This window comes from Micromonospora sp. NPDC048894, assembly GCF_040649765.1.
In the GTDB taxonomy this organism is placed as follows: Bacteria; Actinomycetota; Actinomycetes; order Mycobacteriales; family Micromonosporaceae; genus Micromonospora; species Micromonospora antibiotica.
This window is the reverse complement of record NZ_JBEZFY010000014.1, coordinates 1-57671: the sequence shown is the minus strand read 5'-3', so window position 1 is coordinate 57671 and position 57671 is coordinate 1. Positions and strand designations below refer to the sequence as shown.

At 71.7% G+C, this 57671-nt stretch carries 45 protein-coding genes; 20 read left to right on the top strand and 25 right to left on the bottom strand.

All coding sequences use genetic code 11. From position 1 onward, the window contains the following. Window positions 1–26: 26 nt before the first annotated feature. The 3 genes from AB0C22_RS25400 (at window position 27) to AB0C22_RS25390 (ending at window position 4478) form a co-directional block, all read left to right on the top strand. On the top strand, window positions 27–1076 hold the full coding sequence (locus AB0C22_RS25400; RefSeq protein WP_357537414.1) for an NAD-dependent epimerase/dehydratase family protein: 1050 nt from the start codon (window positions 27–29) through the stop codon (window positions 1074–1076). Then, on the top strand, window positions 1073–2449 hold the full coding sequence (locus AB0C22_RS25395) for a hypothetical protein (RefSeq protein WP_357537412.1): 1377 nt from the start codon (window positions 1073–1075) through the stop codon (window positions 2447–2449). The genes AB0C22_RS25400 and AB0C22_RS25395 overlap by 4 nt, the downstream gene beginning before the upstream one ends. A gap of 253 nt (window positions 2450–2702) precedes the next feature. Then, a complete protein-coding gene (locus AB0C22_RS25390) occupies window positions 2703–4478 on the top strand; it encodes a DUF1996 domain-containing protein (protein ID WP_219463319.1) in 1776 nt (591 codons plus the stop codon). Window positions 4479–4642: 164 nt separating this feature from the next. Here the strand turns inward: AB0C22_RS25390 and AB0C22_RS25385 are convergent, their stop codons facing one another. The 8 genes from AB0C22_RS25385 to AB0C22_RS25350 all read right to left on the bottom strand — a co-directional run bounded on the left by AB0C22_RS25385 (window position 4643) and on the right by AB0C22_RS25350 (window position 11739). Beyond that, window positions 4643–6214, bottom strand: coding sequence for a cellulase family glycosylhydrolase (locus tag AB0C22_RS25385; RefSeq protein WP_357537409.1), 1572 nt, complete (start codon window positions 6212–6214; stop codon window positions 4643–4645). A gap of 126 nt (window positions 6215–6340) precedes the next feature. After that, the gene (locus AB0C22_RS25380; protein ID WP_219463316.1) at window positions 6341–7171 is read right to left on the bottom strand and encodes a substrate-binding domain-containing protein; all 831 of its coding nucleotides are present in this window, start codon (window positions 7169–7171) and stop codon (window positions 6341–6343) included. Window positions 7172–7188: 17 nt separating this feature from the next. Continuing rightward, a complete protein-coding gene (locus AB0C22_RS25375) occupies window positions 7189–8475 on the bottom strand; it encodes an ROK family protein (protein WP_357537407.1) in 1287 nt (428 codons plus the stop codon). Window positions 8476–8532: 57 nt separating this feature from the next. Next, window positions 8533–9315, bottom strand: a complete 783-nt coding sequence (locus AB0C22_RS25370; RefSeq protein ID WP_357537405.1) for a hypothetical protein — start codon at window positions 9313–9315, stop codon at window positions 8533–8535. Between the two features lie 80 nt (window positions 9316–9395). Then, entirely contained in the window at window positions 9396–9935 is a 540-nt protein-coding gene (locus AB0C22_RS25365) for a PspC domain-containing protein (RefSeq protein WP_357537403.1), read from the bottom strand. A 4-nt stretch (window positions 9936–9939) separates the two neighbouring features. After that, on the bottom strand, window positions 9940–10263 hold the full coding sequence (locus AB0C22_RS25360; protein ID WP_357537401.1) for a PadR family transcriptional regulator: 324 nt from the start codon (window positions 10261–10263) through the stop codon (window positions 9940–9942). A 118-nt stretch (window positions 10264–10381) separates the two neighbouring features. After that, window positions 10382–11407, bottom strand: a complete 1026-nt coding sequence (locus tag AB0C22_RS25355) for an alcohol dehydrogenase catalytic domain-containing protein (protein ID WP_357537399.1) — start codon at window positions 11405–11407, stop codon at window positions 10382–10384. Further along, complete coding sequence (locus AB0C22_RS25350) at window positions 11404–11739, bottom strand: L-rhamnose mutarotase (RefSeq protein WP_208567559.1); 336 nt, start codon at window positions 11737–11739, stop codon at window positions 11404–11406. The genes AB0C22_RS25355 and AB0C22_RS25350 overlap by 4 nt, the downstream gene beginning before the upstream one ends. Before the next feature lie 173 nt (window positions 11740–11912). On the opposite strand from AB0C22_RS25350, the gene AB0C22_RS25345 reads away from it, so the two are divergent. Next, window positions 11913–12608, top strand: coding sequence for a FadR/GntR family transcriptional regulator (locus AB0C22_RS25345; RefSeq protein ID WP_219463310.1), 696 nt, complete (start codon window positions 11913–11915; stop codon window positions 12606–12608). A 15-nt stretch (window positions 12609–12623) separates the two neighbouring features. Here AB0C22_RS25345 and AB0C22_RS25340 read toward each other — a convergent pair whose 3' ends face one another. The 6 genes from AB0C22_RS25340 to AB0C22_RS25315 all read right to left on the bottom strand — a co-directional run bounded on the left by AB0C22_RS25340 (window position 12624) and on the right by AB0C22_RS25315 (window position 18845). Continuing rightward, window positions 12624–13505 (bottom strand): amidohydrolase family protein, encoded by an 882-nt coding sequence (locus AB0C22_RS25340; protein WP_357537397.1) that lies wholly within the window; start codon window positions 13503–13505, stop codon window positions 12624–12626. Beyond that, entirely contained in the window at window positions 13502–14827 is a 1326-nt protein-coding gene (locus AB0C22_RS25335; RefSeq protein ID WP_219463306.1) for an enolase C-terminal domain-like protein, read from the bottom strand. The genes AB0C22_RS25340 and AB0C22_RS25335 overlap by 4 nt, the downstream gene beginning before the upstream one ends. A 74-nt stretch (window positions 14828–14901) precedes the next feature. Continuing rightward, entirely contained in the window at window positions 14902–15939 is a 1038-nt protein-coding gene (locus AB0C22_RS25330) for an ABC transporter permease (RefSeq protein WP_219463304.1), read from the bottom strand. Further along, window positions 15932–17473, bottom strand: a complete 1542-nt coding sequence (locus AB0C22_RS25325) for a sugar ABC transporter ATP-binding protein (protein WP_219463302.1) — start codon at window positions 17471–17473, stop codon at window positions 15932–15934. The genes AB0C22_RS25330 and AB0C22_RS25325 overlap by 8 nt, the downstream gene beginning before the upstream one ends. After that, window positions 17470–18540, bottom strand: a complete 1071-nt coding sequence (locus AB0C22_RS25320) for a sugar ABC transporter substrate-binding protein (protein ID WP_219463300.1) — start codon at window positions 18538–18540, stop codon at window positions 17470–17472. Before AB0C22_RS25320 ends, AB0C22_RS25325 begins: the two co-directional genes overlap by 4 nt. 98 nt (window positions 18541–18638) lie before the next feature. Then, on the bottom strand, window positions 18639–18845 hold the full coding sequence (locus AB0C22_RS25315; protein WP_219463298.1) for a hypothetical protein: 207 nt from the start codon (window positions 18843–18845) through the stop codon (window positions 18639–18641). A 507-nt stretch (window positions 18846–19352) separates the two neighbouring features. Between AB0C22_RS25315 and AB0C22_RS25310 the strand changes: the two genes are divergently transcribed. Genes AB0C22_RS25310 through AB0C22_RS25300 form a run of 3 tightly spaced genes read left to right on the top strand, consistent with a single transcriptional unit; the run spans window position 19353 to window position 23129 of the window. After that, entirely contained in the window at window positions 19353–21005 is a 1653-nt protein-coding gene (locus AB0C22_RS25310) for an amino acid adenylation domain-containing protein (RefSeq protein ID WP_255597639.1), read from the top strand. After that, complete coding sequence (locus AB0C22_RS25305) at window positions 21002–22348, top strand: hypothetical protein (RefSeq protein ID WP_357537393.1); 1347 nt, start codon at window positions 21002–21004, stop codon at window positions 22346–22348. The genes AB0C22_RS25310 and AB0C22_RS25305 overlap by 4 nt, the downstream gene beginning before the upstream one ends. 16 nt (window positions 22349–22364) lie before the next feature. After that, window positions 22365–23129, top strand: a complete 765-nt coding sequence (locus AB0C22_RS25300; protein ID WP_219463294.1) for an enoyl-CoA hydratase-related protein — start codon at window positions 22365–22367, stop codon at window positions 23127–23129. A 43-nt stretch (window positions 23130–23172) separates the two neighbouring features. Here AB0C22_RS25300 and AB0C22_RS25295 read toward each other — a convergent pair whose 3' ends face one another. Beyond that, window positions 23173–23853: a response regulator transcription factor gene (locus AB0C22_RS25295; protein WP_208567550.1), complete on the bottom strand. Its 681-nt coding sequence runs from the start codon at window positions 23851–23853 to the stop codon at window positions 23173–23175. Window positions 23854–23908: 55 nt separating this feature from the next. After that, window positions 23909–25234 (bottom strand): HAMP domain-containing sensor histidine kinase, encoded by a 1326-nt coding sequence (locus tag AB0C22_RS25290; protein ID WP_357537391.1) that lies wholly within the window; start codon window positions 25232–25234, stop codon window positions 23909–23911. 534 nt (window positions 25235–25768) lie between these two features. On the opposite strand from AB0C22_RS25290, the gene AB0C22_RS25285 reads away from it, so the two are divergent. Further along, the gene (locus tag AB0C22_RS25285; RefSeq protein ID WP_219463290.1) at window positions 25769–27316 is read left to right on the top strand and encodes a non-reducing end alpha-L-arabinofuranosidase family hydrolase; all 1548 of its coding nucleotides are present in this window, start codon (window positions 25769–25771) and stop codon (window positions 27314–27316) included. Between the two features lie 267 nt (window positions 27317–27583). On the opposite strand, the gene AB0C22_RS25280 is transcribed toward AB0C22_RS25285, so the two are convergent. From AB0C22_RS25280 to AB0C22_RS25270, 3 genes are all read right to left on the bottom strand, one after another. Continuing rightward, window positions 27584–28594: a hypothetical protein gene (locus AB0C22_RS25280; RefSeq protein ID WP_219463288.1), complete on the bottom strand. Its 1011-nt coding sequence runs from the start codon at window positions 28592–28594 to the stop codon at window positions 27584–27586. Next, a complete protein-coding gene (locus AB0C22_RS25275; RefSeq protein WP_219463286.1) occupies window positions 28591–29175 on the bottom strand; it encodes a PadR family transcriptional regulator in 585 nt (194 codons plus the stop codon). Before AB0C22_RS25275 ends, AB0C22_RS25280 begins: the two co-directional genes overlap by 4 nt. A gap of 281 nt (window positions 29176–29456) precedes the next feature. Next, window positions 29457–33011, bottom strand: a complete 3555-nt coding sequence (locus tag AB0C22_RS25270) for a ThuA domain-containing protein (protein ID WP_357537388.1) — start codon at window positions 33009–33011, stop codon at window positions 29457–29459. A 522-nt stretch (window positions 33012–33533) separates the two neighbouring features. On the opposite strand from AB0C22_RS25270, the gene AB0C22_RS25265 reads away from it, so the two are divergent. The 6 genes from AB0C22_RS25265 (at window position 33534) to AB0C22_RS25240 (ending at window position 40353) form a co-directional block, all read left to right on the top strand. After that, window positions 33534–35057 carry a sugar ABC transporter ATP-binding protein gene (locus AB0C22_RS25265; RefSeq protein WP_357537386.1) on the top strand — a complete coding sequence of 508 codons (1524 nt, stop codon included), beginning with the start codon at window positions 33534–33536 and terminating at the stop codon, window positions 35055–35057. 55 nt (window positions 35058–35112) lie between these two features. Then, window positions 35113–36087, top strand: a complete 975-nt coding sequence (locus AB0C22_RS25260; RefSeq protein ID WP_219463281.1) for an ABC transporter permease — start codon at window positions 35113–35115, stop codon at window positions 36085–36087. A 2-nt stretch (window positions 36088–36089) separates the two neighbouring features. Beyond that, a complete protein-coding gene (locus tag AB0C22_RS25255) occupies window positions 36090–37073 on the top strand; it encodes an ABC transporter permease (protein ID WP_219463278.1) in 984 nt (327 codons plus the stop codon). Between the two features lie 12 nt (window positions 37074–37085). Beyond that, window positions 37086–38273 (top strand): ABC transporter substrate-binding protein, encoded by a 1188-nt coding sequence (locus AB0C22_RS25250; RefSeq protein WP_308290820.1) that lies wholly within the window; start codon window positions 37086–37088, stop codon window positions 38271–38273. A gap of 5 nt (window positions 38274–38278) precedes the next feature. Further along, a complete protein-coding gene (locus AB0C22_RS25245) occupies window positions 38279–39151 on the top strand; it encodes a sugar phosphate isomerase/epimerase family protein (RefSeq protein ID WP_219463277.1) in 873 nt (290 codons plus the stop codon). Window positions 39152–39273: 122 nt separating this feature from the next. Next, window positions 39274–40353 carry a cellulose binding domain-containing protein gene (locus tag AB0C22_RS25240; protein ID WP_357537382.1) on the top strand — a complete coding sequence of 360 codons (1080 nt, stop codon included), beginning with the start codon at window positions 39274–39276 and terminating at the stop codon, window positions 40351–40353. 85 nt (window positions 40354–40438) lie between these two features. Here AB0C22_RS25240 and AB0C22_RS25235 read toward each other — a convergent pair whose 3' ends face one another. Then, window positions 40439–41335, bottom strand: coding sequence for an NAD(P)-binding domain-containing protein (locus AB0C22_RS25235; protein WP_219463273.1), 897 nt, complete (start codon window positions 41333–41335; stop codon window positions 40439–40441). Window positions 41336–41975: 640 nt separating this feature from the next. Here AB0C22_RS25235 and AB0C22_RS25230 point away from each other — a divergent pair. The 4 genes from AB0C22_RS25230 (at window position 41976) to AB0C22_RS25215 (ending at window position 45735) form a co-directional block, all read left to right on the top strand. After that, window positions 41976–42308, top strand: coding sequence for a helix-turn-helix domain-containing protein (locus AB0C22_RS25230; RefSeq protein WP_307799255.1), 333 nt, complete (start codon window positions 41976–41978; stop codon window positions 42306–42308). 318 nt (window positions 42309–42626) lie between these two features. Beyond that, window positions 42627–43061: a cold shock domain-containing protein gene (locus tag AB0C22_RS25225; RefSeq protein ID WP_308291102.1), complete on the top strand. Its 435-nt coding sequence runs from the start codon at window positions 42627–42629 to the stop codon at window positions 43059–43061. A gap of 284 nt (window positions 43062–43345) precedes the next feature. Beyond that, a complete protein-coding gene (locus AB0C22_RS25220) occupies window positions 43346–44719 on the top strand; it encodes a glycoside hydrolase family 43 protein (protein ID WP_219463269.1) in 1374 nt (457 codons plus the stop codon). 71 nt (window positions 44720–44790) lie between these two features. Beyond that, window positions 44791–45735 (top strand): hypothetical protein, encoded by a 945-nt coding sequence (locus AB0C22_RS25215; RefSeq protein WP_219463267.1) that lies wholly within the window; start codon window positions 44791–44793, stop codon window positions 45733–45735. Between the two features lie 27 nt (window positions 45736–45762). On the opposite strand, the gene AB0C22_RS25210 is transcribed toward AB0C22_RS25215, so the two are convergent. The 5 genes from AB0C22_RS25210 to AB0C22_RS25190 form a co-directional block, all read right to left on the bottom strand. Then, window positions 45763–47247 (bottom strand): MFS transporter, encoded by a 1485-nt coding sequence (locus AB0C22_RS25210; protein ID WP_357537379.1) that lies wholly within the window; start codon window positions 47245–47247, stop codon window positions 45763–45765. A gap of 90 nt (window positions 47248–47337) precedes the next feature. After that, the gene (locus tag AB0C22_RS25205) at window positions 47338–48600 is read right to left on the bottom strand and encodes a helix-turn-helix transcriptional regulator (protein ID WP_219463264.1); all 1263 of its coding nucleotides are present in this window, start codon (window positions 48598–48600) and stop codon (window positions 47338–47340) included. Between the two features lie 239 nt (window positions 48601–48839). After that, window positions 48840–49586, bottom strand: coding sequence for an SDR family oxidoreductase (locus tag AB0C22_RS25200; protein WP_357537377.1), 747 nt, complete (start codon window positions 49584–49586; stop codon window positions 48840–48842). Further along, window positions 49583–51217, bottom strand: coding sequence for an FAD-binding protein (locus AB0C22_RS25195; RefSeq protein WP_208567535.1), 1635 nt, complete (start codon window positions 51215–51217; stop codon window positions 49583–49585). Before AB0C22_RS25195 ends, AB0C22_RS25200 begins: the two co-directional genes overlap by 4 nt. Window positions 51218–51504: 287 nt before the next feature. Next, on the bottom strand, window positions 51505–51894 hold the full coding sequence (locus tag AB0C22_RS25190; protein WP_307799254.1) for a helix-turn-helix domain-containing protein: 390 nt from the start codon (window positions 51892–51894) through the stop codon (window positions 51505–51507). A 136-nt stretch (window positions 51895–52030) separates the two neighbouring features. Between AB0C22_RS25190 and AB0C22_RS25185 the strand changes: the two genes are divergently transcribed. Both AB0C22_RS25185 and AB0C22_RS25180 read left to right on the top strand, forming a co-directional pair. Beyond that, a complete protein-coding gene (locus AB0C22_RS25185; protein ID WP_219463261.1) occupies window positions 52031–52684 on the top strand; it encodes an NAD(P)H-binding protein in 654 nt (217 codons plus the stop codon). 1468 nt (window positions 52685–54152) lie between these two features. Next, window positions 54153–57671: beta-ketoacyl synthase N-terminal-like domain-containing protein (locus AB0C22_RS25180; RefSeq protein ID WP_357537375.1), on the top strand; the 3519-nt coding region annotated here is incomplete at its 3' end.

The window sequence follows — 57671 nt, the reverse complement described above, 5'->3', positions numbered from 1 at the left end:
ACGCGTCCCGGCCCTACCGTCGGCGGGTGACTCACGTACTCGTGACCGGCGGCGCCGGTTTCATCGGCACCCACGTGGTGACCGCCCTGCACGATGCCGGCCACCGGGTGACGATCGTGGACTGCGGTCATCCCGGTGCGCACCGCCGGCCGTTGTCGGACACGGTGGCGGGCGCCCCGGTCGTCCGGCTCGACGTGCGCGACGGGCCGGGCGTCGCCGGGGTCCTGGCCGGTGTCGACGCGGTGGTGCACCAGGCGGCCATGGTGGGACTCGGCGTCGACCTGGACGACCTGCCCGAGTACGTCGGCTGCAACGACCTCGGCACCGCCGTCCTGCTCGCCGCGATGGCCCGGGCGGGCGTGCACCGGTTGGTGCTCGCCAGCTCCATGGTGGTCTACGGCGAGGGCGCCTACGCCTGCGCCGGACACGGCCCGGTGCGCCCCGGGCCGCGTACCGTCGCCGACCTGGCCGCCGGCCGCTTCGAGGCGACCTGTCCGAGCTGCGGCGTCGCCGTCACGCCGGGCCTGGTCGACGAGGACGCCCCGCTGGACCCCCGCAGCGGGTACGCCGCCACCAAGGTCGCCCAGGAGCACCTCACCGCCGCGTGGGCCCGGCAGACCGGCGGCGCCGTGGTGGCATTGCGCTACCACAACGTCTACGGACCGGGGATGCCCCGGGACACCCCGTACAGCGGGGTCGCGGCGATGTTCCGTTCGGCGCTGGAGGCGGGGCAGGCACCGCGGGTGTTCGAGGACGGCGGCCAGCGCCGCGACTTCGTGCACGTCCGTGACGTGGCGGCGGCCAACCTCGCCGCCCTGGACGCGACCGGTACGGGCACCGGTTGGCGGGCGTACAACGTGGCCTCCGGCCGGCCGGCCACCATCGGCCAGTTGGCCACGGAGCTGGCCCGAGCTGCCGGCGGGCCGTCGCCGGTGGTCACCGGCGAGTTCCGGCTGGCCGACGTGCGGCACGTGGTCGCCTCGCCCACCCGGGCCGAGACCGAACTCGGCTTCCGGGCCGTGGTGGGACTCGCCGACGGGATCGCGGAGTTCGCCCACGCGCCGCTGCGCGGGTGAACGACACCCCGCGCCACCGGCCGCCGCGCGCCGACCTGATCGCCGTCGCTGCCGCGTTCGGCCTGTTCGCGGTGGCCTCCGTCACCGGCGGCCTGCTCTACCTGTGGGGACGCCCGGTGCATGCCACCTCGGCGCCGCTGTTCGCGCAGTGGCTGCCGCACGTCGGCCCCGGCACCCCGCTGGCTCTGCTGGTGGCCGCGCTGGTCTGGTGGCGCGGGCCCGCCCTGGCCGCCCGGCTGGCCTGGCGAGGGCTGCTCGCGGTCTCCTACGCCACCGCCGTGGCCTGGACGCTGTCGCTGGCCCTGGTCGACGGCTGGCAGCGCGGCGTCGCCGGTCGGCTGACCACCACCTACGAGTACCTGCACGAGGTCCCGGGCGTCACCGACATCCCCGCCATGCTGGCCGGATTCAGCGGTCGGATCCTCGGCCTCCAACCGGACTCCTGGACCACCCACGTGTCCGGTCACCCACCGGGGGCCCTGCTCGTCTTCGTCGTCCTCGACCGGATCGGGTTGTCCGGCGGCGGCTGGGCCGGGGTGCTGTGCATCCTGGTGGCGGCCCTCGTCGCCGTCGCCGTGCCGCACACCGTACGGCTGCTCGGTACCGACGAGGCGGCCCGTGCGGTGGTGCCGTTCGTGGTGCTGTTCCCCGGGGCGGTCTGGTCCGGGGTGTCCGCCGACGGGTTGTTCGCCGGGGTGACCGCCACCGGGGTGGCCCTGCTGGCGTACGGCGTCATCCGGGGGCGTGCGCTGGGCGCGGTCGGCGGTGGCGCCCTGTTGGCGTTCGGCTGCTACCTCTCCTACGGGTTGGTCCTGATGGCGCCGGTCGCGTTGGCCGTCGTCGTGCTGGCCGGCCGACGCTGGCGCACCGTGGGCTGGGCGTTCGTCGGGGCGGTGCCGGTCGCCGCCGCGTTCACCGTCGCCGGCTTCTGGTGGCCCACCGGCTACGACCTCGTCATCGAGCGCTACTACCAGGGTCTCGCCTCCGACCGGGCGTACGCCTACTGGGTCTGGGCCGACCTCGCGGTGGTCGTCGTGGCCGCCGGTCCCGTGGTGGCCGTGATCCTACGGCGCGCGGTGCCGGCCGGGTGGCGGGCCGTTTCTCGGCGGCACCGCAACGGCGTGCGGACTGCCGACCGGCGGCCGGGGGTGGTGCACGCCAGCTGGCTGCTGCCACTGGCCGCCACGGCGGTGATCCTCGCCGCCGACCTGTCCGGCTACAGCAAGGCCGAGGTCGAACGCATCTGGCTGCCCTTCATGGTCTGGCTGATGGCGGGGGCGGCCCTGATCCCGCCCGCCGACCGCCGTGGCTGGTTGGCCGCGCAGGCGGCGGTGGCGCTCACGATCAACCACCTGCTGCTGACGGTCTGGTAGACCACCCGGCGGCGACCACCCCCACACCGCTGACGCAGCGGCCGACGACCGTGTCGTCGGCCGCTGTTGCCGGCTGCCCGAGGGCGCAACGGCTCAGCGGCGTGCCGGTCACCGCCGTCACCGAGGGAGCCGGGGGGACTTCTTACCGAACCATGACGGGGCCGGCAACCGTTGACCGTCGACCGGGTGCCGGCCCGTACCGAGTGGAGACAGCAACATCACCGGAGCCGTTCGCGGCTTTGAGGAGATTCCGATGAACCGCAGAAAGAACGGGACCGCGCTGGTCCAGACCCGGCCGGTCAGGATCGCCCTGGCCGCGGTCGTGCTGGCGGCCACCGGTGCGCTCACCGTCACCTTCGTCTCCAGCGGCGGCAAGGGCACCGCCGACGCCGCCACCAGCCTCGACCAGTTCGTGCAGATCGAGAACGTGTCGCCGAACGTGCGGAATCCACAGCCGGCTGCCGGCGGGTCGACCGGCCGGTTCACCGTGGACTGCGGCACGAACGGCAACGGCAAGTTCAGCCCGGACAACCCGGTGGCCCAGCCCGGCATCCGCAACGGCGCCGAACACGTCCACGACTTCGTCGGCAACCTGGCCATCACCGCGAACTCCTCCAACGCCGACCTGGACGCCTCCGGCACCACCTGCCGCAACGGTGACAAGTCGTCCTACTTCTGGCCGGTGGTGCGCATCGACAAGAGCGTGCGCAGCGACAACCAGGTCCAGCAGGCCCTCGCCCAGACCCAGCCGGTGGTCGTCTGCCCCTCGGTCGGCAAGCGGCTGCGTGCCGTCCCCACCGGGGCCCGCGGCACCGTGGACCGGCTGCTCGCCGAGCTGGACCGCCAGCAGGCCGCCGCGAACCAGCGGATGACGGCCAGCCGGGGCCGCATCGACGCCGCGTTCAACCGGGAGGTCATCGACTCGTTGCGGGAACGCCGCGCCGCGATGATCAAGCAGATCAGCACCACGGTCACCGCCGCCGGCGGCAACCAGCCCGGCCTGGTCTCGCTGGTCGAGTGCGACATCAGCTACGACGACATGCACGCCCGGATGCCCGGCAGCGCCCACCGCGCCAGCGTCAAGGCGGCCCAGGCCGCGAACCCGCGCATCCAGTGCCCCACGGTCCGCGACAAGCTGCCCGGCGTGCCCGCCGGGGCGCTCGCCGAGGTGAACCGCAACCTCGACGAACTCGACCGGCAGCTCTCCGAGGCCAACGAACGCCTGGTCACCACCCGGGGCCAGGGTGGGCCGGCCTTCGTCGACAACGCCATCCTCGGGCCGCTGCGGGCCAAGCGGATCGCCGTGCTCGACCGGATCGCCATCGCGATCGGCCGGCAGGCCGCCCGTCCGCAGGGTCTCGACGCGTTCGCCACCTGCACCCTGGACCAGGCCCCCGGGGCACCCTCGGCACCGGGCACCGCACCCACCACCGCCGCACCCACCGCACCCACCGCGCTGCCCGACCCGCAGGGGCCCGACTTCGAGCTGCCCGGCAACACCGGTGGCATCGTCCGCCCGGCGCAGGTGCTGATCGAGTACCGGGGCAACCCCGTCAGCAAGGTGGTGCCGATGCCGAAGTTCCTCCGGGCCCTCACCGGCGACGCCAAGCCCACCAGCCGTGGCCCGGCCAACGCCCGCGCCACCTGGAGCTGCTCGGGCTTCGCCGACCGGCTCTCCGACAAGTACCCGATCTGCCCCGCCGGCAGCCAGGTCCAGCGGGTGCACGACTTCCCCGGCTGCTGGGACGGCCGGAACATCGACAGCGACAACCACCGCAACCACGTCGCGTTCGCCGACAAGGCCACCGGTGCCTGCCCGCAGGGCTTCCAGGCGATCCCGCAGCTGCGGATCACCGTCGGCTACGACATCCCCCGCGACGTGCAGGTCAAGGGGCAGTACGCGCTCGACTCCTTCCCCGAGGAGAACCACAACCCGTTCTCCGACCACAACGACTTCGTCAACGTCAACTCCGCGCAGACCATGCAGCGCATCGCGACCTGCATCAACAAGGGCAAGAACTGCTCCTGACGTGCCGGGGTGGGAGCCTGCACACGAGGCTTCCATCCGGGGTTGCAGTGCGGACGGGGGTGGGTGCGGCGAACGGTCGCCGTACCCACCCCCACCGTTACTCCGTCGGTCACGTCACCGACCACCGACGCCGGGTTGCTGCCGGCGGGGGAGGCCGGGGTCGGTTACGGCGTGACGGAGAGCAGATGCGCGCGGTAGCCCTCGCCGTAGCTCTTGGTCGGGGTGCCGCTGTAGTCCTCGATGAGCACGTTGCCACCGCTGCAACCCCACGGGTTCCAGGTCCACGCGGTGTAGCCGAGCCGGTTGCGGTCCAGCCAGGTCATCAACCGGTCGATGTAGTCGTGGGCGCAGGTGTCCTGGCCGATCTCCCCGGCGTGCACCGGCACCTGCGCGGCCACCGGCGCGATCTGGGTGTCCCAGCAGGTCTCGGTGACGCAGGCGTTGAAGTTGTACGAGTGCCAGGAGGCCACGATGTTGTTGCGCGGGTCGGTCGGCTTGTAGGCCAGCCACTGGGTCAGGTCGTTGGTCCAGGTCAGGCCGGGGACCAGCAGGACGTTGGTGGCGCCGGTGGCGCGTACCGCGTCGACCAGGCTCTGCATGCCGGCCACCGGGTACTCGATGCCGGTGCAGGTGCCACCGTCACGCAGGCAGCGCCACGCGGCCGTCATGTCCGACCAGTTGTTGGCGGCGTCCGGGTACGGCTCGTTGAACAGGTCGAACAGCACCGCGTCGTTGCCCTTGAACGCGTTGGCGACCCCGGTCCAGAACTGGGGTGTGTACTGCCGGCTCGGCATCGGCTTCTGGCAGGTGGCGTTCACGTCGGGGCAGGCCGAGATGTTGCCGGTGTACTGGCCGTGGGTCCAGTGCAGGTCGAGGATCGGGTTGATGCCGTTGGCGACGAGCAGGTTCGCGTACGCCTTGACCGCCTGCTGGTAGGCGGTCCCGCTGGGCGAGCCGGACAGGCCCAGCCAGCAGTCCTCGTTGAGCGGGATCCGGACGGCGCGGATGTTCCAGGCCTTCATCGCGTCGACGGAGGCCTGGTCGACCGGGCCGCTGTCCCACATGCCCTTGCCCTGGACGCAGGCGAACTCGCCGCTGGCCCGGTTGACGCCGAGCAGGCGGTAGGTCGCGCCGGCCGCCGTCACCAGCCGGTTGCCGGAGACCCGCAGGCTCGGCGCGGCACCGCCGGGCGGCGGGGTGGTCGTCGGCGGCGGGGTGGTCGGCGGGGGAGTGGTGGGTGGCGGCGTGGTGGTGGGCGGCGGTGGGGTGGTGGGCGGCGGTGGGGTGGTCGTGGGTGGTGGGGTGGGCGTCGTGGGGTCGACCACGCCGGTGCAGGCCGTCCCGTTGAGCGCGAACGACTTGGGTACGGGGTTGGTCCCGCTCCACGCGCCGTTGAAGCCGATCGTGGTGGACGCGCCGGTGTTCAGCGCGCCGTTCCAGCTCAGGCTGGCCGCCGACACCCGGGCGCCGGATTGCGACCAGGTGGCGCTCCAGCCCTGGGTGACCCGCTGGTCGGTGTCCGGGAAGTCGAACGTCAGCGTCCAGCCGGCCACGGCCGAGCCGAGGTTGGTGATGGCGATGTTGCCGCTGAACCCGCCGTTCCACTGGCTCTGCACGGTGTAGGTGACCGCGCAGCCCGAGGCTGCGGCCGAGGCGGGCAGGGTGGCCGCGGTCAGGCTGGCCGCCACCAGCGTGCCGGCGGCTGCCGATGCCAGCAGGGCATGTCGACGTGTCATGAAGCTCTCCTAGATATAGCGGGGAGCGTCGATGGGAGCGCGTCTGCGAGCTTTCTTTATGCGCCTCATTAAGTCAAGCGTATCGATGCCGTTTCGACGGACTGCCAGGTGAACCACACCACTGACCTATCGGGGCGTGCTGGTCGTCTCCCGGGCCACCACGGTTTCGGTCGCACACCACCGTTCCGGCACCGTCCCCCCGTCGATCAGCCGCAGCACCGACTCGCCCACCGACTCCCCGAACGAGTGCACGTCGAGGCTCATCGTGGTCAGGGCCGGCGAGGCCAGCCGGCACAGGCTGGAGTCGTCCCAGGCGATCAGGCTGACGTCACGGGGGACCCGGTGGCCCAGCTCCTTGGCCGCGTGCAGGCCCGCCACCGCCATCAGGTCGTTGTCGTAGATGATCGCCGTGGGCGGCTCGGGCCCGGTCATCAACCGGGCGGTCAACCGGGCCCCGGACTCCGCCGAGTAGTCGCCCTCCACGACGACGGCGTCGACGTCGGCGGCCAACATGGCGGTGGTGCGGGTCCGGGTGTGCAGCAGGGTCCCGGGGCCGGTGATCCGGGCTATCCGCTGATGCCCGAGCCCGACCAGGTGCGCCAGGGCCGCCCGCATCGAACCGACGTCGTCGCGCCGTACCGCCGGGGTGTCGTGGCTCGGCTCCCCCGCTACCACGACGGGCAGCCGCAACTCCCGCAGCACTGCCGGTCGGGGGTCGTCCACCGACGGGTTCACCAGCACGATCGCGTCGACCAGCCGCTGCTGCGCCCACCTGCGGTACGCGGCGATCTCGGCGGCGTGATGGGCGACCACGTGCAGCAGCACCGACCGACCGTGTCCGGCGAGCCGCTCCTCGATACCCGCGATGAACTCCATGAAGAACGGTTCGGTGCCGAGCAGCCGGGGAGGGCGGGCGAGCACCAGGCCCACCGCGCTCGTCCGCCACGCGTCGTCCACTGCGTACCCCCGGTCAGTCAGCTTGCCGATTCGGTGAGCCTGGTCCGCTCCTCGGCCAGGTGTTCCGCCGGGCGCGGCCCGTGGCTCAGGGGCACGAGCTCGGATTCGAGGATCAGTGCGGCGGCGCCGATGGCCGAGGCCGTGGCGGCGGACCGGGAGAGCCGCACGTCGACGGTGTGTGTGCCCCGGGAGAAGGCGGTACGCAGTTCGTGCCGGACGATGGGCAGGTAGACCGACCCGGCGGCGGCCAGGCTGGGACCGGTCAGCACGAGCACCTCGAGGTCCATGAGGTTCGCCAGGGTCCGGGCGGCCGTCCCGACGTACCGGGCCGACCGCTCCAGCAGGGCCAGCGCGCGCGGCTCGCCCCGCCGGGCGGCGCGGCTGATCGCGGCGAAGTCGGCGACCACCGAGGAGCGCCGGCCACCGGCCGCCAACCCCGCCGCCCGGGTCGCCGCCGGATCCGACCGGACGGCGGCGACCACCGCCGCCGGCCCGGCCAACGCCTCCACGCACCCCCGGGCGCCGCACCAGCACCGGGGGCCGTCGGCCGACACACTGACATGGCCCAGTTCACCGACGTTGCCGCTCGGCCCCCGGTAGGTGACGCCGTTGATGACCAGGCCGGCACCGATGCCGGTGCCCATGTAGAGGGCGGCGGCCGAGGTCGCGGTGCCGAAACCGCCCGTCCAGTGCTCGCCCAGCGCCGCCGCGGTCGAGTCGTTGTCCAACACCACCGGCAGGCCCGCCACCTGTTCCAACGCCCGGCCCAGCGGGAACCCGTTCCACTGCCGCATGGCGGGGGCGAGCCCCACGTCCGGCGGGCCACCGATGCCCCGTGGGGCGTCGACCGGGCCGGGGAACACCACGCCGACGCCGAGGATCCGCAGGCGTTCCACCCCCACCCCGTCGATCAACGCGGCGATCTCGGTGGCGATCCGGGCGACCACCACCTGCGGCTCTTCGGCGCCGGCACCCGGTCGGGAGATCCGGGCCACCACCGTCCCGCCCAGGTTGGTCAGGGCGTACGTGATGACACCGTGGTCCAGGTGTACGCCGACGGCGTAGCGGGAGGCGTGGTTGAGCTGGAGCAGCACCCGCCGCTTGCCCCCGGTCGACTTCGCGTGCCCGGTCTCGACGACCAGATCCTCGTTGATCAGCTTGCGGACCAGGGTGGAGATGGTCGGGGCGGTGAAGCCGGTGGCCCGGATCAGGCCGACCCGGCTGATCGTGCCGGCCGCCCGGATCGCGTCGAGAACAACCGACTTGCTGCTCGCCTGGGGTTTGCTCGCTGCTGGTCCGCTCACTGCTTCTCTGCCAGGGGCTGTTAGGTCGGCCGAGCCGAGTATACAAGGATCCCGATGTCACAGGGCTCGGCTGCGGCAGATGACCGTCGCGTCGTCGGTCGCGACGCCGTGCCGGTCCTCGGCCTGCCGGACCTGTCGGATGACCTCGGCCGGACCGTGGTCCAGCAGGCGCAGCAGTCCCGCCCAGTCGGTGAGCCCGAAGGTGTCCACGAGTCGGCTCGCACCGTTGCTCAGCAGCGCCGCCAGCGTCACCTCGCCCGCCGGGTGGTTGCCGGTGACCGCCTCGGCCACCACCTGCGGGTCGTCCTTGGCCACCCAGAAACCGCCCGGGTTGTTGCGGTGCCCCCGCAGCTCGCGGAGCAGCCGCCGGTACTCCTCGCTGCCGACGGCGACGCCCACCAGCCGGCGCTCGAAGGACCGGGCGATCACCACCTCGCGGGGGTCATGGGCGACGACCGGCGCACCGGACGCCCGCCCGACGACCGCCACCGCGTCCCCGAGGACCAGGTGCTCGACCAGGTCGTCGGAGAACCGGAGCATCGCCACGGCGGCGTGCGGGCTGCTCGGGTGGGTGACGTCGCAGGTGTCCCGGTGGACGTCGGTGACCTGGACGATCCCTTCGGCCAGGACCTCCCGCAGGCTCCGCTGCGCGGACAACCCGCCCAGCAGGGCGCCACCGAGCCGGTTGGCGTACCAGGCCACGCCGTGGCGGCAGACCTTGCCGGCACCGGGAACGCCACCCGCGCCGTCGACCAGCACCAGCCCGGCCGGCACCGCACCGGCGAAGTCCTCGTTGGTGCGACCGGGATGTCCCGCGTCGGTCGCCAGCACCACCCGCACCCCCCGATCATCACACGGTCGCCCCGGCGGGCGCGGCCCCGACCGGCGGCGGCCGTGCCACGTCCGCCGGGACCGCCGGCTCACGCGGGGCGCGGCGCGTCCCGTCGGCGTCGGTAGTCGGCGACCGTCGGGACGGCGGGGAGTACGAGCAGCAGGACCAGGTACGGGATGCCGAGTAGTCCACCGGTGACCAGGGTGAGCAGCAGCACGACGGTGCGGACCCAGTCGACGCGGAAGTCGCCGTACGCCGCGATGCCGAGGCAGACGCCGCCGAACCACTTCCCCTCGTCGATCCGGCACCAGAACCGGCCCCGCGGGCGCTGTCCGGCGGCGGGTGGTGGGGGACCTGCCGGGCGGACCGGGCCGAACCCGTCCAGGATCGCTGCCATCTGCGCACCGGTCACCGGGGCGCGGCCCGGCCCGGTGAGGGCGCCCAGGCGATCGCCGATCGCGGCTTCGAGGTCTCGGACGACGTCGTCGGCGTCCTCGTCGGTGTCCTGGTCGCCGCGCAGCGCGCGGTGCGCCTCGTCGAGGTACCGCCGCAGGGCGGCACGGGCGTCGCCGGTGGCGGGAAAGGCCGTGGTGTGGCCGGTGAGCCGGATGGTGGGCGGGTTGTCCACGGAATCATCGTCCGATCGTGTTGATCATGTGGGTGAGTTCGTTCCAGTGCTCGCGGAACGCGGCGAGCTGAGCCGTGCCGGCCCCGGTGAGGGAGAAGTACTTCCGGGGCGGGCCGGACGGCGACTCACGCCACTCGTGTTGCACGAGCCCGTCGCGGCGCAGCTTGCTCAGCAGCGGATACAGCGTGCCCTCCTGGGTGGGGAAGTGGGCTTCCTGGAGTGCGGAGAGGATCTCCGCCGCGTACCGCTGCCGGGACTCGACGGTGGCCAGGACGAGGGGTTCGAGCAGGCCGCGTCGCAGCGCGACGAGCTTGGGGTCGGCATGCATGCGGCTACCTTGTCACAACAAGGTACCTGTAGCAACGCCGAACCGGGCGGCGGCTCCCGGCCCGGTCAAACTCGCCGTACCCCGGACCCCGGGTACGGCAGCTACCCGACGTGCGTGTTCAGCCCACGCCCCCGCAGTCCACCAGTATCTTCACCTCGCCGCCGGTGGCCAGGGCCCCGAATGCCTCGGCCACCTCGGCCAACGGCACGATCCGGGTGATCAGCCGGGCGGCCGGCACCTGTCCGGTGTGCACCAACCGGACGGCCTCGGTGTAGTCCCCGCGTTCGTAGACCCGGACGCCGATCATCTCCAGTTCACGCCAGAAGACCCGGTGCAGGTCCACCTCCCGGGGGGTGGGATGGATCGCCACGATCACCAGCCGACCGCGCGCGGCGAGCAGGTCGGTCGCGGTGCGGACCCCGGCGGCCGACCCCGACACCTCGAAGACCACGGCGGCCCCGGCACCACCGGTCGTCTCGTGGACGTGCCGGGCGACGTCGACCGTCGCCGGGTCGACGGTGCGCAGCCCGAGTTCGGTGGCGAGCGCGCGGCGACGCGGGTCGAGTTCGAGCACGGTCACCTCGGCACCGGTGGCCCGGGCGACCGTGCCGATGAGCAGGCCGACCGGGCCGGCCCCGATGACCACCGCGTGTTCACCGGCGGTGAGCCGGGAGCGTCGTACGTCGTGCACGGCCACCGCGGTCGGCTCGATCAGGGCGGCGTGGGTCAGCGGCAGGTCCCCGGGCAGTGGCACGAGAATCCGCGCGGGCACCGTCCAGGACCGTTGCATCGAGCCGGGGGAGTCGATGCCGACGAAGGTGAGCCGGTGACAGATGTGGGTGTGGCCGGCCCGGCAGGCGGCGCAATCGCCGCACCAGTCCAGCGGCATCACGGTCACCGGATCGCCCACCCGGTGGCCCTCGACCCCCGGGCCGGTCTCGGCGATCCGACCGGACATCTCGTGGCCGATCACCGCCGGCACCCGCACCCGCTGGTCCATCGCACCGTGCGCGATGTGCAGGTCGGTGCCGCAGATCCCGGTGTACGCGACGTCGATGCGTACCTGGCCGGGGCCGGGCGGCACGACCGCGGTCGGCTCGACGACGAAGGTGTTGTCGCCGACGTAGTGTGCGCTGTGGTTCATGACGCCTCCTCGGTCAGGTGCCAGACCTCGCGCATCGGGGCCCACCAGTGCCCCGAGCCGGGTTCGGCGAGCGATTCCTGGCATGGATCGGTCAACGTCCACCACTGCCGGGTACGGGGGTCGTCGGCGATGCGGCGCTGGTCGGCGTCGTGGTCGGCACCGACGTACTCGTAGTAGCCGAACAGCAGGTCGTGGTGCAGGAAGATGCTGTAGTTGCGGATGTTCGCCGCGCGGAGCGTCTGCTCGACGTCGGGCCACACGGCGGCGTGCAGCCGAAGGTAGGTCTCGCGTTGCTCCGGTCGGAGCCGGATCAGCCAGCCGTAGCGTTGCACGTCGTACCCTTCCGGTTGCGGTGGCGTTCTCCGGCCGGCCGGGTGTGCGGCACCCGGGGGTGACCGGAGCCGGGGAAAACATCCGATGTCTCTATATTGGGGTGGGTTGTCGTCGCCTGCCGCGCACGGACCGTCGTGACGACGCCCGACGGACCGGCCAGAAGGGGACGCGGATGGCACTGACCGACGACGCGATCGCGAAGATCCGGAGCATGGTCCAGAGTGGTGAGCTGCCGCCGGGGGCCCGGCTGCCCCCCGAGCCGCAGCTGGCCGAACAGATGGGCCTGTCGCGCAGCGGGGTCCGGGAGGCGGTCAAGGTCCTCGAATCGGCCCGGGTGCTCGACGTACGACGCGGCGACGGGACGTACGTCACCAGCCTCGCCCCCCGGCTGTTGCTGGAGGGGCTGGGGGTTGCGGTGGAGTTGCTGCGCGACGACACCCTGTTGGAGGTCATGGAGGTGCGGCGGCTGCTGGAACCGATGGCGACCGGCCTGGCGGCGCTGCGGATGACCGACGCCCAACTCGACGACCTCAGCGCCATCCTGGAGCAGATGCGGGCGGCGGCCGACGACGCGGAGCAGCTGATCCGCTTCGACACGGCCTTCCACCACACCGTCGTCGCGACCACCGGCAACGAGACCCTCACCTCGCTGCTGGACGGGTTGTCCAGCCGTACGCTGCGGGCCCGGGTGTGGCGGGGGCTGATCGAGAGCAACTCCGCGCACACGACGATCGACGAGCACCACGCGATCTACCTCGCGCTGCGCTCGCGCGACCAACTGCTCGCGCAGGCTAGTGCGTTGCTGCACGTCAACACCTCCGAGGCATGGCTGCGGACGGTGCTGGCCGCCAAGGTGGCGAACGGGTGAGCCCACCGGCCGGGATCATGCGGGCCGCGCCGGGAGCAGCGCCGCGACCCGGTCGGCCAACCGGTAGGTGCGTACGGCGGTGCCGGCGAGGATCTCGTGCCGTTCCCGGTCCGACAGCGGGGGCAGCGCCGCGGTCAACGCCCGCCCCACCCCGGCGTAGTCCGACCTGAGTAGGCATACCGGCCAGTCCGACCCGAACATCAGACGCTCGGCACCGAACTCGGCGACCGCCACCTCGACGAAGGGGCGCAGTTCGTCCGGTGACCAGTCCGGGCCGGCCTCGGTGACCAGGCCGGACAGCTTGGCGGTGACGTTGGGTTGGGCGGCCAACGCGGCCAGCGGGCCGCGCCAGCGCCGCAGCCCGGCCGTACCCTCGTCGATCCGGGGTTTGCCGAGGTGGTCCAGGACGAACCGGAGCTGCGGCACCGCCCGGGCCGCCCGTGCCGCCGCCGGGAGCTGGTCGGCGCGGATCACCAGGTCGAACGCCAGCCCGGCGGCGGCGAGCGCGGCGAGCCCGCGACGCACGTCGGGCCGGTCGAGGTAGTCCGGGTCCGCCTCGCCCTGCACCTGTGAACGCACCCCGGCCAGGTATTCGCCGCCGCGCAGCCGGCGGTACCGCCCGACGGTGGCGGGCACGTCGTCGTCGGCGACGTCCAACCAGGCCACCACCGCCAGGATCGGTGCGGTGTCGGCGGCGTAGCCGAGGAACTCGGCCGCCTCGTCGGAATGGCAGCGACCGCCCTCGACCAGCACGGTGCCGGCCACCCCGGCGGCGGCCAGCTCGGTGGTCAGGTCCGCCGGGGTGAACGGCCGCCGGATGGTGGCGAGTTCCGGCGCGTCGAGCCAGGTGTACCCGCGTTCCGGTCGCCACAGGTGGTGGTGCGCGTCGATGATCATGGGATGGGCGCTTCCGCCGGCACCGACGCGTCGACCCACTGCGGGCCGTCCGGGAACCGGAACGCGGCCAGCGAGGCCGGCAGGATCTCCGCGCTCATCCCCGGGGTGGTGGGTGCCAGGTACCGCCCGCCGGTGACCCGGACCGGGTCGACGAAGTGTTCGTGCAGGTGGTCGACGTACTCGATGGCCCGGTCGTCGGTGCTGCCACTGACCGCCACGAAGTCGAACATCGCCAGGTGCTGCACCAGCTCACACAGCCCGACCCCACCGGCGTGCGGGCAGACCGGCACCCCGAAGTGCGCGGCGAGCAGCAGGACCGCCAGGTTCTCGTTGACCCCGGCGACCCGGCAGGCGTCGATCTGCACCACGTCGACGGCGTCGGCCTGGAGCAGCTGCTTGAACATCACCGCGTTGTGCACGTGCTCACCGGTGGCCACCCGGACCGGGCTGAGCGCCTTGCGTACGGCGGCGTGCCCGAGGATGTCGTCCGGCGACGTCGGCTCCTCGATCCAGTACGGGTCGTACGCGGCCAACTGCCGCATCCACCCGATCGCCTCGGGCACCCCCCAGATCTGGTTGGCGTCGACGGCGAGGCGGATCTGCGGCCCGACGGCCTGCCGGGCGATGCCCATCCGGCGTACGTCGTCGGTCAGGTCCCCGCCGACCTTGAGCTTGATCAGCTGGTAGCCGTCGCGGACCGCCTCCGCGCAGAGCCGGGCCAGTTTCTCGTCGTCGTAGCCCAACCACCCCGGGGTGGTGGTGTACGCCGGATACCCCTCGGCCAGTAGCCGCTGTTCCCGCTCGACCCGACCGTCGCCCGCCCGCCGCAGCAACGCGAGCGCCTCGTCCTCGGTGAGGGCGTCGCGCAGGTAACGGAAGTCGACCTGGGCGACGAGCTGTTCGGGGGTGAGGTCGGCCAGCAGCTTCCACAGTGGCTTGCCCGCCCGCCGGGCGGCGAGGTCCCAGACCGCGTTGACCAGGCCACCGGCGGCCATGTGCACGACCCCCTTGGCCGGGCCGAGCCAACGGATCTGACTGTCGCCGACGAGCCGGCGGGCGAGGGCCCCCGGGTCGGCGACCAGCTCGTCGACCGGCTGGCCGATCACCATCGCGGCCAGCGACCGGACGGCGGCGACCTGGATCTCGGTGCCGCGTCCCACCGTGAAGACCAGCCCGTGCCCCTCGGCGTCCGCCGAGGTCCGCAGGACGACGTAGGCGGCGGAGTAGTCGGGGAACGGGTTCATCGCGTCCGACCCGTCGCGGTGCACGGAGGTGGGGAAGCGGACGTCGATCGTGTCCACCGAGGTGATGCGTTCAGTCAACGGAACTCCTGGAGGGGGAACGGTGCTGGGTCTGCGGCCCGCTTCGTGGGCGTGGCGCGCGGGATCGGGGTGGGTCAGGTCTGTGCCTTGCCGCCGGTGATGCGGGAGACCACCAGGGCGACCAGGATGACCGCGCCGTTGAGGAAGTTCGTCCACTGTGCCGGTACCCCGGCCAGGGTCAGCACATTAATGATCATGAAGAGCAGCAGGACACCGGTGAACGCGCCGAAGACGCTGCCCTTGCCGCCGTTGAGGCTGACCCCGCCGATCACCGCCGCCGCGAAGACCTGGAAGATCGCGCCGTCACCCTGGGCCGCCGGCACCGCCGCCAGCCGACCGCTGATCAGCAGCCCGGCGAGGGCGGCGAGCACGCTGGCCACGATGAGCGCGATCCACAGCACCCGGTCGGTGCGGATGCCCGCGGCCCGGGCCGCGTCGGCGTTGCCGCCGATGGCGTACAAGGCCCGCCCGGCACGGGTGTGACCGAGCACCACGATCCCCACGGCGAACAGCAGCAGCGACACCCAGATCGAGGCCGGCACCCCCAACCAGCTCGTCGAACCGAGGTAAGTCATCGACCCGGGCAGCGCGAAGAAGGTCTGGCCGCCGGAGATGCCGGTGAGCAGTCCCCGCAGGATGATGAGCATGCCCAGCGTCACGATGAAGCCGTTGAGCCCGAACCGGACGATGAGCAGCCCGTTGAACGCCCCGACCAGCGCCCCGACCAGCAGCACCACCGGCACCGCCCAGGCGTCCGGCAGCAGGCCGAGCCCCAGCCCCCGGGTGAGGGCCGGATCGACGACCAGCCAGGCGGCGATGCCCGGGGCGAGCCCGAAGGTGCTCTCCAGCGACAGGTCCATCTTGCCGGTGATCAGCACGATCGTCTGGGCCAGCACCAGGATGGCGATCTCCGACATGCTCTGCAGCACGTTGATGACGTTGTCGGAACTCAGGAAGACCGGGCTGATGATCCACCCGACGATCGCCACCGCGACGATCGCCGGCACCAGCGCCAGGTCCCGCAACCGGGCGAGAGTCAGGTGCCGCGACGGCGGTCGGCTCGGTGGCGGCGCCGGAGGCGACGCCTTGCCGGTGGACAGCGTCTCAGACATGGTGGATGTCCACCCCTTCCATGGCGGCTACCAGATCGTTGTCACTCCAGCCGTGGGCCATCTCGCCGACGACCCGCCCCTGGAACATCACCAGCACCCGGTCGCAGATGCGCAGGTCGTCGAGTTCGTCGGAGACCACCAGCACCGCAGCGCCGCGCCGCCGTACGTCCTCGACGACCCCGAGGAGGGTCTGCTTGGACCGCACGTCGACCCCGGCGGTGGGTGTGATCAGCACCAGCAGCCGCGGGTCGTTGGCCAGCGCCCGGCCCATGACGACCTTCTGCTGGTTGCCGCCGGACAACTCGGCGACCGGCACCTGCGGCCCGGCCGCCTTGATCGTCAAGTCGGCGATCGTGTCCCGGGCCAGGGCGTCGCGACGGGCCGGCGAGATGAGGCCGTACCGTCCGATCCGGTCCGGCACGGTCATCGTGACGTTCTCCGCGATCGACAGCGACGGCACCAGACCCTCCCGGTGCCGGTCCTGCGGCACCAGCCCCACCCCGGCGGCGAGGGCGTCGGGCACACTGCCCGGTCGTAACACCCGGCCGGCCAGGCTGACCGTCCCGCCCACCGGGCGGGCGAGGCCGACCATCGCCTCGGCGACCTCGACCTTGCCGCTGCCGCCGCCCCCGGCGAGGCCGACGACCTCGCCCGCCCGGGCCTGCATCGACATCTCGGCGCCGGACGAGGTGACCAGGTCCCGTACCGACAGCAGCACCGGCGCGTCGGACGTCAGGGGCCGACGGCCGGCCTCCGGCATCGTCACGTCCTCCCCGGTCATCGCGGCGACCAGCGCCTGCCGGCTCAACTCGGCGACCGGGGCGGTGACGACGTGCCGGGCGTCGCGGAAGACCGTGACCCGGTCGCACAACTCGTAGATCTCCTGGAGGTGGTGGCTGATGAACAGGAACGTCACGCCGTGCGCCCGCAGGTCCCTGATCCGGGTGAACAGGCGGCTGATGCCGGCGGCGTCGAGCTGGGCGGTCGGTTCGTCGAGGATGATGAACCGGGCACCGAAGGACAACGCGCGGGCGATCTCCACGAACTGCCGCTGCTCGACCGAGAGCGTCGCGGCCGGCTGGCGTACGTCGACCTCGACCGACCAGGCCGCCAGCAGCTGTTCGGCCTCCCGTCGCAGGGTCGACCAGCGGATCAGTCCGCTGCGGGAGCGCGCGTGCCGGTTGAGGAACAGGTTCTCCGCCACGGTGAGGGTCGGGATGATCGTCGACTTCTGGTAGACGCACGCCACCCGTTGCCGCCAGGCGTCCCGGTCGGCCAGTGGTGGGGCGGGACGCCCGTCGAAGGCGACCGCCCCGCCGTCGGCGGCCAGCAACCCGGTCAGGATGCCGACAAGCGTCGACTTGCCGGCGCCGTTGCGGCCCACCAGGGCGTGGGTCTCACCGGGCCGGACCATGATCCCAGCCCCGGACAGGGCGACCGTGGAACCGAACCGTTTGGTGACGTCGACCGCCTCGACGACGGGTCGGTCCTGGCCGACCGGCCCGCCGCCGGGGCGGTGCGGGGTGGCACTCATGCGTTGCGGCCCCACAGCGAGGCGTCGTCGAACTTCACGGTCGGCTGCCCCCCGATCGGTGCGCCGTCCAGGGTCACCAGGGGCGCGGGCAGTTGGTCCTCCAGCAGGCCGTCGCGTACCTGGATGATGGTGCTGCCGTGGTCGGTGGGGCCGGGCTGGAACGTCTTGCCCTCGATCGCCGCCTTGGCGTACTCCAGCCCGTAGCGGGCGTAGAGGTCGGCGGGTTGGCTGACGGTGGCATCGATCAACCCCTCGCCGATGTCCTTCAGCTCCTCGGGGATGCCGTCGTTGGACACGACGAAGACGTGCTTCGGGTCGGTCGGCGGCACCTGGAGGCCCCGCTGCTTGAGGATCTGCAGGGTGCCCGACAGCGCGAACGAGGACTGCATGTAGACGCCCTTGATGTCCGGGTCGGACGCGAAGCGGGTCTGCAACTTCGACGCCGCCACGTCGGCCTTCCAGTCGGTCGCCTCGCCGAACACCTTGATGCCGGGGAAGTCCCGGCCCATGCACTCGTTGAACGCCTCGGTGCGGTCCCGCCCGTTGATCGAGTCCAGGCCGCCCTGGAGCATGACCACCTTGCCCTTGCCGCCCAGCTTGGCGCCCAGGAACTGGCACGCCTTGGTGCCGTACGCGCGGTTGTCGGCGCGGACCACCATGAACACCTTGCCGCTGTCGGGTCGGGTGTCGATGGTGACCACCGGGATCTTGCGACCTTCCAGCTGGGTCAGGGTGGGCGCGATGGCGGCGGTGTCCTGCGGGGCCATCACCACCGCCTTGACGCCCTGGCTCATGAAGGTCTGGGCGTTGGAGATGAGGTTCGCGATGTCGTTCTGCGAGTTGGTGGTCTTGAGTTCGATCCCCAACCCGTCGGCGGACTGCGGCACGTACCTGATGTAGGAGTTCCAGAAGTCGGTGTCCGAGCGGGGATAGTCGACCCCGATCAGCGGCTTGCCGCTGCCCGTTCCGGTCCCGCCGCCCGACCGGTCACCGCAGCCGGCGGCGAGGGTGGCCGTCACCCCGAGCAGCACGGTCAGTCCCGCGCTCACCAGATGTCGGTGGTTCATCGTGTTCGCTCCGTTCCTCGGGGGAGTGGTCCGGCGCGGGTGTCGCCGCGACCTGGGGGATCGCGGCGACACCCGCGCCGGCTGGTGCGCCGCGCGGATCAGCCGGGAGCGACGGTCCACGGCAGGTTGGTGCTGCGGTCGAAGCGCCACTGCCTCAGCGGCGAGCCGGCGGCGGCGCAGTCGCCGCCGGAGGTCAGCTCCAGCAGGTACGCCGGGGCGGCGGCCGCTGGGCGTCGGCCGACCGACGCCCGGCTCTCGGTGCGGCTGCCGGGGCCGGGGATGGCGACGGACGCGGGACGGGACACGGAGATCCCTCCTGACGGCGGGTGGGGTGCGGGGTGATTACCTGCACGCTCGACCGAGACATCAGACGTTAGAGTTTCCAGTGTGTAACGTCAATGCCTCGGCTGTCGAGAACGGCGCTGAATATGCCAGCAATCCGGGCGTCCTCGGCGAGGTGCGGCGGGCAGGCGTCATACCAATCGCGTCGCCGCGCCCGTGGCCGGGCCGAGCGGTCGCCCCGGCTGGTGAGCCTCGGTGGCGAGGCGGGGACGCTCCCGTCCCGGTGCAGAAACGAACGCTAACATCGAAGGCTCTCTTTTTCGTGCTCCTGTCGAGGTGAGTTGGCCGCTCCGGCCCCGCCTCCCCGCACGGCTCCCCGGTCTGCCCGGTTCCGGGTCGCCGGTGGACGTCCAGCATGTGTGCCGTCCCGGGCCGGCTGTCGCGCGCCGGATCTAAGAGATTTCCCATTTGCAGTGGCGAGCATCGATCTCGATCGCCGCGCAGGGCGGCTGGTCAGAACAGGAGCAGCCATGTCCGTACGACAGTCCCGCACGCTCGACGACCCGGCCACGCGCCCGGTCGGCACCCTGCCCACCGCACCGGACGGGTGGCGGGGCCCCCTGCTGGACCACCTGCCACCCCGCGAACGTCGGCTCTTCCACCGGTTCGGTCAGGGCCCCCGGGTGCCCGCCCCCGAACTGCGCGTCCACCAGGCGTTCGCCCGTTGGGCCGCCGCCGTCCCGGACGCCGTCGCCGCCGAGCACCTCGGGGTACGGATCGGCTACCGCGAACTGGACCGCCAGGCCAACCGGCTGGCCGCCCGGCTCACCGCCCTCGGCGTACGGACCGGGGACACCGTGGGCGTCTTCGCCAGCCGGTCCCTGCCGATGCTGGTGGGGATCCTGGCGACGCTGAAGGCGGGGGCGGCCTACGTCCCACAGGACGTCCGGGTCGCGCCCACCGCGCAGCTGCGGCAGGTCACCTCGGCGGCCCGGTGCCGGGTGGTGCTGACCACCGCGGCCACCCTGGATGCGGTGCCGCAACTGCCCGGGGTGGCCCGGCTCGCGGTCGACGAGCTGATGGCCGAACCACTGCCCCCGGGGCAGCACCTGACCGCCCCCGTCCCGGACCGGCCGGTCCGCGCCGACGACGGCTGCTACGTGCTGTTCACCTCCGGCACCACGGGCACCCCCAACGGGGTCACCGTCACCCACGGCAACGTGGCCAACATCCTGCTCACCGCCCCCGGCGACCTGGGGATCCGGCCCGGACGGACGGTCGCCCAACTGCTCAACGTCGCCTTCGACATGGCGGCCTGGGAGATCCTCGGCTGCCTCGCCAACGGCGGCACCCTGCTCGTACGCGACCGGGACCTCACCGCCACCGCCGCCCGCGCCGACGTGGTGATCGCCACCCCGTCGGTGCTCGGCCGCATCGACCTGGACCGGTGCGACGGGGTGCGGGTGGTCGCCGTGGCGGGGGAGCCCTGTCCGCGTCCGCTGGCGGACCGGTGGGCGGTCGGCCGGGTCTTCTACAACTGCTGTGGGCCGACCGAGACCACCATCGTCAACACCATGCACCGCCACCGGCCCGGCGGGGCGCTCACCATCGGCCGGCCGACCCCGAACAACACCGTCTACGTCCTCGACGCCGACGGCCGGCCCTGCCGCATCGGCGAGACCGGGGAGATGTGGGCCGGCGGTGACTGCGTCTCCGCCGGTTACCTGGACAACGACGCGCTCAACGCCGAGCGGTACGCCCCCGACCCGTTCCTGGGCGGTGGCCGGCGGATGTTCCGCACCCGGGACCGGGGGCGCTGGCGTGCCGACGGGGAACTGGAGCACCTGGGCCGCACCGACGACCAGGTCAAGGTCCGGGGGTTCCGGGTCGAACTGGACGCGGTCTCCACCGTGCTGGAGACGGTGCCCGGCTGCCGGCTGGCGGTCACGCTCCGGCTGACCGACCGGGACCTGGTCTCCTTCGTCGCCCCGGCGGAGTTGGACCCGCAGCGGTGCCGGGACACGGTGGCCGCCGCGCTGCCCTACTACTGCGTGCCGGCGGCCGTGCACCCGCTGCCGGAACTGCCGATGACCGGGCGGGGCAAGGTCGACCGGGACGCGTTACGCCGGATCGCCCTCGACCTGCGGTGGCAGTGGGCGCACATCGAGGAGGCGGCGGCGTGAGCACCACCGGACTGCGACCCCCGCCGGTTCCTGCGGCGCGTCCGCGTACCGCGGCGGCGGCCACGGCCGGCGACGCGCCGCCACCGCCGGGCTCGACGCTGCGCCGGCTGCTGGCCCATCCCCGGTTCATGCACCACCACCGCCTGGTCGCGGCGGTCGTCGCGACCAACCTCGCCCTGCTGGGGTACGGGCTGACCGCCGGCTGGTGGCGTGGCCCCGCCACGCCCGGCGCGCTGGGTGCCGCCGCACTGGCCAACGTGGCACTGGCGGTGCTGGTGCGTCAGCAGTACGTGGTCAACCTGCTCTTCTGGCTGGCCACCCGGGCGCCCACCCACTGGCCGCTGCGGATCCGCGCGACGTTGGGCAAGGTCTACCACTTCGGCGGGTTGCACGTCGGCGCGGCACTGGCCGGGACCGCCTGGTACCTGGCGCAACTCGGCGCGCTGACCGTCGGCGACGCGCCGGCCGGGGCACTGGTCACCGGGTACGCCGCCGCCGTCGGGCTGCTGGCGGTCGTCGGTACCGCGCTGCCGCCGGTGCGGTCGCGCCGACACGACCTGTTCGAACGCACCCACCGGCTCGGCGGTTGGGCGGTCCTGCTGCTGCTCTGGGCGCAGGCCGGTTTCCTGGCCGGCGGGCCGGCCGCGCTGGCCACCTCCCCGCAGGGCGGGGTGCTCGCGGTGCTGACCGCCAGCATCGCCCTGCCCTGGCTGCGGCTGCGCCGGGTGCCGGTCGTGGTCGAACGCCCCTCGTCGCACGTGGCGCTGGTCCACTTCGACCACGGGGTGACCCCGTTCCCCGGCTCGTCGACCGCGGTCAGCCGCAGCCCGCTGTGGGAGTGGCACTCCTTCGCCAACGTGCCGGCGCCGGGCCGCAGCGGGTTCCGGCTGACCGTCTCCCGGGCCGGCGACTGGACCGGGCGGTTCATCGACGACGCGCCGCAGCGGGTCTGGGTGAAGGGGATCAGCACCGCCGGGGTGGCGAACATCGAGACCCTGTTCCGGCGGGTGGTGTACGTGGCGACCGGCAGCGGGATCGGCCCGGTGCTGCCGCACCTGCTGGCCGGGCAGGTGCCGGCCCGCCTGGTCTGGGTGGCCCGCCGGCACCGGGAGACCTTCGGCGACGGGCTGGTCGACGAGATCCTCGCCCATCAGCCCGACGCGCTGCTGTGGGACACCGCCCGCGACGGCAAGCCCGACATGCTGCGGCTGGCCTGGCAGGCGTACCGCGCATTCGACGCGGAGGCGGTCATCTGCATCTCGAACCGCCCGCTGACCTGGCAGGTGGTGCGGGGCATGGAGGAACGCGGGGTGCCCGCGTACGGCGCCATCTGGGATTCCTGACGACATGGAGGCGACGATGAGGATCACCGTGGAGAAGGACGACCGGGTGGTCACGGTGCGGCTGTGCCGGCCCGAGGTGCGCAACGCGCTGGACACGGCGCTGCTGACGGAACTGGTCGAGACGTTGCGACCGCTGGACCGCGATCCGGGGGTGGGCTGCTTCGTGCTCACCGGCTCCGACGAGGTCTTCGCGGCCGGGGCGGACATCCGGGAGATGGCCGGCAAGTCCTTCCTGGACGTGGCGTTGGAGGACCACTTCGCCGGGTGGGACGCGTTCGCCGCGTTGCGTACCCCGAAGATCGCCGCCGTGGCCGGCTACGCCCTCGGCGGCGGTTGCGAGCTGGCGATGATGTGCGACCTGATCTTCGCGGCGGACAACGCCCGGTTCGGCCAGCCGGAGCTGCGGCTGGGGGTGATGCCCGGCATCGGCGGCACCCAGCGGCTGACCCGGCTGATCGGTCCGGCGCGGGCGATGGACCTGGTCCTCACCGGGCGGCAGCTCGACGCGGAGCAGGCGTACCGGTGGGGTCTGGTGTCCCGGGTGGTGCCGACGGACCGGCTGTTGGCCGAGGCGAAGGCCGCGGCGGCGGTGGTCGCCGGGCACCCCAAGCTGGCGACGATGCTGGCCCGGGAGGCGGTACGGCAGGCCGAGGAGGTCGGCGTGCAGGCCGGGGTGCTGTTCGAACGGCGGGCCTTCCACGCCCTGTTCGCCACCGAGGACCAGCGGGAGGGCATGGCCGCCTTCCTGGAGAAGCGCCCGGCCCGGTTCGCGGGTCGCTGAGCCCTCCGGCCGTCCGGGACCAGACGGGTCCCGGACGGCCGGCTCACAGCGCGCCGATCTGGTAACCGAGCCCGTGCACCGTGCGGACCACCCGGTCGCCGAGCTTGCGCCGCAGGTAGTGCACGTACGTGTCGACCACCGCCTCGGTCCGGTCCGCGCCGAACACCCGCCCGCGCAGCTGGCTGCGGCTGTGCACCATCCGGGGTTGGCTGGCGAGCAGCCGGATCAGTTCGAACTCCCGCCCGCTGAGCGTCACCTCCCGACCGTCGGGCAGCCGCACCCCGCGCTGGGCCAGGTCGAGCTGCCCGGCCCCGATCGGGATCAGCTCGGCCCCGTCGAAGCGGCGGCGGGTCAACGCCCGTACCCGGGCCATCAGCTCCGGCACCTCGAACGGTTTCGGTAGGTAGTCGTCGGCGCCCGCGTCGAGGCCCCGGATGCGTTCGTCGAGGTCGCCGAGCGCGCTGAGCATCAGCACCCGGGCGGCGACGGAGCGTCGCCGCAGCCGGATGAGCAGGTCGACCCCGTCGATGGCCGGCAGCCGCCGGTCCAACATGATCACCTGGTACGGGCCACGTAGCGCCAGGTGCAGACCCCGCTGGCCGTCGCGGGCCAGATCGATCCGGTAGCCCGCCCGACGGAACAGCTCGACGAGCATGTCGGCGAGTTCCACGTCGTCCTCGACGAGGAGCAACGGGCCGTGCGCCGGGGGTGACGGGTCGGTCATCCGTTCATGGTCGCACCGAAACGGGAGAAGGTTGACCGGCGGAATATCTCGCCGATCAGAATCTGCTCAGCTCGTCGCGCTGACCCGACCGCTCGCGGTACGCCCCCCACCAGCAGAACGGCCACCGGGTCCCGGTGGGATCGACACCCGGCGGCGGACCGTCCTGCTGCCCACCACCCGTCGGCAGCCGTACGGTGAAGGTCGCTCCCGTCCCCGGTCGACCGGCCGCGCTGATCGTGCCGCCGTGCGCGGTGACCACCTCGCGGATCAGGGCCAGACCGAGCCCGACCCGGCGGTCCCCGGCCCCGGGGCCACGGTGGAACCGGTCGAAGATCCGGTCGGTGTGTCGGGGGTCGAGGCCCTGACCGGAGTCGCTGACCACCATCTCGACGTGGTCTGCGGACGCCGGTCGCAACCGCACCTCGACGCGGCCGCCGGGCGGGGTGTGGTGCAGGGCGTTCGTCAGCAGCTCCGTCACCACCCGGCGCAGCGCCGACCCGACGCCGCAGACCAGGACCGGAGCGTCCGCGCCGGCCACGGTGAACGTCACCCCGTCCGCGGCGGCGCGTGGCGCGTCGGCCTCGACCGCCTCGGCGACCAGTGCCGCCAGGTCGACCGGGGTCAGCGGCCGGGTCACCGCCGACGGGTCGGCCAGCCGGGCCGACAGGAGCAGCTCGTCGACGATCTCCCCGAGCAGTCGGGTGGTGCGCAGCAGCCGGTCCAGGTCCCGCCGGTCGGCTCCGCTGTCGGCGCAGGTCGACCGCTGCGCCAGCAACTGGGCGGCGGTGTGCACCCGGGTGATCGGGGCCCGCAGCTCGTGGCTGGCGTCGGCGACGAAGCGGCGTTGCCGGTCGAGCGCCTCGGTCAGCGGCCGCACCGACCGGCGGCGCAGCCGCAGGTCGGTTGCGGTCGCCGCGGCCAGGACCGCCACCGCGGCGGCCGACACCCCCCAGAGCAGGTGTCGCCGCTCGGCGAGCTGGAAACGGGCGTCGAAGACCACCTGGACGACCTCGTCGCCGCGCAGTTGCGTGCGGACGTGGTAGACGGTGCCGTTGCGGGCCACCTGGTCGACCTGCGGCCGGCCGGTGCGGGCCACGGCATGGATGGCCGCGTGCTGTGGGAAACCGGCCGGCGGCGCACCCGCGTGCCCGGTGTCGCTCGCGCCGCCGAAGATCCAGGTGCAGCCGGACGGGTCGGCCGGGCGGCCGTGCACCATCGCCCAGTCCAGCTCGTGGCGGATCTTCGCGCCCTGGACGTGCAGCAGGGCGGCGTACGCCAGACCCCCGACCAGTGCCAGCAGGGCGACGACCAGCAGGCCGACGGCGAGCCCGGTGCGAGGGCGGGTCCGGGGGGCCGACCGCACCCCGCCGCTCAACGGCACCGTGCTTCCGCCCCGTGCCCGCGTGCCCGGACGCGCCCTCGTCCGCCCGCGCGGCCACCGACCCCCATCCATCGAAGATGACACATCGCCCACCGGAGCGGAAGGGATCCGGATCTCCTCCAGGGTGGTGGACCCGCCCGAACGGACGGGGGTCGTCATTGACGGCCGGCACTCTCGTTAGCGTTAACATCCAATTCCGTGGTGATCGCCGCTGCGCCGGTTGGCTGCGGTGGCGGCGGTGTGGTCACCTACTGTGAGCAGCTCTTGAGCCGCCCGAAACGCTCTGGTAACATCGCCGGATCTGAATGGGACCCCGGCCGGCCCGTTCGCCCCTTCCTGTCCGTCCACACAGTGTTCGCCGGTCGTCCGCCAATGTGAGCGTTCACATTGCCTGGCCGGTTCCGGCCCCGACCAAGGAACACCGGGCGCGCACGGGCCGACCACACCACCCGGTCTCGGTGACCCCGTCACCGCAGGCCACCGCACCGGGATCCCCGGAAAGGCACCACCCGTCCCCCATGAAGGAGCACCCCCATGCATCTCCAGGCTGACCGACCCGGCCCGGCTCCCCGCCGGCCCGGCCCCCGGCGGCGGCGATGGCTGCTGCCGACGGCCACGGCGATCCTGACCGCCCTCAGCGGCGGTGTCCTCGTCGCCGCCAGCGCGACCGAGGCCGCTGCCGCAACGATCGACACCGGCGCCTCGTACGTGCTGGTCAACCGCAACAGCGGCAAGGCCCTCGACGTGTACAACCTGGCCACCACCGACGGGGCCCGGATCACCCAGTGGACCCGCAACGACGGCAGCCAGCAGCAGTGGCAGTTCGTCGACTCCGGCGGCGGCTACTACCGGCTGAAGTCGAAGCTGTCCGGCAAGGTGCTCGACGTCTCCGGCAAGTCGACCGCCGACGGCGGGGCGATCGTGCAGTGGACTGACAACAACGGCACCAACCAGCAGTTCAGCATCCAGGACATCGACGGCTACATTCAGCTGATCAACCGCAACAGCGGCAAGGCCATCGAGGTGCAGGGCGCGGCCACCACCGACGGGGCCAACATCGTCCAGTACGCCGACTGGAACGGCACCAACCAGCAGTGGCAGCTCGTCAAGCTCGGCGGCACCACCCCGACCACCCCGCCGCCCACGACCCCGCCGCCGGGCGGCAACTGCACGCTGCCGTCGACGTACCGGTGGTCGTCGACGGGTCCGCTGGCCACCCCGAAGTCGGGCTGGGTGTCGCTGAAGGACTTCACCGTCGCCCCGTACAACGGCAAGCAGCTCGTCTACGCCACCACGCACGACTTCGGCAACACCTGGGGCTCGATGAACTTCGGCCTCTTCACGAACTGGTCGGAGATGGCGTCGGCGTCGCAGAACGGGATGAACTCCGGCACTGTCGCGCCGTCGTTGTTCTACTTCGCGCCGAAGAACATCTGGGTGTTGACGTACCAGTGGGGTGCGGGCGCCGCCTTCTTCTACCGGACGTCGAACGACCCGACGAACCCCAACGGGTGGTCGGCGGCGCAGGCCATGTTCACCGGGAGCATCACCGGCTCGGGCACCGGCCCGATCGACCAGACGGTGATCGGTGACGGCCAGAACATGTACCTGTTCTTCGCCGGCGACAACGGCAAGATCTACCGGGCCAGCATGCCGATCGGGAACTTCCCCGGCAACTTCGGCTCCAGCTACACGACCATCATGAGCGACACCTCGGAAAACCTGTTCGAGGCGCCGCAGGTCTACAAGGTGCAGGGCCAGAACCAGTACCTGATGATCGTCGAGGCCAGGACCAGCTCCTGGGAGCGCTACTTCCGCTCGTTCACGGCGACCAGCCTGAACGGCACCTGGACGCCGAACGCGACGACCTACAACAACCCGTTCGCGGGCAAGGCCAACAGCGGCGCGACCTGGACCAACGACATCAGCCACGGTGAGCTGCTGCGGACCAGCGCCGACCAGACCATGACCATCGACCCGTGCAACCTGCAACTGCTCTACCAGGGCCGTTCCCCCAGCTCCAGCGGCGTCGACTACGGCCTGCTGCCGTACCGGCCGGGGCTGTTGACGCGGCAGCGCTGACGGCCCGCCGGCGGGCCACGGAGGTTCCCGACCTCCGGGGTGGCCCGACGTAGGTCGCCCAGAGCGATCAACTGAACAGCACCTGCACCACCGGTCGGCAGGGCCCGCTGTGCGGGCCCTGCCGATCCCTGTGCCAATCAGGCCCAGTTGCATCTGAGCGACTGTTCGACCTTCCGTTCTCGGCACGGCGGCGTGGACATTCTGGCAGGGCTGCATGCTCGCTCGGGTCTGGCGCGGGCGAATGCTCGCTGCGTCTCGGTCCGCCGCTCAGGGGTGTTGGGTAGCAGGCGGCTGGCCGGTGCTGCGGACGATGTCGCGGTAGACGGCGAGAGCGGGCTTGGGCCGGTAGGTGTCGGTGACGATGCCCAGTGTCCCGATGGGTTCCGTGGAACTGCTGTCGGCGTCCCTGAGGCTGAACAGTTCGTAGTGGGTGATGTTCAGAGACTCCTGTTCGGTGAGGATGACGCCGAGCATGTCCGACAGTGAGTCGCGCTGTGCCTGCTCGGTGCGGGGTGACCCGCTCGGGGTGCCGTTCTCGACGATGTGGAGGGGAGTGGTGGGCGGGATGTGCGCGCGGGGCAGCGACCTGCCCCGCAAGTGGTGCAGGGCGTGGGTGGTGAGGGATGCGGTGTCTCCCGGGTTGCCCCGCGGCGCGACGGGCGAGAAGGCGTCGGGGTACAGGCCCAGGCCGACGTAGTCGACGTGGGCCGCGAAGTCCTGGTATGGCACCGAGGACAGAGATGACCAGAACTGGTCGTCGCCGCCCAACCATTCCGGTGGTTCGGCGACGGAGAAGCCGATCCGCACGTGCTGGAGACCCCGCCGGTCCAGTGCGGTGCGGGCGTGCGGGACGCCGAGGGTCAGGGCTTCGAGCACGCCGGGTGCGCTTCCGTCGATGAGTGGGATGGGGAAGTTAGGCTCAAGCGTCACCTGGAGGTACCGCGTCAGGTGACCGTAGCGGTCGATGACAGTGTCGAGGAAGGCCAGCCATCCGGAGAGGTCGGCGGCCCGGGGGAGGTAGCTGAGCACGAGGTCCAGTTCGCGGTTTCCCTCGACGTACCATCCGTCGGGCATCGTGAGGTGTGCAAGTTCGTGTTCGGCTCCGAGTGAGGTGACCACGTCCGGCGGTGTCGCGTCGCCGAAGAAGTGCACGTACTCGCGGACGACGAAGGGACGGCCGCCCGCGATGTCGTCGACGAGGTGGCGGATCGCGGCGACATCGGGTGGGTGGGAGCAGACCGTGCCGGCCCGCCCGCCCGGATAGATACCGAACTTCACGCTTCCGCACTCCGATGTTGGTCGGTTTGCTGGGCTGGCCAGCTGATCTCGTGTGACCGGATCCGCCGTACCAGGCTCCTGATCCAGGCGGCTTCGGCAGCGACGATGGTGCGCCAGTAGGCGACTTCGAGCATGTGCACTTCGAGTACGTCACCGTCGGGCAGCCCCGAAAGGGCAGCCAGTTCCTGGTCGAGCCGGTCGGCGCGACCATCCAGGATGGACGCCGCCTGGTCGATCGGGAGAACTCCGACGTAGGCGACCGCCATGACGAAGTCCACGGACGCGGCTACCGTGTCGCGCACCCCGGCCTCGACCCTGTGGCGGAAGTCGGCGAGGCCCGCAGAGGTCAACTCGTAGGCCGTACGCGGTGGCCGGTTGCCCACTCGTTCGGGGAGCCGGGAGGAGATCAGGCCTGCCTTCTCGAGCGTCTTCAGCAGGGACGTGACCGTGCTGCGGGTGACCGAGAGGTGCCCGTACCGCTGGCGTAGGCGTGTCGTGATGTCGTAACCATGCGCCGGCTCCTCGACGAGGAGCCCGAGCATCGGCAACACCAGGCTGTTCTGCGTCGCGTTCGAAGGCACCCGAACAGTCTATAGGCGTATACGCCTAACCGCACAGTTGGGTCGGGCACCCGAGACGAACGGCGGGGGTCGCGCATCGCTACGTCGATCACTTCAGCTCGACGCCCGCACATCGGCCAGATCCGGGCGCCGCGGGGTCGACCAGCAGGTGGAGCCACCCGGTGGCGTCCGCCACCCGCCGCCCCGGCCGGGGCCGTCAGCACAGCCAGCGAGGGCCGGCTCCTAGTATCCGGAGCCGGCCCCCTCAGCCCACCGCCGCAGTAACGGCGGCGGGTGGTGCGTCACACCTGGGTGAACCGCCACTGCTGGTTGCTGGCGCTGTGGCAGGTCCACTGCAACAGGCGGGCGCCGTCGGCGGTGGAAGCACCGTTGACGTCCATGCAGAGCCCGCTCTGCACGTTGCGCACCGTGTAGACCCCGGCGGTCGTGGTCGCCGTCGCGGTGAACTTCTGCCGGTCACTGTTGTTGCAGGTGGCCTGCTGGAGGAACGCACCCGCGGTGGTGGAGCCGCCGATCACCTCGGCGCACTTGTTGCTGTGCACCGCCTTCAGGTAGACCGCGCCGCTACCGGCGTCCACGGCCTGCCACTTCTGGTTGTTGCCACCAGTGGCCGCCCACTGGGTGAGCTGGGCGCCGTCGGCGGTGGAGACGCCACTGACGTCCATCAGCTTCCCACTGTGCAGGGCGGTGAGCGTCCAGGTCTTCCCCGCCACGCCGGTGCCGGTGCCGGTGCCGGGAACGCCGACCCCCGCCCCGCCGAAGGTGTGCGAGTCGAGGTCGAACCAGTTGTTGGTGCTGCCCTTGAACACCATGTAGAGCGTCTGCGTACCGGACAGCGCGGACACGCTCACCGGTGCGGTTGACTGGTAGTTGTTCCAGCCGCCAGTGCTGGGCACCGGGGTGGTGGCCAGCAGGGTGCCGGTCGGCGAGCCGGCCCGCAACTCGATGGTGCCGCCACCGGAGGGCGACGACAGCCGGTAGCTGACCGTCGAGATACCCGCCAGGCTCATCGGGGTGAACGCGATCCAGTCGTTGTTGGAGATGTCCCCGACCCGCTTGGTGCTCTCCGCACTGGCCTCGTCGACGACCCGGATGCCGGACTGGCTGCTGAAGTACTCGGCCTGCTTGTGCTTCGGCTGGAGGATCGCCTGCGCGGTGCCGGTGAGCGGGGACGAGCCGCCCGGGCCACCACTGTCGGTGTAGCGCGCGTTGAGCACGTAGAACAGGTTGGCGCCGTCCGGGTGCCCACCGAGCAGGTCGGTGGAGATGGTGCCCGAGCAACCCGGGTACTCGGTGGTCTCGTGCGCGTGGTCGTCGTGACCCAACGCCGGGTTCAGGAGCACCTTGGTGCAGTCGACCGTGCCGCCGTCCGGGTCGGTGACGCTGATCTGGTACGACACCTTGTCACCGAAGGTGAGCATGCCGCCGCTGGCCGGTGTGGTGATGGTGACCACCGGCGCGGAGTTGCCGACGGTGATCTGGACGTTGGCGAAGCCCGTCTTTCCGGTGTTGTCGGTGACCTTCAACTGCGCCGTGTAGTTGCCGTTGGTGGTGTAGACGTGCGACGGGTTGGCCGCCGTCGAGGTGGTGCCGTCGCCGAACGTCCACTGGTAGCTGAGCGTGTTGCCCGGGTCCGGGTCGGCTGTGCCGGCGCTGCTGAACTGGACGTTCAGCGGGGCGAGGCCGCTGGTGGGCGTCCCGACGGCCTTGGCGATCGGGGACCGGCCGCCCTGGATGTAGTCGATCCGGTAGAGCCCGGAGTCGCTGTTGCCGCCACCGAAGTTGGTGCCCCACTCCAGCACGTAGAGCGAGCCGTCCTTGCCGAACTCCAGGTCCATCGGCTTGTTGAACCGCCCGCCGGGCAGGAACGTGTTGGTGCGGGTCACCGCCGTCGCGGAGTCGAAGTGCACCTCCTTGATGTAGCTGCGCGACCACTCGTAGAAGAAGTGCACGCCGTCGTAGTAGGGCGGGAACTTGGTGGCCGACGGGTTCGCCGGGTCGTACCGGTAGACCGGCCCGCCCATCGGGCCGGAGCCGCCGGAACCCAGCTCCGGGAAGTTCGACGAGGTGCCGTAGCCGTACCACATGTTGGGGGCGACGATCGGCTTCAGGCTGGTCAGGCCGGTGTTGTTGGGTGAGTTGTTGACCGGGGCGTTGCAGTTGAACTTGGCACCGACCACGCCGGTGTCCGGGTTGAACGGCGCGTAGGGCTGGTTGTCGCCGTGGCAGAACGGCCACCCGTAGTTGCCGGGTTGCTTGATCACGTTGAGTTCGACCAGGCCCTCGGGGCCGCGGTTGGTGGTGGGCGGGTTACGGTCCGGCCCGTAGTCGGCCAGGTAGACCCAGCCGTTGGCCGGGTCGATCGAGAAGCGGAACGGGTTGCGGAAACCCATCGCGTAGATCTCCGGCCGGGTCTGCGCCGTGCCCTGGGGGTAGAGGTTGCCGGTCGGGACGGTGTAGCCGCCGCTGTCCGAGGGACGGATGCGCAGCAGCTTGCCTCGCAGGTCGTTGGTGTTGCCGGCGCTGCGGGCGGCGTCGAGGTTGGACTTGCCGGAGCGCCAGTCCAGCGGCGCGTAGCCCTGCCAGTTGGGGTCGAGGTTCGGCGGGGTGTCGTCACCGGTGCCGATGTAGAGGTTGCCGTCCGGGCCGAAGTCGATGTAACCGCCGGTGTGGCCGGGCTCGGGGAAGGTGCGGTCCCGGTACGCCGGGATGTCGATGATCCGCGCCTCGGTGGACAGGTTGAGGGTGTCACCGGACAGCGTGTAGCGGGAGACGCGGTTGACGTCGGTGCTGCTGCTCGCCGGTGAGTGGTACAGGTACACGTAGCCGTTGGTGGCGAAGTTCGGGTCGATCGCCATGCCGGTGAGACCGTCCTCGCCGCCGGTGTAGACGCTCAGCGTGGCGGCGGTCACGGTGCTGTTGGTGGTCGGCTTGAAGATCTTGACCTGGCCGCCGCGCTGGACGTACATCACCCGGCCGTCGGGCAGCACGTTCAGCGCCATCGGGTCGACCGTGTTGTCGTCCAGGGTGCGCTTCTCGAAGTTGCCCCAGACGGTGCCGCCGCAGTCACCGGGCAGGTTGCCGGCGGCCCACTTCACGCCACCGAGGACGTGGTTGCGGAAGTTCGTCTCGCTGTAGGAGGCGATCGCGTGGCCCATCGCGGTGGCCCACACCCGCCCGCCGGCGGCGGTGCGGCACCAGGAGATCGGGTGGTCCGGGCCCATCGCCCGGGACCCCGGGTTGTAGGTGCGCTCGTCGGCGGTCACCAGCACGTGCACGTTGCCGCGCGGGTTGGCGTCGAAGTTGTACCACTCCTCGCTGCGGTTCCACCGGTCCGGCAGGCCCGTGGTCGACGGGTGCTGCTTGTCGGCGACGATGGCGGTGCCGGGCAGCACGCCGGGGGAGTGCTCCGGCATGTGGGCGCCGCCGTTGAGGGTCTGGTCCCACCAGGGGTACTCGCCCTCGATGCCCATGTCCAGGGCGTTGTGGATGCCGACGATGCCCTTGCCGCTGGCGAGGTAGCCCTCCACGGCCTGCCGTTGGGCGGCCGAGGTCCAGACCATGCCGGAGGTCTGGAACATGATGATGACGTCGAAGGTCGCGAGGTTGGCCGCGGTGAAGACGCTGGAGTCCTCGGTCTGCACCAGCTCGAAGTTGTTGGCCGCCGCCTGCTGCTGGAACATGCTGATCCCGGCGGGGATCGAGTCGTGCCGGTAGCCCACCGTCTTGGTGAACAACAGGGCGCGGAAGGCCGGGGCCGCCGACGCGGGTGGGGCGAGGCCGAGCGAGAGTAACAGGCCGGCGATCATGGCGATGAGCAGTGTGGTGCGACGCATGCCGTCTCCTAGTTTTCGGCGGGCAACTCCGGTGGTGGCCGTGGTCCGTCGGCACCCAGGTGTCAGCTGGGCGCACGAGGGCACGGGTGTGCTGCTCGGGTCGTCGTGCCGTCCGCCGTAACGGCCGTCCGCCCCGCAGAGGTCACAGAAAGTGACATGGCTCGTGTTCTCGTCCCGTGGGCCGCGACGTCAGGATGGTTCAGTCATCGATACGTGTCAATGGCTTCGAAGAGGTTCGATGTTTCGACGGGTTGACGGTGGTCGCCCGGGGGTGCTGCGACCCGGCTTCGGTGCCGAGTGGAAGGGGTCGGCCTGGGAATTGCGTCGGGAGGAGGATTGTGGACACGCATCGAAACATCTATCTTCATACGTGTGATGTTTCGTCGATGTCAAGGAAAGTTTGCGTCGTCGAGACGTAAGCACCTGCGGCAGCAGGCAAAAGCCGGCCCAACCAGCCCTCCGCACGATCCGGCGGCGCGGCGCGGACCACGTCGATGACTACTTTCTGTGAGGGTTCCCGGAATGCCAGATCCGCCACCGGCGTCGCTGCTCACCCTGCGGGGCATCAGGAAGTCCTTCCTCGGGGTACGCGTCCTCGACGGCGTCGACCTCGACGTCGCGCCCGGTGAGGTGCACGCCGTCGTCGGCGAGAACGGCGCCGGGAAGTCCACCCTCATGAAGATCGTCTCGGGCGGGTACGCCCCCGACGGGGGCACCGTCGAGGTGGACGGCGCACCGCAGGTCTTCCGTGGCCCGCGCGATGCCCAGCGGGCCGGGATCGGCATCATCCACCAGGAGTTCAACCTGCTCCCGGACCGTACCGTCGCGGAGAACGTCCACCTGGGACACGAGCCGGTACGCCGGGGACTGGTGGACCGGCGGGCGATGCGCGAGCGCACCGGCCAGCTGCTCGCCTCGATCGGCGAGACCACCCTCGCGCCCGACGCCATGGTCGGCGGGCTCGGCGTCGCCCAGCAGCAGGTCGTCGAGATCGCCAAGGCGCTCGCCCTGGACGCCCGGGTGCTCATCATGGACGAGCCCACCGCGGCGCTGGCTGACCACGAGGTGGAACTGCTCTACGGGTTGGTGCGCCGACTCCAGCAGCGGGGCATCGGCCTGCTCTACGTCTCGCACCGGCTCACCGAGGTCTTCGACCTGTCCGGGCGGATCACCGTGCTCAAGGACGGCCGCCGGGTCACCACCGTGAACACCGCCGACACCAACACCGACGACCTGGTCCGGCACATGGTCGGCCGGGAGCTGTCCAGCTACTACCCCGACCGGGCCACCTCCGACGACCTCGGGCCGGTACGGCTGGCCGTCCGCGACGCGGGCAACCGGAAACTGCACGCCGTCGACCTTCAGCTGCGGGCCGGCGAGGTGCTCGGCGTCGGCGGCCTACAGGGCTCCGGACGGTCCGCGCTGGCCCGGGCGCTCTTCGGCGTCACCCCGTTCACCACCGGCGAGGTGACCCTGGACGGCCGGCCGGTCCGGCTGCGCTCACCCCGTAGCGCGATGCGGGCCGGCATCGTCTACGTCACCGAGGACCGCAAGGGCGAGGGGATCGTGCCCCGGCAGTCGGTGCTCGACAACGCGCTGCTCGCCACCCGGGCCGTCGGCGCGGCCCGTTCCGGTCGTGCCGCCCGCACCCGACGCGTGCGGGAACTGCTCGCCACCGTCGAGGTCCGTGCCGCCGGTGACGACCAGGAGATCCGCTTCCTGTCGGGGGGCAACCAGCAGAAGGTCGTGCTGGCCCGCTGGCTCGCGCTCGACCCGCAGGTCCTGCTCTTCGACGAGCCGACCCGGGGCATCGACGTGGGTGCCAAGTCGGCCATCCACGACCTCGTCCGCCGCCTCGCCCGCGACGGCGCGGCCGTCCTGATGATCTCCTCGGACCTGCCCGAGTTGCTGGGGATGAGCGACCGGATCGTCGTCATGCGCGACGGCCGGATCGCCGGCGAACTGCCCGCCGCCGCCACCGAGGAGGACGTCGTGGCCCTTGCCGTCGGCCACGCCCCGCAGTCGCGAACGGAGACCGGCCGGTGAGTGCGAGGAGTGAGCCGGTTTTGCGAGCCCCGCAGTCGCGAACGGAGACCGATCAGTGAGCGTCCTGTCGCTGTTGCCGGTGCGGCGTCGGGTGCCGGGCGTGTTCGTGGCCCTGACCCTCACCCTCGCGATCGGTTGGCTGGTCGTCCTGGTCGACGGCGGTCAGCTGTTCAACCAGTCCACGACGGTCAGCCTGCTGCACGTGGCCGCCGGTCTCGGGTTCGTCGCCGTCGGTCAGACGCTTGTCATTCTCGGTGGGTCGCTCGACCTCTCCGTGGCGTACGTGATCAGTCTGAGCACCCTCGTCGCGGCCGAGACGATGAACGGCAGCGACGGGGCGCTGCTGCCGGCGGTCGGCTTGGCGCTCGCGGTCAGCGCTGGTGTCGGGTTGTTCAACGGGCTGCTGGTGACCAGGCTGCGGATCAACGCGTTCATCGCCACGCTCGGCGTCGGGTTGCTGCTCAAGGGGTATCTCGACAGCAACTATGACGGTCCGGCCGGCGCCACCTCACCCGGCCTCGTGCAGTCCCTCGGCTATCAGCGGGTCGGCCCGGTGCCGCTGTCGTTCCTGTTGTTGCTCGCCGTGACCGGGGCCGCCTGGTTCGTGCTGTCCCGGACCCGGTTCGGTCACCATCTGGTCGCCGTCGGCGGCGATCCGGAGGTCGCCCGGCTCTCCGGCGTCCGCAACGACCGGGTCCTGGTCGCCGCCCACGTGCTGTGCTCGTTGTGTGCCGGGCTCGCCGGGGTCTACCTGGCCAGTCGGCTCGGCTCGGGCGCACCCCGGGTGGGCACCGAGGGCCTCTACGACCTGGAGTCGATCGCCGCGGTGGTGATCGGCGGGACCGCGCTGGCCGGTGGACGCGGCGGTGTGGTCGGCACGGTCGGGGGAGTGCTGCTGCTGGCCAGCATCGATGCGATCTTCAACCAGCTCGAGGTGGACGCCTTCTTCAAGCAGGTGATCAGGGGCGTCATCATCATCGCCGCGGTCGCCGTCTACGCCCGTCGGGCCCTGCGAAAGGCGGCGTCCTGACCATGCAGATCGTCCAGCGTCGTCCGCTGTCCCTGCGCCGCGTCCGGCTCCGCCCCGGCGGGGTGCTGCCGATCCTGGCGATCCTCGCGGTGCTGCTGGTGCTCGTCGGCATCCGGCAGCCCAGTTTCCTCGACCCGCCGTCGTTGATGTCCTTCCTCGGCCGTTCGGCGCCGGTCATCCTGCTCGCCGCCGGGCAGTACTTCGTGATCGTCTCCGGCGAGTTCGACCTCTCCGTCGGCTCGTTGGTCACCGCGCAGGTGGTGGTCGCAGCCCGGCTGATCGACAGCGACCCGGCCCGGACCTGGCCGGTGGTGCTGCTCCTGCTCGCCTTCGGCGCGCTGGTCGGGCTGGTCAACGGCCTGATCACGACCCGCCTGCGGGTGCCGTCGTTCATCACCACCCTGGGCATGTTCCTGATCCTGGTCGGCGCGGTCTACCTGTGGTCCGACGGCGCACCGAAGGGTGGCCTCTCCGAGGAGTTCCGGCGGTTCGGCCGGCGGGCGATCGAGGACGTGCCGCTGCTCGGTCGGGTGCCGTATGCGCTGCTGGTCCTGGTGGTCGTCGCGGTGCTCGCGGTGGCGTTGATGCGGTCGGACTTCGGTCGGACCCTGGTCGCCGTCGGGGACAATCCGCGCACCGCGCAGCTGAGCGGGGTACGGGTCTGGCGTACCCGGACCGTCGCCTTCATCCTCAGCGGGCTGGCGGCGGCCGTGGCGGCGATCCTGCTGGGTGGCTACAGCGGGGTGTCGTTCCAGGCCGGCGCGGGCCTGGAGTTCGGGGCGATCACCGCGGTCGTCCTCGGCGGCGTCGCGCTGGGCGGGGGCCGCGGCTCGGTCGTCGGCGCGATGCTCGGCGCGCTGACCCTCGAACTGCTGTTCGCCCTGATGAACTTCTACGGCGTCTCCGGCGCCCTCCGGTCCACCGTCCAGGGCGCGATCATCCTGCTCGCCGTGGCGGTTTCGGCAACCCGTTCTTCGTCACGATAAGGGGAATCCATAGTGCGACGTTGCATGGCGGCGCTGGCCGCCGTCACCCTGCTGTCCCTCACCGCCTGCGCCACCGACGAACCGGGCGCGGGCCCGTCGGGCGGTTCCTCCTCCTCGGCCGCCGGGTCGGGGACCGGGGAACAGTCGAAGTTCTTCGTCCAGGCCGACTACGACGCCGAGTTGGCGTTGCTCGGTGCGACCCCGACCGGGCCGGCGGACAAGCCGTGGGAGCAGATGCTCAACCCGACCATGGTGGACACGGCGACGTTCAAGAAGGCTGGTCCGCACAAGATCTGCTTCTCGAACGCCGCGCTGAACAACCCGTGGCGGCAGGTCGGGTTCAAGACGATGCAGGCCGAGGTGGAGGCACAGAAGAGCCGCATCAAGGAGTTCGTGCACGTCGACGCCGAGGGCAAGGACCAGAAGCAGATCGCCGACATCAACGATCTGCTCGGCAAGGGCTGTGACGCGCTGATCGTCTCGCCGAACACCACCGCCACGCTCACCCCGGCGGTCGAGGCGGCCTGCAAGGCCGGCCTGCCGGTGATCGTCTTCGACCGTGGGGTCAACACGAAGTGCCCGGTGACGTTCATCAACCCCATCGGTGGGTACGGCTTCGGTCACGCCGGCGCCGAGTTCGTCAGCCAGAAGATGAAGCCCGGCGGCAAGGTCCTCGCCCTGCGCATCCTGCCCGGGGTCGACGTCCTGGAGACCCGCTGGTCGGCCGCGAAGGTGGCGTTCGACAAGGCGAAGGTCGACGTGGTGGGGGTGGAGTTCACCGACGGTGACCCGGCCAAGACCAAGAAGATCGTCGACGACTACCTCCAGCGGTACGGCACCATCGACGGTGTCTGGATGGACGCGGGTGCGGTCGCCGTCGCCGCGGTCGAGGCGTTCCAGGACGCGGGCAAGCCGGTGCCGCCGATCAACGGCGAGGACCAGCTCGACTTCCTGAAGGTGTGGAAGGACAAGAACCTCACCGCGATCGCGCCGACCTACCCGACCTACCAGTGGCGTACCCCGATCATCGCGGCGTTGCGGATCCTCGACGGCCAGCAGGTGCCCAGCCCGTGGAAGCTGCCCCAGCCGACCATCACCCAGGACAACCTGGACCGGTACCTCGACGCGGACATGCCGCCGCTGCACTACGCGATGTGCGGCTGCACCGACCTGCCCGGTTACCCGCAGCGCTGGAAGTAGGCCCGGTGTACGCCGTCGGCGTCAACCCCTGGGTGTGGGCGTCGCCCGTCGACGACGACGCCCTCGCCGAGCTGATCCCCCGGATCGCCGCGTTCGGCTTCGACGCGGTCGAGTTGCCGATCGAGCAGCCCGGCGACTGGGACCCGGTGCGGACCCGGGACCTGCTGGCCGCGCACGGCCTCGTCGCGGCCGGCGTCTGTGCGGTCACCCCGCCGGGGCGGGACCTGGTGAACGCGTCCCCGGCGGTCGTGGCGTCGACCGTCGCGTACCTGCGGGGGTGCGTGGCGGCTGCGGCGGCCGTCGGCGCCCCCTGCGTCGGTGGTCCGGTGTACGCCTCGGTCGGGCGCACCTGGCGGATGTCACCGGCGGCCCGGGCGGACTGCTATGCGGAGTTCCGGCGGGCCCTGTCGCCGGTGGCCGAGCAGGCCGGTGAGTGTGGCGTGAGCATCGGGGTGGAGGCGTTGAACCGCTATGAGACCAGCGTGGTCAACACCGTGGCGCAGACGGTCGAGCTGATCGATGGACTGCCGTCGAGCGTCGGCATCATGATCGACACCTATCACATGAACATCGAGGAGTCCGATCCGTACGCGGCCCTCGCCGCTGCCGGCCCGTACATCAAGCACGTCCAGGTCAGCGGCACCCACCGGGGCTCACCCGGGGCGGACCACTTCGACTGGCCGCGCTTCTTCGCGGTGCTGGGGCAGACCGGTTACCGGGGTGCGGTCTGCATCGAGTCGTTCACGGCGGAGAACGAGACCATCGCCACCGCCGCGGCGATCTGGCGTCCGTTGGCCCCGTCGCAGGACCGGCTCGCCACGGACGGTCTGCGCTACCTACGGGGGGTCGTCGCCGGCCCTCGCGTCGCTGCGGGCTGATGCGGTGAATGCGCTGATGTCCTGCCGGCGGCAGGACTGCCGGAGTGCCTTGACAGCAGGACCGAACGGCAGGACAGTCGTCGTACTTATCGATGATTAACGATCTATGGGCGAGGGGTGCCATGCGTAAGTCGCTGACGGCTGTGGCCGCCGTCGTTGTTGCCATCGTCGCGATGATGGCCGCGGTCTCGCACGCCAGTGCGGCGAACGCGGCTGCCGGTTGCCGGGTGGACTACGTCGTCACCAGCCAGTGGACCGGCGGCTTCCACGCCGACGTCGCGGTCACCAACCTGGGCGAGCCGGTCAACGGCTGGACGCTGCGGTTCGCGTTCCCCGCTGTCGACCAGCAGTTCGCCCAGGGCTGGAGCGCCACCTGGGCCCAGTCCGGCCAGCAGGTCAGCGCGACCAACCTCAACTGGAACGCGACCCTGGGCACCAACGGCGCCGCGAACATCGGTTTCGTCGGTGCCTGGTTCGGTAGCAACCCCGTGCCGGCGGCGTTCACGCTCAACGGCGTCGCCTGCACCGGCGGGGTCCTGCCCAGCAGGACGACGGCCGGGCCGACCACCTCGCCGCCGGTCGCTGACTACCCGGCGTACGTCAACTGGGTCAGTCCGACCGTCGGCGCGGTCTACACCGCACCGGGCCCCGTCCCGCTGGCCGCGACCGCGACCGTGGGCGGCGGCCACTACATCACCGGGGTGTCGTTCCGGGTCAACGGCGTCACGGTGGCCCAGGGTGTGCGGACGACCGGCGACCGGTTCGACGCACAGTGGACACCCCCGACCGGCGCCCCCGGGACCAGCACGACCTACGTGCTCAACGTCTCGGCCGGCACCGACCAGTCGCTGTCCGGTGGTGCGCCTCCGCTGCTGGTCACGGTCGTCACGCCCCCGTCCTCCGGCACCAACCACCCGCCGGCGGTGGCGCTGAGCACCCCCGGTGGGCAGACGTACTTCCTCGAACCCACGACGGTCACCCTGGTCGCCGACGCCACCGACGCCGACGCCGGGGACCCCGTCAGTCGGGTGGAGTTGTATCTCGGCACGACCAAGCTGGCCGTGACGCCCACCAACAGCGGGCAGCGCTACCAGTTCCAGGTGCCCCTGTCCGCCGGCACGTCGTCGACCTTCACCGTGCGGGTCCACGACTCCCACGGCGGTGTCGGCATCTCGAACCCGCTGACCTTCACCATCCGCTAGCCCGTCACCTCCGGTCCGTCGTACCCCCGCCACGGTGGGCGTACGACGGACCGGAGGTCGGGCGGGTGCAGGCCGGGTGGGCGGATCACGACGCGGTGGCCCGGGGCCTCCTGATGACCTCGATCATGCTGGCCAGCGCCTCGTCGCCGTGCCCGCTGCCGGCCCGCTCCCGGAGCATGTCCCGGATCGGGACCATCACGTCCGGCCGGATTCCCTGGCCCCTGCTGGCCTCCACCAGCTTGGCCAGACCGGCCGCGTTCAGGCCCACCGTGGAGATGTCGGTGGCGTACCGGCCCGCGTCGACCTGCCGGGCGGCACCCGTGATGCTGGGCAGCACCACGTGGGTGATCCAGGACCCGACGAACGGCGTCAGCGCCGCCGCGGGGACGCCCTCGGCGGTGAGCATCGCGAAGCCGTGCAGCGCGCCGGCGAGCGACGACCAGAGGATGCCCAGCAGCGACAGGTCGTAGAGACTGGCGACCCCCGGGTCCGCACCCAGGAGGACGCTGTTGCCGCCGAGGACCTTCAGGGTCGACTCGTACGTGTCGAAGACCTCCGCCGGGCCGCCGTAGAACAGCAGGGTCTGGGGGAGCCCGACGGCCGGCGGCACCGTCAGGAGGCAACCGTCGAGATAGCTCGCCCCCAGGGACTGCGCCCACCGCGCGGCCCCCCGGGCGTCCTGCGGCACCCCGGAGGTGAGGTTGACGATGGTCTTGCCGTCGAGTGCCTCCCGCACCGGTTCGAAGATCTCGTACAGGGCCCGGTAGTCGACCACGCAGACCACCAGGAGGTCGCTCGCGGCGACCGCGTCGGCGATCGTGTCCGCGCGGCGCGCGCCCTGCTCGACAAGCGGGTCCGCCCTGCTGGCGGAGCGGTTCCACACCGTCGTGGGGTGGCCGGCCCTGAGATATGCGCCCGCCAGGGCCGAACCCATCATTCCGAGGCCGACGACCGACACGCGTACGCCATTGTCACCGGACACCGGTGTCACGCTCCTCTGTGTTCCTGAAAAGGCAGGAAAGGGATTAGGTGCCGGCACACAGAAAGCAGGTGCCGCCGCCGATTCGACAGTGGTGAGCCTAGACGCGGGCAGATGAGCCCTCAACCACTTACTGCAAGGTATGTGAGCGGTCGCCGATCACCCCACCCGGCGGAGCCGGCCGCGGACGATGGCCGTTCCCCCAGCCCGGGGTGGCTGGAATGGGGTTTCCGGACGCCGGGCCCGTCGGGTGGTGCCGGCCTTTCCGTGATCGCGGAAAAGGGCAGCCGACCAGGTGTAGCCGCCAGGCGCGGGGCCGGAATCGGCCCGCATTCCGGGACACCGGAGCAGACGCACACCGTGCCCCCGTCGTGCGAACTTTCGAGATCATCAGGAGTCAATTCCGACGGCGACCGGACTGGGGTGGACCCGTGCCGTGCGTCGGCCCGACGGTTGGTGCCGTGGGCCCGGGTGCACCTGGCCCCGGCCATGACGGGTGCCCCCGCCGCAGCCGGGATCACCTGTGGCGGGCGTCCCACGAAACGGGGGACCGGGCGACCTCGCGCGCTAGACTCTGCGGCACACCGGAGCGCGTGGGGAAGGCGTCCCGGCCGTTCGGGGAGTGGGCGAATTGAGTGTCAGGGTGCGGCCGACGCATTGCGGACTCGACGCCGCGATCGAGGTGATCAGTGGCAAGTGGAAGGTCGTGATCCTGTGGGCCCTCAGCGACCGGCACCGACGGTTCGGTGAGCTGAGAAGGCTCATCGGAGTGAGCGAAAAGGTGTTGTTCCAGCATCTGCGCGAGTTGGAAGCCGACGGCATCGTCCACCGGGAGACCTCCCCGGGCCTGCCGCTGCGGGTGCAATACTCACTCACCGATCGCGGTCAGGCGCTGAATCAGGCGCTCAAGCCCCTGGGGGCATGGGGCCGGGAACATCTGCCGGAGCGGGCCGTGCCCGTGCCCGGCGACAATTGATTTTGGGCGGGGAATGCGTCGGGCGGCTCCGCCCGCCGCCACCGCCCACCGTCGTCCCGGGTGACCGCGTCCCGTCGCCGCCCGCGCGGCGGCAGGCGGGCCGCACGCGGCGGCTCGGTGCGGGCCACACGCGGTAACTCGGTGCGGGACGCACGCGGCGGCTCGGTGCGGGCCGCGTCCCGGCGGCTCGGTGCCCCCCAGATCGGGCACCCGTCGCTTACCATGGGTGTCGCTTCGGGGGCGGTACCCTTGCGGTGGCATCCGATGCGGTGGTTTTTTCCTGTTCTGGTGGTTCCTGTTATTGGGGTGGTGGTCGCGGTGGCGGTCGGAACGATTCTCAGCTTCGACGACGTGAAGGGGTACGGCTTCATCAGCCCGGAGGGCGGTGGCGAGGATGTCTTCGTCCACGCGAACGACTTCGGCGATCAGCGGCCGAACGTGGCCCCGGGCATGCGGGTGGAGTTCGAGTCGGTGGAGGGGAACCGGGGGGTCAAGGCGCTCTACGCGCGGCTGCTCAACCCGGGCCCGGTGACACCGCGCGCGACCGTCGCGCGCAGCGTGCCGGCCGCGACGGGCGTGCCGGCCGACCGCGCCGACGACGACGAGTGCGACGTGCTGACCGCCGCCGCCTTCCGCGCCGACATCACCGATCTCCTGGTGGAGCAGGTCCCGACGCTCACCGGTGGCCAGATCAGCCAGATCCGGCAGCACCTCACCCAGTTCGCCCGCTCGCACGGGTGGCTGGAGGACTGACTCCGCCGGCGGCCGGCCCGTCGTCGCCACGGCTGCGGCGGGGGCCGGGCCCCGCCGCAGCCTCGACCACGGATCGATCGCACGGACTCTGCACCCGTGCCGCCTCGACGGGCTCTCCGCCGTCGAGGCTGCCGGTGTCTCCGACGGCAACCTGCCCCCGTGGGTCCGGTGGGCGGCAACCTGCGCAGGCTGCTCCGGCTCGTGTTAACACTTGACGTCATCGATGTTAGCGATAACGTACGAGGGTCAGTGCCGCCCTGCCGCCCGCCACCCGAGGTGATCAGTTGAAGCGTCGCACCCTCCTGTCCGCCACCGGTGCCGCCCTGGCCGGGGCGACCCTGCTGCGCCCCGCGACCGCGTCCGCCGCCCCCGGGGACGGTTACGTCATGGCGTACTTCACCGAGTCGCCGAGCATGACCGCCGCCAACTACGGGCTGCACCTCGCCGTCAGCAGCGACGGCCTGAACTGGACCCCGCTCAACCAGAACCGCCCCGTCGCCACCCCGACGCTGGGCAGCCGTGGCCTGCGCGACCCGTTCGTCCTGCGCAAGCAGAACGGCGGCTTCGTGGTGCTCGCCACCGACCTCAACGGCACCGACTGGAACTACCAGAGCCAGTACCTGCACGTCTGGGACTCGGCCGACCTGCGCACCTTCACCGGCTACCGGCTGCTCAAGGTGCACTCGCTGGCCACCCACGCCTGGGCGCCCGAGGCGTACTGGGACGCCGGGCGCGGGCAGTACGCCGTGGTCTACTCCGCCGTCACCGGCGGCCGCAACGTGCTGATGGTGAACTACACCAGCGACTTCGTGACCGCCTCCGCCCCGCAGACGTTCTTCGACCCCGGCTACGACGCCATCGACGGCAGCTTCGTCACCGTCAACGGGGTCAACTACATGTACTTCAAGAACAACACCAACAGCACCCTGCTCGGCACCCGCTCCACCACCCTCAACCCGGGCAGCTTCAGCATCCACACCGCCGCCGTCAGCCCCGGTCGGGGCGTCGAGGCCCCGCAGATCGTCAAGTCCCACACCGCGAACACCTGGTACCTGTGGGGCGACACGTGGAGCCCCAACGGCCGGTTCTTCTGCTGGCAGACCAGCAACGTGGCAGGCGGCACGTGGAGCCTGCTCAACGACCGGGCGTACACCCAGCCGCTGAACTCCAAGCACCCCGGGATCGCCCCGGTGACCTCGGCCGAGCTGACCGCGCTCACCGCCGCCTGGGGGCTGCCCACCTGGAACCGGATCAAGTCGTACAACTTCCCCGACCGCTACCTGCGGCACGGCAACAACGTCGCGCGCATCGACCCGTACCCGTTCGAGCCGTACCAGGACCAGCTGTGGACCCTGGTGCCCGGCCTGGCCGACCCGGCCGGGGTGTCGTTCCGCTCGGTGAACTACCCCGACCGGTACCTGCGCCACTACGACTACACGATCCGGTTGGCGGCCAACGACGGCACCAGCGCGTTCCGGGGCGACGCCACGTTCTACCGCACGGCCGGCCTCGCCGACTCGTCGTGGACGTCGTTCCGGTCGTACAACTTCCCCGACCGTTACCTGCGCCACTACGACTACCTGCTGCGCATCGACCCGCTCACCAGCAGCTCACCGGCCACCGACCGGCAGGACGCCACCTTCCGGATCGGCTACTGACCACACCCGGCACACCGACGGACGCCGAACCCGCCCGTCGGTGCCGGCGCGTCCGGCCCTATCCTGGCCCGATGTCGTACGCCGAACTCCGTGTCGACCAGTGGAACGACCGGTCCGAGGAGGCCGCCGGCCGACTGGCCCGGGAGATCGCGGCACGGCACGACCTGACCGTGGTGGGCCTACGGGACACCACCTACGCGGGACGCCGGCACCGCACGGCGGTGTTCGACCGGGGCGGGCTGCGGTTCGCGCTGGTACCCGGCGGTCGGCCGACGCTCGGCTACGACGCGGCCCGGTTCCACCCCGGCGCGGCCCAGGCGGCCAGCTACGCCGACAGCGCCGAGGAGTACGGCCTGCCGCCGCTGACCGAGCACCTCGACGCGATGACCTCGCCCGTGCGCGACGTCGACCTGCCGGCGATGCTGGTCGCGGTGGAGGCGTTCGAACCCGGCGAGATGCCGGTGCCGCCGGACGACCCCCGGGTCGGTGAACTCGTCGCGTCCCTCGGCCGCCGGAGCGACGGGGCGGGCACGGTGAGCTCCGCCGACGGGCTGACCGTCGAGCTGGACTCGACCGGCCGGGTGACCCGCGCGGTGCTGGTCGAGGAGTTCGACCACGACGAGGCGATGGCCGCCCTCACCGACCTCGGCCTGCGGACCACCAGCCCGGACGAGTGGGAGTGGGCCTGCGGCGCGGGCGCGACCACCCTGTTCCGCTGGGGCGACGACACCCCCGACGACGGCTACCCGGTCGAGCAGGTGACCGGGGTGCACCGCACGCCGAACCTGTGGGGGTTGGCGATCGGTCAGGACTCCTACCGGTACGAGGTGACGACCGAACCGACGGTGGTGTGCGGCGGTGACGGCGGTGTCGTCACCTGCGGCGGTAGCGGCTTCTTCCTGGGCTGGCTGACCCTCGCGACGGCCTACCGGGACGGGGACTTCGGCCGGTGGCTCGCCTCCGACGACGGGTACGCCGACGAGACCCTGACCCGACCGGTGATCAGCCTGGGCTGAGCGACGGCCCACCGGCCGCCGCCCGGGCTACTCGCTCACTGCCGACCGTATTGGGCCCGGGGCGTGTTCCACCCGGGCCGCGCCCCGGGCCCGACGGTCGACGACCACGAGCAGCATCGCGACGGCGATCGCTACCGCCGCCAGCACCAGCGCCACCGTGTGCAGCGCGTCGGTGAAGTGCCGTCCGCGCAGGCCGACGGGGCTCGCGGCGGCGATGAACGCCCCGGCCGCCGCGATGCTCACGTTCTCGGTGGAGAGTCGGATGGTGTTGAACAGCCCGGCCGCCGCCCCCCGTCGGCTCTCGTCCGCCTCGGAGACGGCGAGCCGGTCGATGTGACCGGAGGGCAGTCCGGCCCCCGCCCCGATGGCGAGCAGGGGCAGCGCCATGGTGGGCAACGTGCTGCCCGGCGACAGGGTCACCAGCCCTAGCGCGCCGAGCCCGCAGAGCACCACCGACGTGACCAGGACCGGGGTCATCCCGACGCTCCTGATCAGGATGCCGCCCACCGGCGGCAACGCGATCGTCGGGGCGGTGAGCACCAGCATCCAGGCGCCCGCCTCGGTGGGGGACAGGCCCACCACGTTGATCAGGTACGACGGCAGGTAGACCAGGATCGGCACCAGCACCACCATCAGGGTGCCCGCGGTGATCGCGATCGCCGTGTACCGGGGATTGCGCAGCAGCGTCAGGTCGGTCACCGGGTGCGCCACCCGACGCTCCACACCGACGAACGACAGCAGCAGCACGGCGGACAGGGCCGCCCCGCCCCACAGCAGCGGATGCGTCGCCCCGAGCCGGGGCGCCTCCACCAGGGTCGCGATGCCGATCAGCGAGGCCCCGGTGAACAGCAGCGCCCCGGCCCAGTCGAACGGCGGGTGGGCCGACGTCCGGCGTGCGGCGGCGGGCGGGCGGGCGGCCAGGGCGAGACCGATCACCAGCACGCCCACCGCGGCGGGTACCCCGAACACGGCCTGCCACCCCAGCGTCTCCAACGCCACGCCGCTGAGCTGCGGTCCGAACGCCAACCCCACGCCGAGCAGGGTGCCCAGCAGGCCGAAGGCGCGGGCCTGCGCCCGGCCGGTCAACACGACCGACAGCAGCGCCACCCCGCCGGTCACGGTGGCCGCCGCGCCGACGCCCGTGACGGCGCGGGTCAGGTTCAGCACCAGCACCGTCGGTGCGAACGCCGAAGCGGCGGAGGCGACCGCGAAGACCGCCACCCCCGACAGGAACACCCGGTAGGGGCTCCACCGGTCGGTGACCGCGCCGCCCAGCACGAGGAACGCGGCGAACGTCGCGTTGTAGGCGTTGACCACCCACTGCGCGGCGACGGTGCTGGTCTGGAGGTCGTGTTGGATGCCGGGCAACGCGACCGACGCCCCGGTGATGGTCAGCGGGAGGACCGTGGTGGCCAGCAGCACGGCCACCGCGTGGACCTGTGCCCGGCGGGTCGGCCGGTCCCGGTGCTCCTGCGCCCCGGCGGAATCCGGTGCGGAGAGGTGACTAGACATGAGGTTCCGTTAGAGGTGTGGGCCCCGGCGTCCGGGGTCCGTGGTGAGGGCGATCAGGTCGGGAGGGCGTCGCCCCGGCGACGCGGTGGGTCAGCCCATGATCAGGCGGAGTTCCTTGCGGTTGCCGATGCCGAGCTTCTTGTACACATGGGTCAGGTGCTGCTCCACCGTGCTGATCGTGATGCTGAGATCCCGGGCGATCATCTTGTTCTGCTTGCCCCGGCCGGCCAGTGTGGCGACCTTCAACTCGCTGTCGGTGAGCGTCGACAGGAACGCCGGCGGACGCCGCTCCAGCACCGTGACGGTAGCGTAGTCCCCGCGTCCGAAGTCGAGCGGTTCGGTCTGCAACCGGCGCAGGATCAGGAAGAAGTCGGGGCTCGACGAGAACCGCTCCAGCGTCGTGAGGATCGCCTCGCGGGCACCGCCGAAGACCACCCCGACGCTGTCCGTGGTCTGCATGGCCCGGGCCCGTATCTCGTCGCCGCGGGCCTGCAACGCCGCATCCACCAGGTGTACGGCGACGTCCTGCTCGCCGAGCATCTGGTAGCCGGCCGCCGCCGCCAGCCGCCACGGGAAGAGGTGCTCCAGCGCCATGCCCCACTCGGCCATGCTCCGCCCGCAGCTCATGAACCGGGTCACCGCGCCGCGTGGGTCACCGGTGCCCAGACAGAAGTGCCCGAAGCCGTGCCGGTACCAGAGGCTGTAGCTGGACTCGTCCATCAACGCCGACGGGGTGGTACGCAGGTGGTGCACCGCCGCGCCGATCCGGCCCAGGGCCAGGTTGCCCAGGACCACGGTGGCCAGCGGCTCACCGATCCGGTGCGCCCAACGCCTCGGCTGCATCATCCGCAGCGCCTGCTCACCCCACTCGACGCCGCCCTGCACGTCGCCGTCGAGCAGCGCGCAGACGGCGTGCAGGCTGGTGAGCCGGGCCCGCCAACCGATCGGGTTCTGCCCGCCGAGACGCTGCCGGGCCGCCGCCGCGCAGGCGGCGGCGTTCGGATCCCCGGACAGCAGCAGGATGCGGATCGCGCAACTCACCAGCCACTCGACGCCGGTGGGGATCTGGGCGTCCTGGTTCTCCAGGTAGTCACGGGCCATGGTGACGTGGTCCAGGCCGGGCCAGGTGGCGGTCATCGCGTTGACCAACCCGAGGGTCATCAACTGCTCGCGGCTCATGTCCTCAAGGGACGTGCCGTGCCGGGCCTCACCGCAGGGATAGAGGTCGGTGAGCCGGTCGAGGGCGCCGGGGAAATCGCAGGAGGCCAGCACCAGCGACTTCCACCGGTCGGATTCACGTGCCTCGGGGTGGCCGGCGAGCGGTTCGAGGCTCGCCTCGATTCTCCGGAACACCCGGTCGTAACCAACGACCTGCCTGATCGGCCGTCGCGCGGAATCGACATCGGGCCGCAACCACGTCCCCGGGAACTCTTCCGGGTAATCGCCGAATAAGGGTTCGGTTATCATTGGTCCCCCTGCCGTGCAAGTCGTTCCGAATTGCGTGACCGGCCCCTATGAAAGCACTCCTGTCTGTTCGACCGCTGATCTTTACCGGCACTGATCTTTACCGGGACGTGCCGGCGGTACGGCCGTCAGCGGGAGATCCGTTCCTCTCCCGCGATGACGACCTCCGTGAACGGATGCGGGGCGACCGGGTGCCCGGCGTTGACGATCCACGCCTCGCCGGTACGTCCCGTCGTGTGCGCCTGCTCGGCGGCGGCGGCCACCTCCTCCGGTGTCACCAACCCGACACCCGCACGCACCAGCGCGTCGCGCCGGTCGGCGAGCATCGGGGTGTCCACCGCGCCCGGGCAGAGCGCGTTGATCCGGATGTTCACCTGCCCGAGCGGGCCCGCGAGGGACCGGGCCAGCCCGACCACCGCGTGCTTGCTCGCCGAGTACAGGGCGTCCGGCGACGGACGCACCCCGGTGGTGCTGGCCGTGACCAGCACCGCGCCACCGCCGTGCGCCCGCATCGGCGCGTACGCGGCCTGCACGCCGAACACGACGGAGTCGACGTTGGTCCGCATCATCGACTGGTACGCCTGCGGGTCGAACCCGTCGCCGACCGCCGTGCCGGCGAGCACGCCCACGTTGAGGTGCAGCAGGTCCAGTGTCCCGTGCCGGGTCAGGGTCGCCTCGACGTACTCCTGGCAGCCGGCCATGGTGGTCGCGTCGGTGTGCACGAACAGCCCGTCGCACCCGCCGGCCACCGCGCGCCCCCGCCCGGCGTCACGGTCCACGATCACCACTTGCCAACCCCGGGACCGGAAGCGGTGGGCCACTGCGGAGCCGATCCCACCGGCACCCGCAGTGACCACCAGGACCTGTCCGGTCACGGAGCCGCCACGCCCAGGACGTGGCTGAACACGTTGAGCGGGTCGTAGGCCGCCTTGGCCAGTTGCAGGCGCGGGTAGTTGTCGCCGTAGAACAGCGTCGACCACGACACGCCGGAGGTGTTCTGGGTGCTGTCGAGGAAGTCGATGTCGGGCCAGTTGATGTAGGACCCCTCGTTGCGGGCGTCCGGCGCCGGCACCCCACCGGTCTCGGCGTACACGTCCCGGTAGAGCCCGCGCAGCCAGTCGATGTTCGTCGCGTCGGCGCTCGGGTCGTCCCAGTAGCTGGTGAACGACGCGGCCATCACCGACGAGCGGTGCGCCGTCGCCGTCGCGGTGGGAGCGGTGGCGTTGATCGCCCCGCCGTACGACAGCAGCGTCAGGCCGGACGCCGGGTTGGTGTAGCCGCTCGCCGTGAGCCGGTCGAACACCCGCCCCGCCTGGGCGTCGGTGTAGCGCTGCTTGAGCAGGCCACCCTTGCTCTTGGAGCGCAGTGGGCCGGTGATGCCGAACGCGGCGGCCGTGGTCGGCAGGTTCAGCGTGGTGGTCAGCCACGGCCGGGTGCCGGTGTCGAGGATCGTCGGCGTCGCGGTGACGCCCGCGGTGATCGCGCTGACGTAGGAGCTGCGCAGCGTGTTGTTGCCGCTGACCGTAGGGTCGACCTGGGCGACGACCGACAGCCGGCCGTACTCGCTGCGGTTGGCGGTCAGCGCGGAGAACAGCTTGGTGCCGGTGGCCCCGGGGGCGCTGTTCAGCTCGTGCCAGGTGCCGTAGTTGGCCATGATCCGGACGAAGTCCGCCCGGGACACGTCGGCCCAGTTCCAGGTGAGGATGGTGTTGGCGACCGCACCGGGCGGCGTCGGCAGCAGCGTGCTCGGGTTGGTGCCGGTGGCCGTGGCGCTGCGCAGCCAGAACCGGGTGACGATGCCGAAGTTGCCGCCCCCGCCGCCGGTGTGTGCCCACCACAGCTCGCGGTTCGGGTCCCCGGTGGCCCGGGTTGCCACGACGGACTTCGCCGTGCCGGTCGCGTCGACGATGACGACCTCGACCGCGTCGATGTAGTCGGCGACGATGCCGTGCTGCCGGGACAGCATGCCGAACCCGCCGCCGGTGGCGTGCCCGCCGATGCCGACGCTCTGGCAGGAGCCACCGGGGACGGTGACGCCCCACCCCCAGTCCAGCCGCCGGTACAGGTCGCCGAGGGTGACCCCGCCCTGCACGCAGAAGGCGTTACGGGTGGTGTCGAAGGTGACCGAGCGCATCTCGACCAGGTCGATGACGACCTTCGCCGCCGGGTCGTCGACGAAGTTCTCCAGGCAGTGCCCGCCGCTGCGGACCACGACCTTCTTGCCGGCCGTCACGGCCGCCTGCACCGCGGCGACGACCTGCTTGGTGGTACTGACGATCCGCACCGCCTCCGGGCTGCCCACGAAGCGGCGGTTGAACCCGCGCTGGAGGGCGTCGGCGTAACGGCGGTCGGTGGGGCCGATCGTCACCGGCCCGGGAGTCTTCTGCCCACCGGCCAGGCTGTCGACCTGGGCGGGCGCGGCGACCACGTGGTCGCCGATCAGCGTGCTCGCACCTGCGCCGGCGATGACGGTGCCGACACCGGACATCAACCGCCTACGGCTCAACCGGGACAAGCTTCCCCCTGGAATTGAGTGAATGTGGGGTGGACACCGCGCCCGATGCGTCGAGGCCCGGCGAAGAAACGTCAATGGGGGCGCGCGGCGATGCGCTCGCCACCTGTCGAACGGACCGTAACCTTACTATGGGAATTTCGCCGCAGCCAACGGTCGAAGCGCTCGCCAGAACCCCTAGATCTCCCCTAGGGAAATTGTGTCCTGGATCACCTGAGTCGACGGTAATGGATGCGCTGAGCTATCCGGCCGGCACCCCGAATCAATGCAGAAATGCCTGATCAGCGCAGTTCCACCCGGCCCTGTCGGGCATGTTCGCGGTCGTATGCCTCCTGCGCGTCGAGCATCGCGCCGAGGTGGTCGTGCGCCCACTGGACGGCCAGCTCGATGGCGGGCAGCAGGGTCCGACCCAGCTCGGTCAGGCCATAGTGGACGCTGCGCGGCGGGCCGGGCTGCTCCATCCGGGCGACGAAGCCGTCCCGTTCCAGGCCGCGGAGCGCCGCCGTCAGCACCTTCGCCGTGACCGGGCCGATCTGCGCCCGGATGTCGGAGTACCGCATCGGTCCCTCGGCCAACAGGGAGATCACCATCGCCGTCCACTTGTCGCCGATGTGGATCGGCGCGATGCCGGACGGGCAGACCGGATCGAAGCGCGAGGTGGAGTCCGTCACCGATCCAGCCTAACGAGGTTTCCCGGAAGAAACCTCGGTGCTCGTTACCGTGGCACGCCGGCGCCGTTCGCAGCCGTACAGCCCGTACGCGTGGGCGGCAAACCGGAACATCGGCATCGCGAGAGAGGGACGACCAGTGACCAAGATCGTAGTGTTCGGCGCAGGCGGCAAGGCGGGCAGGGCGATCGTGGCCGAGGCCGCCAGCCGTGGGCACGAGGTCGTCGCGGTCGTCCGGGACACCACCCGGTACGCCGACCTCTCCGGCTCCGGCGTCGAGGTGGTCGCCGGCGACGTCACCGACCAGTCGCAGGTCGCCGCCCTGGTCAAGGGCGCGGGCGCGGTGGTGAACGCGGTCGCCCCCGGTGCCGGGGACAACATGGCGACGTTCTTCACCGCCGCCGCCGGCGCGCTCGTCAACGCCGTCGCCGAGACCGGCGGGGGCCGCCTGGTCGCCATCGGCCTGTCGGCCTACCTCGACGCCGCGCCCGGCGTCCGGGTCATGGACACCCCCGGCTTCCCGGCGCAGTTCCAGGACTTCGCCAAGGCCCACGCGGCGGCGCTCGACGTGCTGCGGGAGGCGCCGGCGACGGTCGAGTGGTCGGTGGTGGTGCCGGCGATGGAGTTCGACCCGGAGGGCGAGCGGACCGGGGCGTACCGCGCGGGCGACACCGGCATGCTTGCCGACGCCGACGGTGCCAGCCGCATCTCCTACCGCGACTTCGCCATCGCCGTCCTCGACGAGGCCGAGCAGGGCGCACACCCGCGCACGCACTTCGCCGTCGCCTACTGAGCTCCGGCGCGGAGCACACCGCGTCCTGACCGTCGGCCCGGAACGCCGCGTCCGGGCCGGCACGAGTGGTAGCCGGCGCGGGGCGTCGCCCGCCCGGCCGCCTGGACGCGGGCCGGAACCCGCCCGGTCGGCTGCCCGCAATGGGCGCGGCAGCCGACCGGGCGGGTGGCCCGGGGGTCCCGTGACCGGGGTCGACCGTCCACGACGGACCCACCCCTGTGCCGGCACAGGACTGAAGCCCGGGCCGGCTGCGGCCTCCGCCACCGGCCCCCGGTGCGAGGGGTAGCCGGTGGCGGCGGCCGCAGCATGACAGGGCGGCAGGTCGACCGGAGTGCCCGGCTACCGGGCCTGCGGCTGGGAAACCGCCGGCCGCGGCCAACGGCACCGCCGACATCCACCGCCTCGGCCGCCGCCGCGCCTGGTTCCTGGTCCCGGCTCTGGCATTCGGCACGGCACAGCGGTCCGCCCATGGCTGGAGGGTAGATTCGCTGGCCGCTGGCCGCTGGCCGCTGGCCGCTGGCCGCTGGCCGCTGGCCGCTGGCCCGCCGGAGGTATCCCGCGCGTGGGGTACGTGACCCCGGGTCTCCTCGGATCGACCGTCTGCCGTGCCCCGGACCCGGTCGCTCGTCGCCCGGAGTTGGCCCGTTCTGCTCGCCGGGGCGTGGCCCCGCGCGTGGCAGCCCCCGTCCTGCTGCGCGGAGGGCCGGGCGCGCGTCGGATCGTCGTGCCGGTCGCGTGCCCTGTTTCCGCGCCGGTCGTCCGCTGCGTCCACGACCGGTGGCGTGCTTTCCCTCTCTGATTGTTCGCGTTCTCCCGGAGCGTCGACGCCGGCGCGGTGAATTGTTTCCGCCGGGGAACGGTCTTGTTTCCGCCGCCGCCCCCATTGTCGGTGGCCGCTGATCCACTTTCGAGCATTTTCCCAGCGTGGTAATTGCGCGCCGCAGGGTCGTGGTGTCGTACGCCACTGGCCAGCCGATGACGAAACAATACGAGTCCGGTTCTGATCAGCATGCGTATCGGTGCTCCGGTGCCCGTGGTCGATGTGGCGGCGGCCGCCCCGCCGGTGTGGCCGGGCGGGTGCCGGCCCCACCGCCGCCCAGAGTCGCGCCGGCCGGAAAGTGCACTACGGCGGCCCTTTTGGATCGGCATCGCCGCCCGGCGCGGCCGGGTTCGTCAGGTGGCGACCGGTCAGGTACCGCCCGTCGTCGCACGCTGCGGTGGCGGCGCTGGGTCGGCCGGGTCCAGCGCGGGGAGGTGACCGAAAAGGGAGCAGAATGCGTTGCCGATAAACATCGATTAAACGGAGAGTTGACGATTCTAGGGGAAATCTAGGGGTTGAAGGCAATCGATCACTGATCGACTCTGGACGGGTCGTTGGCGGAGCGGATCGAAGCACCTCTCTCGATCACCTGCAATTCCCACGCGCTTCGCGTCACTGGGCCCACCGCGTCGAACCCGGGGGAAATACGTGGCTGTCCTGCACGGATACGAGTCGACTGATTCCACGGCGGACATCGCGATCACCGGCATCGCGTGCCGTTTTCCCGAAGCACCGGACCCTGCCCGATTCTGGGAATTGCTCGTGGCGGGCCGCAGCACCGTGCGGGACGTCCGGGACCGCTGGCCCGCCGCCACCGGGGCCGCCCGCTGGGGTGCCTTCCTGACCGAGGTCGACACCTTCGACGCGCCCTTCTTCGACATCGGCGCCCGCGAGGCCGCACTGCTCGACCCGAGGCAACGTCTCCTGCTCGAACTCGGCTGGGAGGCACTGGAAGACGGCCGGGTGCCCGCCGACACCGTGGCCGGCACCCCGTTGGGCGTGTTCGTCGGCACCACCTGGGACGACTACGCCCAGGTGGCACACCGCCACCGCACCGCGCTGCGCTCCGGCCACGCGATGACCGGCCTGCACCGCAGCATGATCGCCAACCGGCTGTCGTACTTTCTGCGCGCCAACGGGCCGAGCGTCACCGTCGACACCGGCCAGTCGTCCTCGCTGGTGGCCGTCCACCTGGCCTGCGCCAGCCTGCGCAGCGGCGAGTCGACGACCGCGCTCGCCGCCGGGGTGAGCCTGGCCCTGCTGCTGGAGAGCAGCCACATCTCCGACGACTGGGGCGGGTTGTCACCCGACGGTCGCTGCCACACCTTCGACGCCCGCGCCAACGGCTACGTCCGGGGCGAGGGCGGGGGAGCGGTCCTGCTCAAACCGCTCGACCGGGCGCTCGCCGATGGCGACCGGATCTACTGCGTGATCCGGGGCAGCGCGGTCTCCGCCGGTGCGGGCAGCACCCCCACCACCCCCGACCCGGCCGCCCAGGAGGCGACGCTGCGGGCCGCCCACCGCCGCGCGGGCACCACCGCCGCCGACGTCCAGTACGTCGAACTGCACGGCACGGGCACCCGGGTCGGCGACCCGATCGAAGCCGCCGCGCTGGGCCGGGCGCTCGGCGACCCGGCCGCGCCGCTGGCGGTCGGCTCGGTAAAGACCAACATCGGCCACCTGGAGGGTGCCGCCGGCATCGCCGGACTGATCAAGACCGCGCTGGCCGTACGGCACCGCCAACTCCCCCCGAGCCTGCACTTCGCCACCCCGAACCCCGACATCGACCTGCCCCGGCTCGGCCTGACGGTGGTCACCGACCCGACGCCCTGGCCGCGCCCGGACCGGCCCCTGGTGGCGGGGGTCAGCTCGTTCGGCATGGGCGGGACGAACTGCCACGTGGTCCTCGGCGAGGCCCCCACCGACGCGCCGCCGGCCGCCCCGGTGACGCCGGACGTGCCGGTCGTTGCCTGGCCGGTGTCCGCGAAGTCCGACCAGGCCCGGGACGCCGCCGTGAGGCGCCTGCGGGAGGGCGACGCCGACCCGGCGGCGGTGGCCTGGTCCCTGGCCACCACCCGGGCCGAGCTGACCCACCGGGCCGTCGTGGTCGGCGACCGGGTGCTCACCGGCCAGGCGGGCGACACCGCCCTGGGATTCGTGTTCGCCGGTCAGGGTGCCCAACGGGTCGGCATGGGACTGCGCCTGCACGCGGCCCACCCGGTCTTCGCCGCCGCCTTCGACGAGGTGTGCGCGCTGGCCCGGGTGGACCTACGCACGGCGATCAGCACCGGCGACGGGCTCGACGCCACCGGCACCACCCAACCCGCCCTGTTCGCCGTCGAGGTGGCGTTGTTCCGGCTGCTGGAGTCGTGGGGCGTCCACCCCGATGTGCTCGTCGGCCATTCGATCGGCGAGATCGCCGCCGCGCACGTCGCCGGCGTGCTCGACCTGCCGGACGCGGTGCGCCTGGTGTCCGCACGCGGTGAACTGATGCAGGCGCTGCCCGCCGGTGGGGCCATGGCGAACGTCCGCGCCGCCGACTCCGTCGTACGCCCGTTCCTGCGCGACGGCGTGGTCGTCGCGGCCGTCAACGGCCCCGACGCGACGGTGCTCGCCGGACCCGCCGGGCCGCTGCGCGCGGTCACCGGGGAGATCGCGGCGGCGACCCGGGCCCGGGTACGGCACCTGCGGGTCAGCCACGCCTTCCACTCCCCCCTGATGGACCCGATGCGCGACCGGTTCCGCCGGGTCCTGTCGACGGTGACGTTCCGGCCGGCCACCCTGCCCGTCGTCTCCACCGTGACCGGTGCGCCCGCCGACCTGACCGACCCCGAACACTGGGTACGCCAGGTACGCGAACCGGTGCTCTTCCACGCCGCCGTCACCGGGGCCGGCACCGCGTACCACGTCGGCACCTGGCTGGAACTCGGACCGGACGGCTCACTGTCCACCCTGATCGACGGCGGCGTCCCCACTTCGCGCGTCGACCACGACGAGGCCACCAGCATCGTCACCGCCGCCGCGACGGTGTGGACCCGTGGTCACCGGGTGGACTGGCGCAGCCTGCTCGGCGGGGCGGGCCGCGTCGTCGACCTGCCCACCTACCCGTTCCAACGCACCCGGCACTGGGTCGGTGCCCGGCCGGAACCCATCCGGACCGACCGGCCGGCCGCCGACCGCGACCTCACCGCCGAGATCGACGTCCTCGTCCGCCGGGTGCTCGGCGGACGCGCGCCCGCCGTCATCGCGCCCACCACCACGTTCCACGACCTGGGCTTCACCTCGCTGCTGGCGGTCGAGCTACGCGACGAACTCGCCGCCGCCACCGGTCTGGTCCTCCCCAGCGGGCTGCTGTTCGACCATCCCACCCCCGCCGCGCTCGCCGAACGGCTCACCGTGCTGCTGGCCGACAGCGACCCGGCCCCCGACGACGAAGCCGACGACGACACCGCGACCGTCGTGGACGAACCCGTCGCCATCGTCGGGATGGCCTGCCGCTTCCCGGGCGGGGTGGCGTCACCGGAAGACCTGTGGACACTGCTCGTCGGCGGCACCGACGTCATTGGAGAGTTCCCCGACGACCGGGGTTGGGACCTGACGGCGCTGCGCGACTCCGGCCGGCTCGGCACCGGCTCGGGCGGGTTCCTCGCCGACGCCGCCGGCTTCGACGCCGCGTTCTTCGGCATCTCACCCCGTGAGGCGCTGGGCATGGATCCACAGCAACGGCTGCTGCTGGAGGTCTCCTGGGAGGCGCTGGAACGCGCGGGAATCGCCCCCACCTCCCTGCGGAACAGCCGGGTCGGCGTCTTCGCCGGCGCGACCGGGGGCGACTACGGCCCCCGGATGCACGAGGCCCACCCCGACGCCGAGGGCTACCTGCTCACCGGCATCAGCCCCAGCGTCGCCTCCGGCCGCATCGCGTACACCCTCGGGCTCACCGGGCCGGCACTGACGGTCGACACGGCCTGCTCGTCGTCGCTGGTCGCCGTACACCTGGCGGCATCGGCGCTGCGCAACGGCGAGTGTTCGCTGGCGTTGGCCGGGGGCGTCACCGTGATGTCCACGCCGGGCATGTTCGTCGAGTTCAGCCGGCAGGGCGGGCTGTCGCCGGACGGCCGGTGCAAGGCGTTCTCGGCCGACGCGGACGGCACGGGATGGGCCGAGGGC

What these genes read in the sequence shown, in the direction of transcription:
- AB0C22_RS25390 (WP_219463319.1), top strand. Translation starts at nt 2,703, where the DNA reads ATGAACCGCAGAAAGAACGGGACCGCGCTGGTCCAGACCCGGCCGGTC.
- AB0C22_RS25385 (WP_357537409.1), bottom strand. Translation starts at nt 6,214, where the DNA reads ATGACACGTCGACATGCCCTGCTGGCATCGGCAGCCGCCGGCACGCTG.
- AB0C22_RS25360 (WP_357537401.1), bottom strand. Translation starts at nt 10,263, where the DNA reads ATGCATGCCGACCCCAAGCTCGTCGCGCTGCGACGCGGCCTGCTCGAA.
- AB0C22_RS25355 (WP_357537399.1), bottom strand. Translation starts at nt 11,407, where the DNA reads ATGAACCACAGCGCACACTACGTCGGCGACAACACCTTCGTCGTCGAG.
- AB0C22_RS25345 (WP_219463310.1), top strand. Translation starts at nt 11,913, where the DNA reads ATGGCACTGACCGACGACGCGATCGCGAAGATCCGGAGCATGGTCCAG.
- AB0C22_RS25340 (WP_357537397.1), bottom strand. Translation starts at nt 13,505, where the DNA reads ATGATCATCGACGCGCACCACCACCTGTGGCGACCGGAACGCGGGTAC.
- AB0C22_RS25330 (WP_219463304.1), bottom strand. Translation starts at nt 15,939, where the DNA reads ATGTCTGAGACGCTGTCCACCGGCAAGGCGTCGCCTCCGGCGCCGCCA.
- AB0C22_RS25325 (WP_219463302.1), bottom strand. Translation starts at nt 17,473, where the DNA reads ATGAGTGCCACCCCGCACCGCCCCGGCGGCGGGCCGGTCGGCCAGGAC.
- AB0C22_RS25320 (WP_219463300.1), bottom strand. Translation starts at nt 18,540, where the DNA reads ATGAACCACCGACATCTGGTGAGCGCGGGACTGACCGTGCTGCTCGGG.
- AB0C22_RS25310 (WP_255597639.1), top strand. Translation starts at nt 19,353, where the DNA reads ATGTCCGTACGACAGTCCCGCACGCTCGACGACCCGGCCACGCGCCCG.
- AB0C22_RS25300 (WP_219463294.1), top strand. Translation starts at nt 22,365, where the DNA reads ATGAGGATCACCGTGGAGAAGGACGACCGGGTGGTCACGGTGCGGCTG.
- AB0C22_RS25295 (WP_208567550.1), bottom strand. Translation starts at nt 23,853, where the DNA reads ATGACCGACCCGTCACCCCCGGCGCACGGCCCGTTGCTCCTCGTCGAG.
- AB0C22_RS25285 (WP_219463290.1), top strand. Translation starts at nt 25,769, where the DNA reads ATGCATCTCCAGGCTGACCGACCCGGCCCGGCTCCCCGCCGGCCCGGC.
- AB0C22_RS25270 (WP_357537388.1), bottom strand. Translation starts at nt 33,011, where the DNA reads ATGCGTCGCACCACACTGCTCATCGCCATGATCGCCGGCCTGTTACTC.
- AB0C22_RS25265 (WP_357537386.1), top strand. Translation starts at nt 33,534, where the DNA reads ATGCCAGATCCGCCACCGGCGTCGCTGCTCACCCTGCGGGGCATCAGG.
- AB0C22_RS25255 (WP_219463278.1), top strand. Translation starts at nt 36,090, where the DNA reads ATGCAGATCGTCCAGCGTCGTCCGCTGTCCCTGCGCCGCGTCCGGCTC.
- AB0C22_RS25240 (WP_357537382.1), top strand. Translation starts at nt 39,274, where the DNA reads ATGCGTAAGTCGCTGACGGCTGTGGCCGCCGTCGTTGTTGCCATCGTC.
- AB0C22_RS25215 (WP_219463267.1), top strand. Translation starts at nt 44,791, where the DNA reads ATGTCGTACGCCGAACTCCGTGTCGACCAGTGGAACGACCGGTCCGAG.
- AB0C22_RS25210 (WP_357537379.1), bottom strand. Translation starts at nt 47,247, where the DNA reads ATGTCTAGTCACCTCTCCGCACCGGATTCCGCCGGGGCGCAGGAGCAC.